General features: G+C 34.8%; 54 protein-coding genes and 1 tRNA gene (2 of these 55 cut by a window edge). 32 read left to right on the forward strand and 23 right to left on the reverse strand.

Annotated elements, in window-relative coordinates:
• Positions 1–894 carry the 5' portion of a putative DNA modification/repair radical SAM protein gene (locus tag ACTJIV_RS15420; RefSeq protein ID WP_426046402.1) on the reverse strand. It extends 366 nt beyond the left edge of the window, so 894 of the gene's 1,260 nt are visible here — the first part of the coding sequence; its start codon is at positions 892–894; its stop codon lies beyond the left edge, outside the window.
• 142 nt (positions 895–1,036) lie between these two features.
• On the opposite strand from ACTJIV_RS15420, the gene ACTJIV_RS15425 reads away from it, so the two are divergent.
• The 5 genes from ACTJIV_RS15425 (at position 1,037) to sucC (ending at position 6,598) form a co-directional block, all read left to right on the forward strand.
• Positions 1,037–2,365: a hydroxymethylglutaryl-CoA reductase, degradative gene (locus tag ACTJIV_RS15425; RefSeq protein ID WP_440628490.1), complete on the forward strand. Its 1,329-nt coding sequence runs from the start codon at positions 1,037–1,039 to the stop codon at positions 2,363–2,365.
• A gap of 166 nt (positions 2,366–2,531) precedes the next feature.
• Positions 2,532–3,608: a hypothetical protein gene (locus ACTJIV_RS15430; RefSeq protein ID WP_440628492.1), complete on the forward strand. Its 1,077-nt coding sequence runs from the start codon at positions 2,532–2,534 to the stop codon at positions 3,606–3,608.
• 2 nt (positions 3,609–3,610) lie between these two features.
• A complete protein-coding gene (locus ACTJIV_RS15435; protein ID WP_111955169.1) occupies positions 3,611–3,997 on the forward strand; it encodes a DUF423 domain-containing protein in 387 nt (128 codons plus the stop codon).
• Between the two features lie 2 nt (positions 3,998–3,999).
• Positions 4,000–5,277 carry a chloride channel protein gene (locus ACTJIV_RS15440; RefSeq protein WP_440628494.1) on the forward strand — a complete coding sequence of 426 codons (1,278 nt, stop codon included), beginning with the start codon at positions 4,000–4,002 and terminating at the stop codon, positions 5,275–5,277.
• Positions 5,278–5,407: 130 nt separating this feature from the next.
• Positions 5,408–6,598 (forward strand): ADP-forming succinate--CoA ligase subunit beta, encoded by a 1,191-nt coding sequence (gene sucC / locus ACTJIV_RS15445; RefSeq protein ID WP_111955165.1) that lies wholly within the window; start codon positions 5,408–5,410, stop codon positions 6,596–6,598.
• 303 nt (positions 6,599–6,901) lie between these two features.
• On the opposite strand, the gene ACTJIV_RS15450 is transcribed toward sucC, so the two are convergent.
• Positions 6,902–7,786 carry a mechanosensitive ion channel family protein gene (locus ACTJIV_RS15450; RefSeq protein ID WP_223560235.1) on the reverse strand — a complete coding sequence of 295 codons (885 nt, stop codon included), beginning with the start codon at positions 7,784–7,786 and terminating at the stop codon, positions 6,902–6,904.
• 93 nt (positions 7,787–7,879) lie between these two features.
• On the opposite strand from ACTJIV_RS15450, the gene ACTJIV_RS15455 reads away from it, so the two are divergent.
• Complete coding sequence (locus ACTJIV_RS15455; RefSeq protein ID WP_440628497.1) at positions 7,880–8,515, forward strand: peroxiredoxin; 636 nt, start codon at positions 7,880–7,882, stop codon at positions 8,513–8,515.
• Positions 8,516–8,614: 99 nt separating this feature from the next.
• Here ACTJIV_RS15455 and ACTJIV_RS15460 read toward each other — a convergent pair whose 3' ends face one another.
• The 3 genes from ACTJIV_RS15460 to ACTJIV_RS15470 form a co-directional block, all read right to left on the reverse strand.
• Positions 8,615–9,205 (reverse strand): hypothetical protein, encoded by a 591-nt coding sequence (locus ACTJIV_RS15460; RefSeq protein ID WP_111955161.1) that lies wholly within the window; start codon positions 9,203–9,205, stop codon positions 8,615–8,617.
• Positions 9,206–9,365: 160 nt separating this feature from the next.
• Complete coding sequence (locus ACTJIV_RS15465) at positions 9,366–9,881, reverse strand: hypothetical protein (RefSeq protein ID WP_111955159.1); 516 nt, start codon at positions 9,879–9,881, stop codon at positions 9,366–9,368.
• An 86-nt stretch (positions 9,882–9,967) separates the two neighbouring features.
• On the reverse strand, positions 9,968–12,238 hold the full coding sequence (locus ACTJIV_RS15470) for a TonB-dependent siderophore receptor (protein ID WP_440628500.1): 2,271 nt from the start codon (positions 12,236–12,238) through the stop codon (positions 9,968–9,970).
• Positions 12,239–12,423: 185 nt separating this feature from the next.
• Here ACTJIV_RS15470 and ACTJIV_RS15475 point away from each other — a divergent pair, with 185 nt between their 5' ends.
• Positions 12,424–13,479: a Gfo/Idh/MocA family oxidoreductase gene (locus tag ACTJIV_RS15475; protein ID WP_440628502.1), complete on the forward strand. Its 1,056-nt coding sequence runs from the start codon at positions 12,424–12,426 to the stop codon at positions 13,477–13,479.
• A gap of 101 nt (positions 13,480–13,580) precedes the next feature.
• Here the strand turns inward: ACTJIV_RS15475 and ACTJIV_RS15480 are convergent, their stop codons facing one another.
• Positions 13,581–15,470 carry an ABC-F family ATP-binding cassette domain-containing protein gene (locus tag ACTJIV_RS15480; RefSeq protein ID WP_336378972.1) on the reverse strand — a complete coding sequence of 630 codons (1,890 nt, stop codon included), beginning with the start codon at positions 15,468–15,470 and terminating at the stop codon, positions 13,581–13,583.
• Positions 15,471–15,744: 274 nt separating this feature from the next.
• On the opposite strand from ACTJIV_RS15480, the gene ACTJIV_RS15485 reads away from it, so the two are divergent.
• The 4 genes from ACTJIV_RS15485 to ACTJIV_RS15500 all read left to right on the forward strand — a co-directional run bounded on the left by ACTJIV_RS15485 (position 15,745) and on the right by ACTJIV_RS15500 (position 19,855).
• Positions 15,745–16,263 carry a DUF1761 domain-containing protein gene (locus ACTJIV_RS15485; RefSeq protein WP_307724885.1) on the forward strand — a complete coding sequence of 173 codons (519 nt, stop codon included), beginning with the start codon at positions 15,745–15,747 and terminating at the stop codon, positions 16,261–16,263.
• Between the two features lie 45 nt (positions 16,264–16,308).
• Positions 16,309–17,442: an 8-amino-7-oxononanoate synthase gene (locus ACTJIV_RS15490; protein ID WP_440628505.1), complete on the forward strand. Its 1,134-nt coding sequence runs from the start codon at positions 16,309–16,311 to the stop codon at positions 17,440–17,442.
• Between the two features lie 109 nt (positions 17,443–17,551).
• Positions 17,552–18,064 carry a 5' nucleotidase, NT5C type gene (locus tag ACTJIV_RS15495; protein ID WP_111955149.1) on the forward strand — a complete coding sequence of 171 codons (513 nt, stop codon included), beginning with the start codon at positions 17,552–17,554 and terminating at the stop codon, positions 18,062–18,064.
• 144 nt (positions 18,065–18,208) lie between these two features.
• Positions 18,209–19,855, forward strand: coding sequence for an alpha/beta fold hydrolase (locus tag ACTJIV_RS15500; protein WP_440628507.1), 1,647 nt, complete (start codon positions 18,209–18,211; stop codon positions 19,853–19,855).
• A 135-nt stretch (positions 19,856–19,990) separates the two neighbouring features.
• Here the strand turns inward: ACTJIV_RS15500 and ACTJIV_RS15505 are convergent, their stop codons facing one another.
• On the reverse strand, positions 19,991–20,854 hold the full coding sequence (locus tag ACTJIV_RS15505) for a glycoside hydrolase family 25 protein (RefSeq protein ID WP_111955145.1): 864 nt from the start codon (positions 20,852–20,854) through the stop codon (positions 19,991–19,993).
• A gap of 65 nt (positions 20,855–20,919) precedes the next feature.
• Between ACTJIV_RS15505 and ACTJIV_RS15510 the strand changes: the two genes are divergently transcribed.
• From ACTJIV_RS15510 to deoC, 5 genes are all read left to right on the forward strand, one after another.
• The gene (locus ACTJIV_RS15510; protein ID WP_111955143.1) at positions 20,920–22,182 is read left to right on the forward strand and encodes an NAD(P)/FAD-dependent oxidoreductase; all 1,263 of its coding nucleotides are present in this window, start codon (positions 20,920–20,922) and stop codon (positions 22,180–22,182) included.
• Positions 22,179–22,850 (forward strand): tRNA (guanosine(37)-N1)-methyltransferase TrmD, encoded by a 672-nt coding sequence (trmD, locus tag ACTJIV_RS15515; protein WP_111955141.1) that lies wholly within the window; start codon positions 22,179–22,181, stop codon positions 22,848–22,850. Before ACTJIV_RS15510 ends, trmD begins: the two co-directional genes overlap by 4 nt.
• A 376-nt stretch (positions 22,851–23,226) precedes the next feature.
• Positions 23,227–24,168: an endonuclease/exonuclease/phosphatase family protein gene (locus ACTJIV_RS15520; RefSeq protein WP_440628510.1), complete on the forward strand. Its 942-nt coding sequence runs from the start codon at positions 23,227–23,229 to the stop codon at positions 24,166–24,168.
• A gap of 14 nt (positions 24,169–24,182) precedes the next feature.
• A complete protein-coding gene (locus tag ACTJIV_RS15525) occupies positions 24,183–24,653 on the forward strand; it encodes an Lrp/AsnC ligand binding domain-containing protein (RefSeq protein ID WP_111955137.1) in 471 nt (156 codons plus the stop codon).
• A gap of 2 nt (positions 24,654–24,655) precedes the next feature.
• Positions 24,656–25,402 (forward strand): deoxyribose-phosphate aldolase, encoded by a 747-nt coding sequence (gene deoC / locus ACTJIV_RS15530; protein ID WP_407934759.1) that lies wholly within the window; start codon positions 24,656–24,658, stop codon positions 25,400–25,402.
• Positions 25,403–25,438: 36 nt separating this feature from the next.
• On the opposite strand, the gene dusB is transcribed toward deoC, so the two are convergent.
• Both dusB and ACTJIV_RS15540 read right to left on the reverse strand, forming a co-directional pair.
• Entirely contained in the window at positions 25,439–26,434 is a 996-nt protein-coding gene (gene dusB, locus ACTJIV_RS15535) for a tRNA dihydrouridine synthase DusB (RefSeq protein ID WP_111955133.1), read from the reverse strand.
• A gap of 247 nt (positions 26,435–26,681) precedes the next feature.
• Positions 26,682–29,873, reverse strand: a complete 3,192-nt coding sequence (locus tag ACTJIV_RS15540) for a hypothetical protein (protein WP_440628649.1) — start codon at positions 29,871–29,873, stop codon at positions 26,682–26,684.
• A 417-nt stretch (positions 29,874–30,290) separates the two neighbouring features.
• Between ACTJIV_RS15540 and ACTJIV_RS15545 the strand changes: the two genes are divergently transcribed.
• Positions 30,291–31,058: a T9SS type A sorting domain-containing protein gene (locus tag ACTJIV_RS15545; protein ID WP_440628513.1), complete on the forward strand. Its 768-nt coding sequence runs from the start codon at positions 30,291–30,293 to the stop codon at positions 31,056–31,058.
• 286 nt (positions 31,059–31,344) lie between these two features.
• Here the strand turns inward: ACTJIV_RS15545 and ACTJIV_RS15550 are convergent, their stop codons facing one another.
• From ACTJIV_RS15550 to ACTJIV_RS15585, 8 genes are all read right to left on the reverse strand, one after another.
• Positions 31,345–34,164, reverse strand: coding sequence for an aminopeptidase (locus ACTJIV_RS15550; protein ID WP_440628515.1), 2,820 nt, complete (start codon positions 34,162–34,164; stop codon positions 31,345–31,347).
• 54 nt (positions 34,165–34,218) lie between these two features.
• Positions 34,219–35,598 carry an orotidine-5'-phosphate decarboxylase gene (gene pyrF / locus ACTJIV_RS15555; protein WP_440628516.1) on the reverse strand — a complete coding sequence of 460 codons (1,380 nt, stop codon included), beginning with the start codon at positions 35,596–35,598 and terminating at the stop codon, positions 34,219–34,221.
• 123 nt (positions 35,599–35,721) lie between these two features.
• On the reverse strand, positions 35,722–36,063 hold the full coding sequence (locus tag ACTJIV_RS15560; protein WP_111955123.1) for a YkvA family protein: 342 nt from the start codon (positions 36,061–36,063) through the stop codon (positions 35,722–35,724).
• Between the two features lie 84 nt (positions 36,064–36,147).
• Entirely contained in the window at positions 36,148–36,687 is a 540-nt protein-coding gene (locus ACTJIV_RS15565; protein WP_223560222.1) for a TlpA family protein disulfide reductase, read from the reverse strand.
• A 47-nt stretch (positions 36,688–36,734) separates the two neighbouring features.
• Positions 36,735–37,298 carry a thioredoxin family protein gene (locus tag ACTJIV_RS15570; protein ID WP_111955119.1) on the reverse strand — a complete coding sequence of 188 codons (564 nt, stop codon included), beginning with the start codon at positions 37,296–37,298 and terminating at the stop codon, positions 36,735–36,737.
• A gap of 15 nt (positions 37,299–37,313) precedes the next feature.
• Positions 37,314–38,384, reverse strand: a complete 1,071-nt coding sequence (gene aroC / locus ACTJIV_RS15575) for a chorismate synthase (protein WP_111955117.1) — start codon at positions 38,382–38,384, stop codon at positions 37,314–37,316.
• Positions 38,385–38,434: 50 nt separating this feature from the next.
• Positions 38,435–40,066, reverse strand: coding sequence for an LIC_10190 family membrane protein (locus tag ACTJIV_RS15580; RefSeq protein ID WP_440628522.1), 1,632 nt, complete (start codon positions 40,064–40,066; stop codon positions 38,435–38,437).
• A gap of 55 nt (positions 40,067–40,121) precedes the next feature.
• Positions 40,122–40,673, reverse strand: coding sequence for a YMGG-like glycine zipper-containing protein (locus tag ACTJIV_RS15585; RefSeq protein ID WP_336378963.1), 552 nt, complete (start codon positions 40,671–40,673; stop codon positions 40,122–40,124).
• A gap of 238 nt (positions 40,674–40,911) precedes the next feature.
• Between ACTJIV_RS15585 and ACTJIV_RS15590 the strand changes: the two genes are divergently transcribed.
• Entirely contained in the window at positions 40,912–41,358 is a 447-nt protein-coding gene (locus ACTJIV_RS15590) for a hypothetical protein (RefSeq protein WP_440628525.1), read from the forward strand.
• 141 nt (positions 41,359–41,499) lie between these two features.
• Here the strand turns inward: ACTJIV_RS15590 and ACTJIV_RS15595 are convergent, their stop codons facing one another.
• Positions 41,500–42,327 (reverse strand): glycosyltransferase family 2 protein, encoded by an 828-nt coding sequence (locus ACTJIV_RS15595; protein ID WP_223560218.1) that lies wholly within the window; start codon positions 42,325–42,327, stop codon positions 41,500–41,502.
• Between the two features lie 832 nt (positions 42,328–43,159).
• Between ACTJIV_RS15595 and ACTJIV_RS15600 the strand changes: the two genes are divergently transcribed.
• From ACTJIV_RS15600 to ACTJIV_RS15655, 12 genes are all read left to right on the forward strand, one after another.
• A complete protein-coding gene (locus ACTJIV_RS15600) occupies positions 43,160–44,611 on the forward strand; it encodes a serine hydrolase (RefSeq protein ID WP_440628526.1) in 1,452 nt (483 codons plus the stop codon).
• Positions 44,612–45,373: 762 nt separating this feature from the next.
• Positions 45,374–46,672, forward strand: coding sequence for a tyrosine-type recombinase/integrase (locus ACTJIV_RS15605; RefSeq protein ID WP_440628528.1), 1,299 nt, complete (start codon positions 45,374–45,376; stop codon positions 46,670–46,672).
• Between the two features lie 2 nt (positions 46,673–46,674).
• Entirely contained in the window at positions 46,675–46,950 is a 276-nt protein-coding gene (locus ACTJIV_RS15610; protein WP_116012722.1) for a hypothetical protein, read from the forward strand.
• A gap of 6 nt (positions 46,951–46,956) precedes the next feature.
• Positions 46,957–47,139 carry a hypothetical protein gene (locus ACTJIV_RS15615; protein ID WP_440628530.1) on the forward strand — a complete coding sequence of 61 codons (183 nt, stop codon included), beginning with the start codon at positions 46,957–46,959 and terminating at the stop codon, positions 47,137–47,139.
• 16 nt (positions 47,140–47,155) lie between these two features.
• Positions 47,156–47,416 carry a hypothetical protein gene (locus ACTJIV_RS15620; protein WP_440628532.1) on the forward strand — a complete coding sequence of 87 codons (261 nt, stop codon included), beginning with the start codon at positions 47,156–47,158 and terminating at the stop codon, positions 47,414–47,416.
• A gap of 50 nt (positions 47,417–47,466) precedes the next feature.
• Positions 47,467–47,826 carry a hypothetical protein gene (locus tag ACTJIV_RS15625; protein WP_440628534.1) on the forward strand — a complete coding sequence of 120 codons (360 nt, stop codon included), beginning with the start codon at positions 47,467–47,469 and terminating at the stop codon, positions 47,824–47,826.
• Between the two features lie 12 nt (positions 47,827–47,838).
• The gene (locus ACTJIV_RS15630; protein ID WP_440628536.1) at positions 47,839–48,174 is read left to right on the forward strand and encodes a hypothetical protein; all 336 of its coding nucleotides are present in this window, start codon (positions 47,839–47,841) and stop codon (positions 48,172–48,174) included.
• Between the two features lie 87 nt (positions 48,175–48,261).
• Entirely contained in the window at positions 48,262–49,203 is a 942-nt protein-coding gene (locus ACTJIV_RS15635) for a hypothetical protein (RefSeq protein WP_440628538.1), read from the forward strand.
• Positions 49,204–49,302: 99 nt separating this feature from the next.
• A complete protein-coding gene (locus tag ACTJIV_RS15640) occupies positions 49,303–49,587 on the forward strand; it encodes a helix-turn-helix domain-containing protein (protein WP_225719177.1) in 285 nt (94 codons plus the stop codon).
• An 11-nt stretch (positions 49,588–49,598) separates the two neighbouring features.
• Positions 49,599–50,027, forward strand: a complete 429-nt coding sequence (locus ACTJIV_RS15645) for a hypothetical protein (RefSeq protein ID WP_440628540.1) — start codon at positions 49,599–49,601, stop codon at positions 50,025–50,027.
• Positions 50,017–51,117 (forward strand): hypothetical protein, encoded by a 1,101-nt coding sequence (locus ACTJIV_RS15650; protein ID WP_440628542.1) that lies wholly within the window; start codon positions 50,017–50,019, stop codon positions 51,115–51,117. The genes ACTJIV_RS15645 and ACTJIV_RS15650 overlap by 11 nt, the downstream gene beginning before the upstream one ends.
• A gap of 173 nt (positions 51,118–51,290) precedes the next feature.
• Complete coding sequence (locus ACTJIV_RS15655) at positions 51,291–53,288, forward strand: hypothetical protein (protein ID WP_440628544.1); 1,998 nt, start codon at positions 51,291–51,293, stop codon at positions 53,286–53,288.
• A 63-nt stretch (positions 53,289–53,351) separates the two neighbouring features.
• Here ACTJIV_RS15655 and ACTJIV_RS15660 read toward each other — a convergent pair whose 3' ends face one another.
• Positions 53,352–54,056 (reverse strand): hypothetical protein, encoded by a 705-nt coding sequence (locus ACTJIV_RS15660; RefSeq protein ID WP_116012731.1) that lies wholly within the window; start codon positions 54,054–54,056, stop codon positions 53,352–53,354.
• A gap of 534 nt (positions 54,057–54,590) precedes the next feature.
• Between ACTJIV_RS15660 and ACTJIV_RS15665 the strand changes: the two genes are divergently transcribed.
• Entirely contained in the window at positions 54,591–55,412 is an 822-nt protein-coding gene (locus tag ACTJIV_RS15665; RefSeq protein WP_440628546.1) for a HipA family kinase, read from the forward strand.
• A 1-nt stretch (position 55,413) separates the two neighbouring features.
• Complete coding sequence (locus ACTJIV_RS15670) at positions 55,414–56,265, forward strand: hypothetical protein (protein ID WP_440628548.1); 852 nt, start codon at positions 55,414–55,416, stop codon at positions 56,263–56,265.
• A 27-nt stretch (positions 56,266–56,292) separates the two neighbouring features.
• Here the strand turns inward: ACTJIV_RS15670 and ACTJIV_RS15675 are convergent, their stop codons facing one another.
• From ACTJIV_RS15675 to ACTJIV_RS15690, 4 genes are all read right to left on the reverse strand, one after another.
• Positions 56,293–56,709: a surface-adhesin E family protein gene (locus ACTJIV_RS15675; RefSeq protein WP_440628550.1), complete on the reverse strand. Its 417-nt coding sequence runs from the start codon at positions 56,707–56,709 to the stop codon at positions 56,293–56,295.
• A gap of 263 nt (positions 56,710–56,972) precedes the next feature.
• Positions 56,973–57,043, reverse strand: a tRNA-Cys gene (locus ACTJIV_RS15680).
• Positions 57,044–57,102: 59 nt separating this feature from the next.
• Positions 57,103–57,591, reverse strand: a complete 489-nt coding sequence (locus ACTJIV_RS15685; protein WP_111960463.1) for an RDD family protein — start codon at positions 57,589–57,591, stop codon at positions 57,103–57,105.
• A gap of 26 nt (positions 57,592–57,617) precedes the next feature.
• Positions 57,618–57,671, reverse strand: the end of a protein-coding gene (locus ACTJIV_RS15690) for a DUF4403 family protein (RefSeq protein WP_440628552.1). Its footprint extends 1,311 nt past the window's final position; the window shows 54 of its 1,365 coding nt (coding positions 1,312–1,365); its start codon lies off the right edge, out of view; its stop codon occupies positions 57,618–57,620.

The following is a 57,671-nucleotide window of genomic DNA, read 5'->3' on the forward strand; positions in this document are numbered from 1 at the left end:
TTCCTCAGCCTTAAAACCGTAAAAGCGCATCAGCCAATCCGACTGATACAGGCGGTTTTCACGAAGCATCGGAACTTCTGTAGTCAGAGAAGGCAGTCTTTTATCCTCCAGAACAGGAACATAACCGGAATAATAAACCCTTTTCAGATTGAAATTTTTATAAAAATGATCGGCCACTTTGATGATCTGCAAATCATTTTCATTGGTTGCCCCCACGATCATTTGAGTAGATTGCCCTGCCGGAGCAAACTTAGGAACCTTTCTGAAAATTTTCTTTTCATCCTTATATTGCGCAATTCCATTCTGAATATATTTCATAGGATTAAGCATATCCTGTCGGTTTTTTTCAGGTGCTAACAATTTCAATCCGCTTTCTGTAGGAATTTCAAGGTTAATGGATAACCTGTCTGCATAAAGAGCGGCTTCCTGCATCAGCTCATCACTTGCTCCCGGAATAGATTTCAAATGAATATAGCCGTTAAAATTTTCTTCTAAACGTAATTTTTTTGCCACCCTTACCAGACGTTCCATCGTCGTATCTGCATTTTTAAAGATTCCAGAGCTTAAAAACAGTCCTTCAATATAATTTCTGCGGTAAAAATTAATGGTCAGGTCTGTTACCTCTTCCACGGTGAAAGCGGCTCTTTTAATATCATTGGAACTTCTGGATACGCAGTAGGCACAATCGTAAATGCAATGATTGGTCAACAGGATTTTGAGCAGGGAAACGCACCGTCCGTCTTCTGTATAGGTATGGCAGATCCCGCTTACGGAACTGTCTCCCAAGGCGCCTTTTTTATTCTTTCGCGTTCCTCCGCTGGATGAGCAGGAAACGTCATATTTTGCTGCATCCGCAAGGATTTCGAGTTTTTCTTTCAGGCGTTCAAAATTCATTTTTCGGAAGGATGTTATAATTTGTATCTAAACTTTGTTCAAAAGTAGTTCCAAAATTGATAAATGTCAATCTTTTTCTCTGGAAGTTATCAACAATGGAGACTTTCAAAATTACTATCTTTACACTTATTAAATTTATGCTATGAATCATAAACCGGTAGAAGGTTTCTCTAAACTTACAAAGCAGGGGAAAATCGATTGGCTTGTCAGCGAATACCTTGAAGGAAACGAAGAATATCAAAATATATTAAAACAATACTGGAACGAAAATGCTGATCTTCAGAAACTTCATGAAGAGTTTTCTGAAAATACGATCTCCAATTTCTATATGCCGTATGGAATTGCCCCCAATTTCTTAATTGACGGGAAATTATTCGCTCTTCCAATGGCCGTTGAAGAAAGTTCAGTAGTGGCGGCTGCTTCAAAAGCTGCAAAATTCTGGATTGATAAAGGTGGTTTTAAAACAACCATTATTAACAATGAAAAATTAGGGCATACCCACTTTATCTTCAGTGTGGAATCTCATAAACTTCTGCATTTCTTTAATTTCAAATTAAAGAAAAAACTGTTTGAAGCTACAGAAGATATTACTGCCAACATGAGAAAACGAGGTGGTGGAATTCTGGATATCAAATTAATTGATAAAACCTCCGAAATGTCGGATTATTACCAGCTTAAAGCAAGCTTTGACACGGTAGATTCCATGGGTGCGAATTTTATCAATTCGTGTCTTGAGCAGTTCGGAAAAACAATGAAGCAGGAGATTGCAACGAGTGAAGATTTCACACAGGAAGAGAAAAACTCGCTTCAGATCGTGATGAATATTCTTTCCAACTTTACACCGGACTGTCTCGTAAGAGCTGAGGTTTCATGTAAGATTGATGATTTAAAGGATGACAGTGGAATTTCGAATGAAGAATTTGCAAGAAAATTCAAACAGGCCGTTACCATTGCTGAAATAGAGCCTTTCCGCGCAACCACACACAATAAGGGCGTGATGAATGGAGTGGATGCAGTAGTAATCGCTACAGGAAATGACTTCAGAGCAACAGAAGCCTGTGCTCATGCCTACGCCGCGAGAGACGGACAATACAGATCTCTTACGCACTGTACAACGGACAACGGAATTTTCAGATTCTGGATCGATCTTCCGATTTCTGTAGGAGTAGTGGGAGGTTTGACCAATCTTCACCCATTAGTAAAATTCTCCTTGGCATTGCTTGGAAAACCTTCTGCACAAGAGCTGATGAGTATTCTGGCTGTTTCCGGACTTGCTCAGAATTTTGGCGCTCTCCGTTCTTTAGTGACAACCGGTATCCAGAAAGGGCATATGAAGATGCACCTGTTGAATATTCTAAACCAAATGGGTGCTACAGAAGAGGAAAAACAGCATTTTGTGAACTATTTTAAAGACAAAACGGTAAGCCATCATGAGGTTATTCATGAATTTAACAGGTTAAGAGCTCAATAATGCTGCAGATTATTCTACCTATAGTATTTATCATCTTCGGAATCTTCCTGAAGAAAACGACGTCACCGGGCTTTAGAAATTCTAAAAAACTTTCTAATATCTTTATTATATTAGGAATTTCGACGTTGGTGGCAAAACTGATTTTAATCTACATTCATTCAAAATAATGAGAAAGAAAATAGTATTCTTCCTGTTGATTTCTGGTTTAAGTTTTTCTCAGCAGAAAAATGTAAAGATCAGTGATTTGCAGCCTAAATCTGAAGATACTGTTTTTCCGGTTGTTTCCTATCCCGGAAACCCTTTGGTTGAACATAAAATCAATACCTTTCTGCAGGTTGATGAACTGGAATATGTGCCGAATTCAGGCCCTGATCCTTTTAAAAAGGCTGCCACTGCGACCAATTCCTATACCAATTATCTCTATTTTTACAGTTGGGAAAAATTAGAAACCCCTAAAAATATTTTAAGTATTGGTATAGATGGCGAGGCTTCGGGAGCTTATCCGGAAGGTTTTTCCAAATGGATTAATTTTGATCTCAGAACAGGAAACTTTATCAATTGTCCCGATTTATTTCAGCCCAATGCTGTTAAAACGATTGAAAGCTTAATCAATCAGAGAATCAGGAAAAGAGTTGATGAATTTCTTAAAGAGTTGAAAGCCGATAAAAATCCTACAGAAGAAATTCAGGAGCAGATTGCAATGTATGAAGACTGTTTTTTAGAGCATACCCTGGAATACATTGAATTCTATTTTGGAAATGATCAATTGACTTTTGTTGCCGGAAGATGTTCCAATCATGCGATGAGGGCATTGGATGATCTGGGAAGTCACATCATTGAAATTTCTTATAAAGACCTAGAAAAATATTGGAGTCCTTACGCAAAAAATCTTCTGTCAGGTTCTGAAAAAACTGATACAACAAGTTTTCAGTATAAGCTGTTGAAAGGAAAAATTGATAAATACCCCATTACGGTTCTGATCAAACATCTTTACACGGATAATGGAGAAAATGCTTTTTCCGCCATGTATTGGTATGATAAAAATAAAAAACTGATAGAATGGAACGGAAAGATTCAGGGAGATCATATTTCCATCACGGAGAATGACCATTATGATGAAGAATTGGAAAAATGGATTCCGAGGGCTTTTATTGAAGCGAATAAAAATGGTAACAAGATTACCGGAACCTGGCAGGATTACAAAACAAAAAAATATTTAAATCTAGAATTAGAAGAATTATAAAAATGAAAACAATTACTTTAATTTTTGGTGCTGCGTATGGAATGCTGTCTGTTATTCTGGGCGCCTTCGGAGCACATGCTTTAAAAAAAATATTATCTGTAGAAAGACTTGAAAGCTTTGAAACAGGAGTGAGATACCAGATGTATGCTGCATTTTTCTTACTGATCATCGGATATATTTTAAAATTTGAAACTTCGTCTGAAAAATGGACTTCCATTTTGATGATTGTGGGAACCATGTTATTTTCTTTCAGTATTTATTTCCTTAGCCTGCAGGATTACCTGGGAGCAAATCTTAAATTTTTAGGACCTGTTACTCCGCTGGGAGGTCTTTTTATGATCCTGAGCTGGGGAATGCTTATTCTTTACTTTGCTAAAAACAGAATTTAAGAATGAAAATCAATAGAAGAAGACGGTTAATTAAAACATTGAATCTTCTGGATCAACCCATAAGATTCAATCCTTTTGTATTCAGCCGGACTTTTTTTATGTGGGCTTTCACAGGTCTTGTGGGAGGGGCTATTGCAGGAGGTTACTGGATCGTATTAGAACATTTTACTGAATTTCTAGCTGAGTTTCAAGGCTGGATGGTTATCCCTACCATGGCTGTCTGCGGTTTGCTGGCAGGACTTGTGATCCATTTCATCGGAGATCCCGGGGAAATCCATCTGATCGTTAATAATATCAGGTTTAATAAAGGAAAATTAGAGCCGAAAAATAATCCTTCCATGATTTTGTCATCCCTTTTTTGTGTGGCATCGGGTGGAAGTTTAGGTCCTGAAGCACCTTTGGTTCAGGTAACAGGTTCTACCGGAACCTGGCTTGGGAAAATTTTCAGGCTGAAAGGAGAGGAGCTGCGTTCTTTGAGTATTGCTGGAATGGCTTCAGGCTTTACCGCTTTATTCGGGGCTCCGCTTGGAGGAAGTTTATTTTCCCTTGAAATTCTGCATCACAAACATGCAGTGGAATATTATAAAGCTATTATTCCTGCTTTAGTGGCGAGCTGTTTCAGTTATGTGATGTTCGCTCTGATTATTCATTTAGGAATAGGGGCAACTTGGGATCTGAAAGCCTATCATTATTCAGGAGTATATGATTTTATCTATGCCTTTTTATTCGGGGTGGTGGCTACAGTTTTCGGATGGATCTTTATTTTCGGTGTAAAATTTTTCAAAAAAGTTTTTGAATACAGGTCGTTTCCGATTTATATAAAAACATTGGTTGGAGGAATTATTTTAGGGATTATTGCCTATAATTTTCCAATCACAAGATACTTCGGACATCATGAGATCAACGAACTGATCAACGGGAATTTTGCCCTGAATTTTTTGATCGTCATTCTGGTTTTTAAAATCATAGCCATTGCGGTTACCGTGACTTCAGGATGGAGAGGAGGTTTCATTATCCCGCTGTTTTTTGTAGGCACCACTTTAGGGCTGATTATTCATCAGCTGTTTCCTTCGGTTGACACTACTTTAGCCATTGTAAGCTGTATGGCGGCAATTAATGCCTGTGTAACAAGAACACCAATGAGCACCACGATTATTCTGGGAACCTTAACCGGCTTTACTTATTTCGTTCCGATACTTTTTGCCAGCCTGACAGGTTATTTTCTGGCTCCGAAAATCCCATTCATCGGTTCACAGTCTGAGAAATTGTCCGAAGAATAGAGCAAATTTGATAAACATGTTAAAAATCAAGTTCACTGCACTTTAATTTTTAAGTCAATAAACTTGAACTTCCATGTCTTTTTAGTAAATTTGTCAACCTTTAAATTTTAAAATAAAATAATAAAATAATATGAATCTTCACGAGTATCAATCAAAAGAGATTTTATCAAAGTATGGAGTAGCTATCCAACGCGGTTTCGTAGCGAATAATGTAGACGAAGCTGTAGCAGCTGCAGAAAAGCTTACTGCTGAAACCGGAGCTCAGGCTTGGGTAGTAAAAGCACAGATCCACGCAGGTGGACGTGGTAAAGGTGGTGGTGTTAAGTTCTCTCCAAACATGGATAAGCTTAAAGAAAATGCACAGAACATCATCGGAATGCAGTTGGTAACTCCACAAACTTCTGCTGAAGGTAAAAAAGTACACTCTGTTTTGGTTGCAGAAGACGTTTATTATCCTGGAGAATCTGAAACTAAAGAATTTTATGTTTCTATTCTTTTAGACAGAGCTGAAGGTAAAAATACGATTGTATATTCTACTGAAGGAGGGATGGATATTGAGCATGTTGCTGAAGTAACTCCTCATTTGATCCACAAGGAAATCATTGATCCTGCTTTAGGTCTTCAAGGATTCCAGGCCAGAAAAATCGCTTTCAATCTTGGTCTTGAAGGAAATGCTTTCAAAGAATTCACAAAATTCATTGCATCTCTTTACAATGCTTATACTGGAATTGATGCTTCTCTTTTTGAAATCAACCCTGTATTAAAAACTTCTGATAACAAAATTATCGCTGTTGACGCTAAAGTAACTTTGGATGACAACTCATTGTTCCGTCACAAAGACTTAGCAGAATTAAGAGATACAAGAGAAGAAGATCCAATGGACGTTGAAGCTGGTGAAGCTGGTCTTAACTTCGTGAAACTTGACGGTAACGTTGCTTGTATGGTAAACGGTGCTGGTCTTGCCATGGCAACAATGGATATCATCAAATTATCTGGCGGTAACCCGGCTAACTTCCTTGACGTAGGTGGTACTGCTGATGCTCAGAGAGTTCAGACAGCTTTCGGGATCATCCTGAGAGATCCTAACGTAAAAGCTATCCTTATCAACATCTTCGGTGGTATCGTAAGATGTGACAGAGTTGCTCAGGGAGTTGTAGATGCTTACAGAGCTATGGGAAGCCTTCCTGTTCCATTGATCGTAAGATTACAGGGAACTAACGCTGTAGAAGCTAAAAAATTAATTGATGATTCAGGTCTTCCTGTACATTCAGCAATTACTTTAGAAGAAGCTGCCAACAAAGTAAAAGAAGTTTTAGCGTAAGCTGAACTTTTAAATAAATTGAGAAACCGTTCCATTTTTGGAGCGGTTTTCTTTTTTACCACAAAAGTCACAGAAGTTTTTCATGTTAAACACTTTAGATCACTTTAGCTTAAAAGTTTTACCATCCTGAAAACAATAAGTACACTTAAGTTTAAAATAACTTAAGTGTCAAAGAACTTTTGTGACTTTTGTGGTTGAATTTAATTTTTTGTAGCCCGATAACATCAGAGATGTATCTTTAAATCAAAGTATCAGAAATAATTTGAAGCATAAAAAAACCGCTTAAAAAAAGCGGCTGATATTTTATTTGTCCTGATTTTCGGCAGGAAGAGATTCTCCATTCGTAATGCTGATACTTGTAGGAGTTACCAGCTGGATATTGTCTGCATCCAGACGCTGCTTGATTTTCAGATAGGCTTCACTTTTTACCTGAACTATGTTGGCTCCTACTTTCATCCAGAATTTAGCCTGGAGATTAAAATTGCCCTGTTTTAAGTCGGTAAAGATCACTTCCGAAGTATCCAGCCTGTCTACACCATCCAGGCTTTTAATGACATCCAGCATCCCCTTCTGAGCTTTGCTGATATCTTCATCCGCAGGGATCTCGAAGTTTAAAATAATTCTGCGCTGCGGCGATGCTGTAATATTGTAAAAAGGCGCATTGAAAATTACCTGATTGGGGATGTAAGCTTTCTTTCCGTCATCGGTAATGATTTTTGTTGTTAAAAAACCAATTTCCTGAACTGTCCCGGAATGTGCTCCTATCGTTATATAATCTCCTATTTTAAATGCCTTATCAATTCCAATGAGCATTCCAGAAAAAATACTGGATACCAGATCTTTCAAAGCAACCCCGGCAATCACCCCGGCTACTCCTAAACTTCCGATAAACTTCCAAAGGAAACCACTGAAGCCCATGATTTCGAGCGCAATAAAGGTTCCCATCAGCATGATCAGAAATCTGAATATGCTTATTAAAGTAACCAGAGAACTTTCTTTCTGGCTTTTAGGGAAAAATTTGTGAAATAATTTTACGGCACCTAAGCTTAAGTATTTACTGGTAACAAGAAAAAAAGAAAATACTAAGATTCCGACAATAAGTTTCGGTGTAAGCTCGGCAAACCTCATATACCAGCTCTCCAAAACCCTGTAAATAACATCTACGTAGCTGTAACCATTGTTCTGCATGAAAAAAATTTATTAAAGATAGAAAAAATTCAACAAAAATTTTGCCAGTTTCAAAAAGTCTACTAAATTTGTAGACTAACAAAGCAAAATATTATGTCACTTAAATTAGGAGATACAGCACCGGACTTTCAAGCCGAAACATCTTTAGGCGATATTAGATTTCATGAATTCTTAGGGAATTCTTGGGGAATTTTATTCTCACATCCTGCAGATTATACTCCGGTATGCACTACAGAGTTGGGATACACCTCAAAGCTGAAATCTGAATTTGATAAAAGAGGAACAAAAGTGATTGCTTTAAGTGTAGATGGAGTAGAGGATCATCAAAGCTGGATTAAAGATATTAATGAAACCCAGAATACGGATGTACAGTTTCCTATTATTGCGGATAAAGACCGGAAAATTTCGGAACTCTATGATTTTATCCACCCGAATGCTTCTGCTACAGCTACCGTACGTTCTTTGCTGATCATTGATCCCAATAAAAAAGTAAGGTTAATCATTACTTACCCGGCTTCTACAGGAAGGAATTTTAATGAGATCTTAAGAGTTCTGGATTCTCTTCAGCTGGTTGACTCGCATAAAGTAGCTACTCCTGTCAATTGGGAAAATGGTGACGATGTGATTGTACCGCCTGCTATTTCTACAGAAGATGCCAGAAAGATATTCCCAAAAGGAGTGACAGAAATAAAGCCGTATCTGAGATATACGCCTCAACCTAATACATGATTTATTTGATTTTTTATAGTTTAGTTTTAATTTGTACGAAAATCGCCCCGAAATATTTCGGGGCGATTTCATTTTTTTATTCAAGTGAATATAAAGTGATTATTTTAAATCATTAGCTACTTCTTTAGCTTTTGAAGTCGGTAAATAAATACTGAATCCTAAGTTGAATGTAATATTTGAGTTTAATCCTTCGCTACCAAATCCTGCTCTGCCTTTGTATTTTACTAAACCTTCAATACCGATGTTAGGAGTAATAAAATAAGAATAACCAGGACCTGCACCAAAATCTAAACCAGTTGTAGAATCTGCATTTTCAACTGATCTACCTCCGATACCTACATTACCTTCAAGGAACCATCTTCCATGGTGTAGCAAATTATCAACACCCTTTTCTCCCGGAGATAGGTAGTAACGACCCAAACCACCTACACCATAAGTGAATTCAGTAGGGCTGCCATTGGTAACTTTATTGATCCCTAAATCTACATATCCACCCACAGCTACATTATCTTTAATGAAGTAAGCACCTTTTGGCTGTAAACCAATATTGTATCCTCCACCAGTATTTAAACCAAAATTACTTGATATTAAGCTGCTTCCTACCAGCCAGTTACCTTGTTGAATTTGAGCGTTAGCTGTTGCAGTCAAACCTGTTGCTGCCAATATTCCTGCAAAAATTAGTTTTTTCATAATTTATTATTTTAATAATTAAATGTTACCATTTGTAGATTAAAGAAAAAACAAGAAATGTGCCAAGCTTCTTAATTTTAGATAAAAACTCAGAATAAATGTTAATTTTCAGGTAATCGAAATGTGAATTATTTGGTCTTTTTTTTGATGATTTTGTAATTTAAATACACAAAAGAATCACCGAAATAATAAGGCCTGCAATAGTGAATTTTATTCCGCGTTTGAAAGCTTTTGTTTTGGGATTAAACATCCAGAAACTGGAAACCACAAAAAAGAATAAAGAGATCCCGAAAAATGTGTTCAGGGGTGATAAGGTCTCTTTTGACTGGGATTTATGAAGTTTCACCATTTTGTCCAGTACAAAAGGAAGTTCTTTTTTAGAGTATTTTGCCTTTCCGGTAGATGCATCATAAGTGCCCTGTTTAAAATAGATAACAGTACCTTCCGTTTTTTCTGCTTCAAGACCTTTGATTTTCAGTTCTTTTCCAAGCTCTTTCTCTGTAAGATTGACAGCGACTGTTTTATCATATTTTTTCTCTTTTTTTAGAAAATCGGTGTCCCTGTAAACAAGCAAAATTCCGCTCAATGCATAAATGGCCATTATTCCTGCAAGAAAATACCCCAGATAACGGTGTGTAACTCTCATAAAACTTCTTGTGTCCTTGATCTTATCCATATTGTATGTCTTTTTTTATATTTAAAAATGGAAATTGCAAAAATGCAATTTCCACTTTGAATGATGAAATTATATAATATTTAATTCTAAAGCTTGTAGGTAAGCGTAAAATAATAGTTTCTTGGCGTAATAGGATTTACAGAATAATTTTCATGTACATTGTAATTCACTACATCGAACAGGTTACCCACTTTCCCCTGGATAGAGAATTTCTTCCATTCATAGCCTACAGATACAGATACGGTAGTGTAATCCTTTAATTCAAATACTCTGCTTACTCCATTTCTCGCAGCTAAACTATTGCTTCCGGTCTTTGTATCATTCCATCCGGCAAGACGATCACCAATATAGTAAGCCCCAGCGCCTATTTTTAATCCTTTAGCAAAACGTGTGAATTTATAAAATACCGAGGCATTGGCTGTGGTGGCCGGAGTTCTTACCAGTCTCTGCTCTTCTACATATCCAAATTGTTCAGGAGTATCAAGATAAACTGAATTATTATATGAGAAACCACCTATAATGGATAAATTTTCATTTGGGTTTCCTGTAATATCCAATTCCACACCGCGGCTCCTCATTTTTCCGGCAAAATCTTTTAAAAGTCCGTTAGGGTCTATCTGTAATCCTTTATCATCTAAAGCAACCTGATAATAATTTTTGTATAAAATCTGGTAAACAGTAAGGTTAATAGCCAAGGCATTATTCCACAGGTTTTTCTTTGCTCCTACTTCATACTGATCAATATAAGTAGGCTTAAGAGCTTGATCTTGTCTATCTAAACCAACATTATTGGAGAATGAGTTGGTATAGGTTGCGAATACTGATAAATTATCATTTGGCATATATACTATACCTGCTTTTGGCGATATAGCCATATCGGAAGAACTTGAGAACGGAACATAAGGGGTAGTATTGTCCTTGAAGTTTTCTTTTCTTGTACTTTTGTTTTCTACATAAGACCATCTTAAGCCTGCAAGTACCTTAAATTGCTTTGAAATACTGATGAAATCCTGAGCATATACTCCTATTCTCTGTGTAGGAATTCTTGAACGTTCAAATTTTGCTACATGTTCCGAAGTAGGCATACTACCACCTGCCCATGTAGACGGATCGTCCAAATAAACTGAGCCGTTAGGGTTTCCGTTTGTACCGAACAAATAAGCCGTTCCATATAATGCCTTTTTAGGATCTGCGATAGTGGGATCATAATAGGTGTAAGAATCGGCAATGCCATAATCAGCATCTGCTCCTATTAAAACTTTATGATTAATTTTTCCGGTGTTGAATTCCCCATTGATATTAGCCTGGAACGATGTGTAATTTTGTTCGTTGTAAGTTCTGTTTAAAGGTCTTTTCCATGCTAATCGATTACCGGTTGTATATTCCCATTGTATCCTTTCTGTGGAAAAATAATCCTTAGTGTAATTTTGATAAGAAGCAGTTGCATTCAATGACCATCTTTCGCTGAACTGATGATTGAACGTGATGTTAGTTGATAGTTGTTCTACATTTTGATACTGCCAGTCTGTTCCCAGGAATGCATTTCTGGACAGCAGATTATTCATAGAGTAGCTTTTGTCAGCATTGGTAATAGAACCAATCCCAAAATCGGGAGTAAAATTATTTTTAAGATAATCCGCTTCTACAATCAATTGTGATTTCGGACTCAAATTGAATAAAAATGAAGGATTGAAATAGTATTTCTCAGACTGTACAACATCTCTGAAACTTTCAGCATATTCATAGGCACCATTGACTCTGAATGCAATATTTTTAGATAAAGGTCCATAAATATCAACTGTTGGCTTATAAGAATTCCAGCTTCCACCATTCAGTCCTACACTTCCGCCAAAATTAAATTTAGGCTTCTTAGTGATCATATTAATGATTCCTCCTGCAGCTGTATTTCCGTACAGCATGGCATTGGCTCCTTTCAGTACTTCAACTCTTTCCAGACCACTTACTTCAGGAAAAACACCACTGTTAACCCTTGTACCGTTTTTAAAAATATTATCATTCCCCAAAATAAAACCACGTCCCCCAAAACTGTCCTGAGAATTTCCTCTGGATGAAGTAATGTACATACCGTTTACATTCTGAAGAACATCGCTCAGCTGCTTGGATTGTTGTTGCTCAATAATTTCATGAGTTACAATGGAGATAGCCTGAGGGTTTTCCATTACCGTAAGGGTAGACTTAGTGGATAAAGTCCTTGCCTGGTTTGGATTTCCTGTCTTATGAAGATTAATGTCTTCAATGGTTTGGGTTCTGATGGTATCGGCTTCAATATTTTTCAATTGAGCACTTAAAGATAAGGCTGCCAATAAAAATCCTATAGATGCAAGTTGTTTATTCATTTTATTTTTATGTAGACTAGTTTTAAATAGCGGCAAAAATAAGGTTTTTTGAAATATTAATTTAGAATTGATAAAAATAATAAAATGATTTAAATCATACTTTATGAATGCTGTAAAAGAACCGATTGCTTCTATGCCTTCTTAAACTGGGGATTATTGAATATATTTGTTGAAAATTATATAGTATGCAATTGATAAAAGCAGGACTTTGTGCCTTTGGAATGAGCGGAAAAATATTTCATGCTCCATTTTTGAAAGAACATCCCGGATTTTTTATGGCTGCCGTAGTAGAGAGAAGTAAAGAAGAGTCAAAAGAAAAATATCCCGAAGCAACCATTTACCGTTCGGTAGAAGAAATGCTTCAGAATGCAGATATTGAACTTGTGATTATCAATACACCTGTACAGACCCATTATGAATATGCAAAGATGGCACTTGAAGCAGGAAAAAATATAATTGTTGAAAAACCCTTCACCGTTAGTGTTTCAGAAGCAGAAGAGCTTGTGAATCTGGCGGAAGAAAAAGGACTGTTTCTGAGTGTTTATCAAAACAGAAGATTCGACCGAGATTTTCTGCAGGTTCATAAAATATTGAATGACGGCAAATTAGGAGATATTAAAGAAACCGAAATCCGTTTCGACAGGTTCCGTACTACACCCAGCGGAAAACAGCATAAAGAAGATCCACAGCAGTCGGGTTCAGGTTCCCTGCATGATCTTGGTGCCCATCTTGTAGATCAGGCCATCCAATATTTTGGATGTCCTGAAAAGCTTTTTGCTGATGTGTTTTCAATGAAAGGACAGGAATATGCCAATGATTATTTTGAAATTCTGCTTTATTACAAAAACAATTTAAGAGTAAGGCTGAAATCATCTGTATTTACCAAAGAAGCTCATTATGCCTACGCTATTCACGGAGAAAAAGGTAGTTTCCTGCAGGAAAGAACCGATAATCAGGAAAATGAACTGGTTGCAGGAGCCATACCGGTTTATGGCAAAGAATGGACAGAGCCTTTAAAAGGGACGGACGGGATTTTAAATTTCGTAAATGAAAGCTCAGAAACCGAAAGAATGCTGACCGCCAGCGAACCCGGGAACTATATGGATTATTATCAGCAGATTTATGAATATATCGTTTTCGGATATGCATTACCATCTCAGGGAAGAGAAGTTGTACAGAATATGAAAATCATAGATGCATCCCTGGAAAGTTCAAAAGAAGGGAAAATAGTATACCTGTAGGGTGGAGGAGTTTGAGAGTGGGAGTGTTTGAGTGTAAAAGTATTTGATATTTAGAATTTCCTTAACACTCAAACACTCCCACTCTCAAACACTCTTACTTATTATATTTCCTGAAGTTCCAGCCATCTCATCTCATAGTTTTCCAGCTTTTCAGAAATAGTTTCTAATTCGGCGGAAAGTTGAGAGACTTTTTCATAGTCTGTTTCATTATTTAGCTGATCCATGATCTTAGCACGTTGCTGTTCAAGCTCAGGCATTTCTTTTTCTATCGTTTCCAGTTCCCTTTGCTCCTTAAAAGACATTTTTCTTTTTTGAGAAGCAGGTTGCTGAATCTCTGGTACGGCAACAATTTCTTTTACAGGTTCCGGTTTGGATACTGTATTTTTTTCCAGTGCATCCTCGCGGCTTTTAGCTTCCCTGTATTCTGAAAAGTTTCCGATAAAATCTCTGATCTTTCCTTCTCCTTCAAAAGCTAAAATATGATCAACAATTCTGTCCATGAAATACCTGTCGTGAGATACAATAATTAAGCTGCCTTGAAAATTCAACAGGAAATTTTCCAGCACGGTTAAAGTCGGAAGATCCAGATCGTTGGTAGGTTCATCAAATATCAGAAAGTTAGGATTCTGATACAGGATATACATTAAATGCAGTCTCCTTTTTTCCCCTCCTGAAAGTTTCGAAATTGGCGAATATTGTGTCTGGTCATCAAATAAGAATAATCTCAAAAACTGTGATGCAGAGATTGTTCTTCCGTTGGCTAAAGGAAAATTTTCAGAAATTTCCTTGATAAAATCAATAACTCTTTCATCTTCTTTATACTTCAGCCCTTTTTGTGAAAAATATCCGAATTTGATTGTTTCACCCGTTTCAATTTCCCCGGAATCTTTAGGTTCAAGCCCCTGGATAATATTCAGTAATGTAGATTTTCCGGCTCCGTTTTTTCCTACAATTCCTACTTTTTCACCCCGTTGAAACTGATAGCTGAAATCTTTTAATAATAATTTCTCGCCATAACTTTTAGAAATATTTCTGAGTTCAAGAATCTTGTTTCCGAGCCTTTTCATTTCAAAATCAAGTTCCAGAGATTCTTTTCTGGTGTCGGTTTTAGCTATTTTTTCAGTTTCGTAAAAATCATCCTGTCTGGATTTCGATTTTGTAGTTCTTGCTTTGGGCTGTCTTCGCATCCATTCCAGTTCTTTTCTGTAAAGATTGTTGGCCTTGTCGATGGTTGCATTCATATTATCCTCACGAATCATCTTGTTTTCAAGATAGGTTGCATAAGAACCATTATGGAAATACAGATTTTTATCCTCCATTTCCCAGATGATGCCACAAACTGCATCCAGGAAATATCTGTCGTGGGTTACCAGTATTAAGGTAATTTTCGCTTTACTTAAATAACTTTCGAGCCATTCTACCATTTCCACATCAAGGTGATTGGTTGGCTCATCCATGATCAGAAGGGTATGACGGTGTTCCGCTCTTGTTTCAGTCAATAGTTTTGCTAAAGCAACACGTTTGATCTGTCCACCGGAAAGGGTTCCCATTTTTGCTTCCAGATCAGTGATTTTCAGCTGGGAGAGAATTTGTTTCATATCATTCTCCAGATCCCATGCTTTATGAATTTCCATTTCAGCCAAAGCTTTTTCAATGAAATCATAATCTGTGGAGAGCAGAGATTGATGATAATTCTTCAGAGCCTGAATAGGCGCAGAATCAAGCGTCATCATAAACTCATCAATCGTTAGATCAGAATCAAATTCAATCTCTTGGTCAAATAAAACCACCTGGATATCTTTATTAATATTTACAGTCCCGCTGTCTGCAATTTCATTCCCCATTAATATTTTAAGAAGGGTAGATTTTCCGCTTCCGTTTTTGGCGACAATGGCTATTTTGTCCCCTTCATTCACATGAAAAGAAATATTTTCGAACAAAACTTTGACGCCATAAGATTTAGTAAGATTTTCTACAGAAACGTAATTCATTGGAATTTAATGGGTTTGATTTAAAAATTCAATTGAGCCGCAAAAATACGAAAATGTACACACTTAAAACTTACTAATGCCATTATATAAGAATCTTTAAAACGTAAATCATTTTTTTCATAATTAGTATGGGATTGGAATGTAATATTAGATTTTTATTGAATTTATTCTATTTGCTTTTTAATTTATAGTTAAAATGAATTATAATTTACGTAAAGTTTATTTTATATTGTATTTTAATGTAGATTTGATATACTTATTAAAATGCAATATTATGATGGAAATTAACTTATTGGCTATTGCTGTAGCCGCATTGGTTCCACTTATTATGGGATTTATCTGGTATCATCCAAAAATGTTCGGAACTGTCTGGATGCAGGAATCGGGGCTGACAGAAGAGAAAATGAAAGGATCAAACATGGGATTTATTTTTGTTTTTTCATTTATCCTGTCTTTTCTGATCGCTTTTTTTCTGCAAATGATTACAATACATCAACTTGGAGCCTTAGGCATGGTTGGTGGAGATGAAATGAATGCAAAACCTTCATTTTTTGCCTTCATGAAGGATTACGGAATGGCCTATCGTTCTTTTGGTCACGGTGCTTTGCATTGTTTTATAGCAGGAGTATTTTTGATATTTCCCATTACTGCAATTAATGCAATGTTTGAAAGGAAATCCTGGAAATATACTTTCATTAATACTGCATACTGGACCATAACGATCACCATTATGGGCGGAATTGTCTGTGGCTGGTATTTGCCGGATGGCTTTAATTGGGTTACACAAAAATAAAATTCTAACGATCCAAATGATAAGGCTACATTTGTGGCCTTTTTTATGTCATATAATTTAAAAATATACAATAGCGTTTCGGATTTACCTTCACAGTGGAATTCTGTGATCGGAAACCGGAATATTATGCTTTCCAAAGAATATTTCAATATTTTGGAATCTTCCGGGCCTGCCAATATGGAATGCTATTATGCCGGTTTCTTTTATAATGATGATTTGATTGGCGGTGCTTTATTCCAGTATTTAAATTTCCAGAATCATGTGACCTTTCAGAAAAATGAAGTCTGGTGCAATATCAGGAATTTCTTTGCCCGAAAATTCAGTAAAGATGTAATGATCTTGGGAAACAATATGCTGACAGGCCAGAATGGATTTTATTTTGATGCTGCCAAAATTACTTTTGAACAGGTAGTTCCACTTTTGGATAGGGCGGTTCAGAAGATGCAGAAAGACATCAGAAAAACGTCTTTGATCATTTATAAAGATTATCAGTTCAATTTTGTCAACTATTTCCAGAGTAAAAACCATCAGCCCTATTTCCGATTTTCAGTTCAGCCTAATATGATATTGAAGATAAACGAAAGCTGGACTGTGTATGAGGATTATTTGAATGATTTTTCTAAAAAATACAGGACCAGAGCCCGTTCTGCCCGAAAGAAATTTGAAAATATAGAAAAGCATGAAATGAATTTGGATGAGATACAAAAGCATCAGGATGAAATGAATATTCTCTATCAAAATGTAGCTGAAAATGCTCCGTTCAATACTTTTTTTCTTGCTGAACATCATTTTGAATGCATGAAGAAAAATATCAATGAAAATTTTAAAGTATTTGGATATTTTTTAAACCAAAAGCTGATTGGATTCTATACTTTAATCCTCAATAATCAAGATATTGACACCTATTTTTTAGGCTATGATAAAGAAATTCAAAAAGAAAGGCAACTGTATCTCAACATGCTTTTAGATATGGTAGAATTCGCAATTAGCAATAAGTCTAAAAGAATAATTTTCGGGAGAACAGCTTTGGAAATAAAATCAACCATTGGTGCGGAACCTATTGAAATTTTCGGATTGATAAAGCATAATAATTCTTTGGTCAATTTATTTATGAAAAGAATTTTCATAGGATTAAATCCTAAAAAAGAATGGATTCAAAGAAAGCCTTTCGTTGAATAGGCTGTGATGAGATAAATTTGTCTTAAATTTTTATTTTGTATAGATGATATTTTTTATTTTTTTTGATATGTTGTAAGTTTAAGCTTTCATAAAATTACATATTAAAATAATGAAAAAAGTAATCGTAGACATGGACGGGGTAATGGCAGATGTGTACCATCAGCTGGTGCAGTTTGAAAAAAGAGACTCAGGAAGAGAAATTGAAATCAATGATCTGGCAGGAATGCCTGAAACTGAAGCGTTTCCCAATGGGAAAAAACACGTTAATGAAGTTGGCTTTTTCAGAACGCTTCCTGTCATGGAAGGAAGCCGTGCAGCTTTGGAATACATTAATAACAAATATGAGCTCTACATTGTTTCTGCTGGGATGGAGTTTCCTAACAGCTTAAGAGAAAAATTTGATTGGTTGGCAGAACATTTTCCGTTTATCAGCTGGGAACAAATTGTTTTGTGTGGAAGCAAAAAGGTGGTACACGGTGATGTAATGATCGATGATTATCCTAAAAATCTGGACCATTTTGCCGGAGAAAAACTAATTTTCACCCAACCTCACAACGAGCTGATAGAAAATGAAAATTACAAAAGAGTGCATTCATGGGAAGAGATCATGAATATTCTGTAAAAAGAAAAGTTTATGCATTTTTTAGAATTCCTATCACAGACTGGTGATTTTTTTAAATAAGTTTAACTAAATACAAACCAAATTTAATAAGTCATTGTGAGTATTCAAGGGAGAAAATAAAGAATTTTGCATCAAACTTATACTATGAAAAAACTCAATGCTTTATTCTTACTTTTAGCAGTCTATTTTTTTAATGCACAGGTGATTTCGGGAACTGTAATTTCCGGAAATGAAAAACAGCCGATTCCTTACGTAAAAATTGGGGTAGAAAAAGAGAACGCCGGTACTGTTTCCGATGAGAAAGGAAATTTTGCTATTAACCTTTCGGGATTTGATCCATCAAGAAAACTAAAAATAGAGGTTCCCGGCTATGAGCCTTATTCTGAAACTGTACAGAATTTCAGAAAATACGATGGTCAGCAGATATTTTTAAAAGAAAAAGTTAAAAATATAAAGGAAGTCAATATTAAAGTTAAAAAGCTGGTTGATAAAAACTGGGGCGTCAATACGAAAACAAAAAGTGTTCTGTATTCCGTGAACCCTAAGTTCAAAAAAGAAGATTTTCTTGGTGAAACTGCTTTGGAATTTAACGCCAGCAGAAGATCCAAGATCAAAAATATCAACCTGAATATCGCCAGCTATATTTCAGACAAGCCCGTGCTGATGAGATACAGTCTTTATACCGAAAAAAATGGTTTTCCCGACCAAAATATCCTGGATGAAGAAATCACAGTAGAACTTACGGAAGATATGATTAAAGACGGAACTTATACACTGGATGTGAATGATCATAATATCTGGGTGCAGGGAAAATTCTTTATCGGAATTCAGTTTTTAAAAGAATTTGACGGAAAGGTTAATATCAGTGCTGCATTGTTCAGAACGGGATTTATTAGAAAATTTTATGGTGACTGGCAGAAAATAACCCTGGCAGCCCCAGCCATTAATATCGATGTAAAAGTGGATAAAAGCGCAAAGAATATCAAAGATGAAACGGCTGCTTTTGGAGATGACCTCGAAGGGCTGATCCCAGATGTTTCCCAATATAGTATGGAATCTAAAAACTCTGTGTATGGGAAAAACGCATCTTCGGGCAACTATCTTCAATTAAAAGGTACAAAGCTTTATTACGAAACTTATGGTGAAGGAGAACCGCTTTTTCTTCTTCATGGGAATTCAGGAAGTATCCAGGATTTTTATCAGCAGATTCCGGTTCTTTCCCAACAGTTTAAAGTAATTGCTGTAGATACCAGAGGGCAGGGTAAAAGTATTGATACTTCCGAAAGAGATTTTACCTATACCCAATTTGCAGAAGATATAAAAATGCTTGCAGACAAGCTGGAATTGCATAAAATTAATATTGCCGGATGGAGCGACGGTGGAGTCACAGGATTAGAGTTTGCTTTAAAATATCCGGAAAATCTTAACAAATTGATTACCATTGGGGCCAATGCTTTTCCTGAAGGTGTCGACGAAAGACTTATTTCTCATATGAAAAATCAGCTTCTGGTGCTGAATGTAGAGAATAAATCTGGAAAATTCAACGAACGCAGACTGGTAGAAATTATGCTGAATGAGCCTCATATCAGTAAAAAAGATCTGGCAAAAATACAAAGTCCGGTTCTGGTGATTGCAGGTGATAAAGATGTGATCAAACAGGATCATACTGAAATGATAGCCAAACAGATCCCACATGCTGAACTTAAAATCTATAAAAATGCAACCCACATGATTCCTTTCGAAAATGCTGATGAGCTAAATGCAGATATTTCAAGATTTCTGGGGGAATAATTTTAGGTTGGAAGAGGGAGGCTGGAAGATATTGCTGATAATTGGCCTTCTTCGGTTATTTCTTAAACTTATAAATTAATTTAAAAATTGATTAAACCCGGGAGAAATAATTCTTTCGGGTTTCTTCCTTCCCTGTCAATCCAGCGTAAGTCTTTTTAACGACCAGGTGCTTCCATTATAGATATCAAGATCTACTTTGGTGTTAATGCCATGAACAATACCATTTTCCGTAAACTGCCAGAAATCCCAATGATCATTGGGAGTGGGAGAGGGTACATCATTGTAATTCGCCAGCCAGAGCGGATAATCGTCAAATTCTCCTTTCAGGAAGTCTTTATAGTAATGATAATAGGTATAGATGATCGGTTTTTCCCCATACGTTTCCTCTATGATTTTGCACCATACCTTTAAATCTTCTATCAGTTTTTTATTTGTTTTTCTTTTCGGGATCTTTTCAATATCTAAAATAGGGGGAAGGTCACCGCTTTCCAGTTTTACATTCGCTAAAAAATTATTAGCCTGGATCACAGGATCCTCATCAGCCCTGTAAAAATGGTAGGCTCCACGAATCAGATTATGCTTTTGGGCTTTTACCCAGAACTCATCAAAGTGTTTGTCGGCATTTCGGTTTCCCATTGTGGCACGCATGACTACAAATTCCAGTGGAATTGTTTTATTTCCAATGCTCAGACTGTCCCATTTGATATCTTCCCTGTTCTGATAATGAGAAACATCAAAACCATATGTTTTATCGAGATTAGCGGTAAGGATTTTCTGTATCCTTGCTGCTTCCACTTCACTGTTGTGTAGTTTTTTATGTCTGAATTTATTGAAGTACAGTGCATAATAATAGCTAACCGACTGTTTCAGGTAAAATCCTGTTCCTATTAAAGCAAGAATTAAAACAGCTAATATTACTTTTCTCCGGAAAAAATAATTCTTCCGACGATTCTCATGTACTTTTTTGGCCGTCTTTTTGGTGTACTTTTTAGGTGTCATAAAGTTTTGCAAAACTAACTTTTTTCACTACTAAATGCTAAATAAAATCAGTAAATTTGTGTATTATGGAAACACGCGAAAAGATCATCATCATAGGAGGGGGCTTTGCGGGGCTGCAGCTTGCTAAAACATTGAATAACAGAAATAAAAAAGTAATTGTTCTGGACCGGGTGAATCATCATATGTTTCAGCCGCTTTTTTATCAGGTTGCATGCGGGAGGATAGAACCATCCAATATTTCTTTCCCTTTCCGGAAGATTTTTCAGCAATCCAGGAATACACAGTTTCGCCTTACCGAAGTTAAAGAGATTGATCCTGCCAACAATAAAGTGATCACGGATGAAGCAGAGTTTACCTATGATAAACTGGTCATCGCTACAGGGTGCAAAACCAATTTCTTTGGAAACAAAGACATGGAATCGAGGGCTTTCGGAATGAAAAATACCCAGGAAGCAATAAGCATCAGGAATCATGTATTGATGACCTTTGAAAAGCTTATTCTTGAAAAAAGCAGAAGCGATGACGGCAATTGGAATATTGTTATTGTCGGAAGCGGACCTACCGGTGTAGAGCTGGCAGGAGCTTTTGCCGAGATGAAAAAAGAAATTCTTCCCAGAGATTATCCATACATGAATTTTGATCAGCTTAAGATCATTTTGGTAAGCTCCACAGAAAAACCGCTTGCTGTAATGAGCAGTGAAGCACAGGAAAAATCTGAAAAATACCTTAAGGATCTTGGTGTTACATTTCTAAGCGGAGAAGTTGTTACGGATTACGACGGTAATAAGGTATACACAAAGAGCGGAAAAGATATTCCGTCCAATAATGTAATCTGGGCAGCAGGTGTTACAGGAAATGTGGTGGGTGGATTTCCGGAAGAAAAATTAGTGAAAAACAGATATATAGTAGATCGGTTTAATAAAATAAAAGGTTACGACAATATTTACGCAGTTGGGGATATTGCCTATATGGAAACACCAAAATATCCGAAGGGGCATCCTCAGGTTGCAAACGTGGCCATTAATCAAGCAAAAAATTTAGGTAAAAATTTCCTGAAGAAGAATACCAATGACTGGGTAGAGTATGAATATAAAGATCAGGGCTCTCTGGCAACCATTGGAAAACACAGGGCTGTGGTAGATCTTCCGTTTATGAAGTTCCAGGGGTTTCTGGCCTGGTATTTCTGGATGTTCCTTCACCTCATGCTGATCCTGAGCGTAAGAAATAAGCTTGCGGTCTTTTTCAACTGGATGTGGAGCTACTTTAACAAAGATTCTTCTTTAAGATTAATTATTTCACCTAATAAGAAAAACGATACATTACAATGAGAATTGATATAATAAGCGTGCTTCCCGAATTAATGGAAAGTCCGTTTCAGACTTCTATTTTAAGAAGGGCAATGGATAAAGGTTTAGTAGAAGTTCATTTCCATCACCTGAGGGACTGGGCGATCAATAAGCACAGACAGATTGACGATGAACCCTATGGAGGCGGAGCAGGAATGGTAATGATGATAGAACCGCTGGATAAATGTATTTCTGATCTTAAATCCCAGAGAGAATATGACGAAGTAATTTATCTTACGCCGGATGGTATCACCTTAAACCAGAAAATTGCCAATACCCTTTCCATAAAAAATAATCTGATCTTCCTTTGCGGTCATTATAAAGGTATCGATCAGAGAGTTCGTGACCTTCACATTACCAAAGAAATTTCAATTGGCGACTATGTACTTACAGGGGGTGAGCTGGCAGCATGTGTTCTTGCGGACTCCATTATAAGATTGGTTCCCGGAGTATTGAATGATGAGCAGAGTGCTCTTACAGACAGTTTTCAGGATGATCTTCTGTCGCCGCCTATTTATACAAGACCTGAAGTTTATAAAGGACTGGAGGTGCCAAAGGTATTACTAAGCGGAAACTTTGCTCAGATAGAAGAATGGCGTCATGAAGAAGCTGTAAGGATCACACAAGAAAAACGTCCTGATTTGCTCTAAAAAAAATAACACAAAACTGTAAAAAAAACAATTTTTTTTCACGTTTCTGAAATTTTGATGATAAAATAGAATAAGAATTAATGTAAAGTGGAAATAAGTGAAAATTATCCATCATATCTTATAAAGACTAAAAATTTTTTCGTGTTAATCGGATAACTATATATTATTTTAGTTTTATTTTTTGTGTTGATAAATTTAAATGCTTAATAATTTGACTTTATAAAAGCATTTTTATTGATATTTTTTGTTAAATATTTTATATTGCTTACATAATATTAAGATGAAAATATTATAAATAAATTAATGAAATTTGAAAAAAAATAATAAATTTACAACGAAAAAGAAATTGATAATTTTAAGATAGCAAATTTTGCAGATGGAGATGTTCTCTTTTTATAATGTTGAAAATTTATTTTTACCTGACCCGAAGCCTCTTCACCGATTAGATCCTACAAAATCAGGCTTGAAAGGTTGGGATGAAAGAAGATATAGGAATAAGCTTTTTAAAATTTCACACGTTTTTCAATTAATGAAGGAGGAAAATGGTGATCTCCCATTTTTAATTGGACTTTCTGAAGTTTCCGGAAGGAAAGTTTTAGAAGACCTGGTGGAAATGGAACCTTTTAATTCAGAATATGGAATTGTACATTACAATTCTATGGATGAGAGAAAGGTAGATGTAGCCATGTTATATCATAAAGCCAAAGTAGAGATCATAGACTCAGAAACTATTACCTTCTTCTTTGAAATTATAAACAGAAAAAACACAGAGAATTACGACACAACCAGAGATGTACTTTTTTCTAAAATTAGATATAAAGAAACTGTTATTAATGTTTTTATCGCCCACCTTCCCTCTAAGCGAGAAAAAGATATTAATAAGCCCAAAAGAGACTTTATTCTTAATGAGATCCATAACCGGATTCTGAAAATTGTAGATAGCGAAAAAGAACATGTAATATTGTGTGGTGATTTTAACGAAAACCCTGATGATGAAAATTTAGTAAAAATTCTCTACAACAATAAGCACGAGAAGGTCCTGGTAAACCCTTTTCAAGAATTGTTTAATACAAGAAATTATTCTACTTTTCATTATAAGTCTGGACTGTTGTATGATCAGATCATCATGTCAAAATCCCTTTTTGAAAATGATGCTTTGAATTTTCAGAGTGCCCATATTTTTAATTCTGAAAAAATAAGCAGCCAGGTGAAAAATTTTGAAGGACGTCCCTTCCGAACCTATGCCGGTACCCGGTATTTGGGCGGATACAGCGACCACTTTCCGGTTTTTGTAAAGTTTGAAGAAACAAAAACATAAATAATAAGTAGAAAATGAAAAATTCAAGTAACACAAGTTATCATTTAGACTCGATTGACAAAGAAATCATTTACATGCTGATGGATAATGCTAAAACGTCCTTAGCCCACATTTCAAAAAATGTTGGAATTTCCACAACAGCAGTACATCAGAGAATTAAAAAACTCGAGCATGCGGGAGTTATTGAAAACTCCATTTCATTCCTTAATCCTAAAAAAATCGGATATAAAGTAATTTCGTATATCGGAATGTTTCTGGACCAGCCCAGCCACTATCCGGAGGTTGTAAAATCTCTGCAAGAAGTGAATGAGGTAGTGGAAGCCCATTATACAACGGGAAATTACACCATATTCTTAAAGGTTCTTTGTAAAGACAATGACCATCTTATGCAGATCCTGAACAAACTTCAGAAGCTGAAAGGAGTGACAAGAACAGAAACTTTCATATCTTTGGAACAAGGTATTTACAGACAACTGAAAGTATAAAGATTATGAAGATTGCCCAATATTTGGATTCAACCTATTTGAAAACACCCGAACAGTCAGGAATTTCAAACGAAGAAACATTACAGATAGATAAAAAGCTTGCGCAAGAGGCCATAGACCATGGTATTTTTGCCGTAATGATCCGTCCGGATTATGTAGCCGATATCAAAAAGTATATTCAGGAAAGACATTCAAATGTTGCAGTGGGCACCGTAATAGGTTTTCATGAAGGAACTTATACTGTGGACGAGAAACTTGCTGAAGCGTCAAAAGCAATTGAAGACGGAGCAGATGAACTCGATTTTGTTGTTAATTATAATGCTTATCTCAAAGGAGATCTTGCCCTGGTAAAAGACGAGTTTGTAAAATGTACAAAACTTGCTCTGCAGAATCAGAAGATCGCAAAATGGATCATTGAAATTGCGGCATTAACGGATGCACAGATTGCGGATATTACTAAAAATATTTCAGATTGGTCGGTAGAAAACTTCTCCGAAAATGATCTGCCGAACATTTTTGTAAAATCTTCTACAGGTTTTTACCAAACAGAAGACGGAAAACCGAACGGAGCAACGTTTGAAGGCATAAAAATCATGCTGGATAACGCAGGAAAGCTTCCTGTAAAAGCAGCCGGAGGAGTAAGAACCCCCGAAGATGCCGAGAAAATGATCAGCATGGGAGTGAAAAGAATAGGAACCTCTTCAGCTTTGAATTTAATAAAAAACGAATCTTCATCAGGAGGATATTAAGACAAAAAAAACCATCAATCTGATGGTTTTTTTATTTTATACCTGTGCCGGGTATTCTTCGTAGAACTGCTGCGTCTCTTTAATCAAAGCATCCATTTCTTCCAAAGTAAATACCTCAAGGAATTTTTTTCTGAATTCTTTGAAATGAGGAACGCCACGGAAATAATTGCTGTAATGCTGTCTCATTTCAATAAGACCCAATTTTTCACCTTTCCATTCCGCGCTCCATTCTGCGTGCTGGCGGACAGCAAGTAAGCGGTCTGCAATAACGGGTTCCGGAAGATGCTCTCCTGTTTTGAAAAAATGTTTAATCTCATTAAAAATCCAAGGATACCCAATTGCTGCACGACCGATCATAATCCCGTCGCATGCATATTTTTGCTTGTATTCCAGGGCTTTTTCCGGAGAATCAATATCTCCGTTTCCGAAAATAGGAATCTCAATATTTGGATTTTGTTTTATTCTGGAAATATGTTCCCAGTCCGCTTCGCCCTTATACATCTGTGCACGCGTTCTGGCATGTATCGTTAAAGCTTTGATACCGGTTTCCTGTAAACGTTCTGCCACTTCATCTATATTAATACTGGTGCTGTCCCATCCCAGACGGGTTTTAACCGTTACCGGCAGATGAGTAGAACTTACAACAGCTTTGGTAAGGCGTACCATAAGGTCAATATCCTTAAGAACTCCCGCTCCTGCTCCTTTACAAACTACTTTCTTTACAGGGCATCCGAAATTAATATCCACGAGATCCGGGTTTACCGTCTCTACAATCCTTGCAGACATCGCCATCGCCTCTTCGTCTCCACCAAAGATCTGAATACCAACCGGTCTTTCATAATCGAAAATATCCAGCTTCTTACGGCTCTTCATTGCATCACGAATCAAGCCTTCAGAAGAAATGAATTCTGAATACATCAGATCTGCCCCGTGCATCTTGCACAGGCGTCTGAACGGAGGATCACTTACATCTTCCATCGGAGCCAGCAAAAGCGGAAATTCCGGCAGTTCTATATTGCCTATTTTTACCATGCGGCAAATTTACGAAATTATAAACATTTGAAAATATGATAATATCTATGACTGTAAATGATGGATATCTATTTGAAAAAAATTGATGTGAATAGTGAGTTTTTGCTTCACAAGTGAATGGTAAGGTTTAAATGACAGCTACTAAATTTCAGACAAAAGATAGGAAATGAGATGATAACAAAAGCCCTGCAACCAGTAACTAAATTCCCACCTACAAACACTCATACCCTCAAACTCCCTTACTTAATTAGAAACTCGCCTTCACCTGCATACTTCCGATGTGAATGGTTCTGTCTCCGGAATTCCTTCCCTCATAATTTAAATTAAGCTGAAGGAAAGAGTTGATCGCCTGCTGAATAAAAACACTCCATACCTGGTTTTTGCCGGGTTTAAGACCGTCCAGCATCTGGTTTCCTACAATACTGAAATTGTTTCCGGTAAAATCATTATTGATGAAAGAGAAATTCCCCCTGATCGAAGTTTTTCTGCGTTCCCACTGAATGGTTCCTGTCACATCAAAAGCTTTCAGGAGCTCTTCACCATCTATTCTTTTTTTCTGGCGGTAAGCAGAAGAAAGTTCAGCCTGTATAGCATCTGTAAATTTATAGGTGGCCTTCGGTTTGGTTTCAATATTATTCAAACGGTAATCCCTTGTGGCGAATAGCTGGGATGAATTTTTAAGATCGTGAATCGAATTTTCCCAATCAACTCTGAATTCCTTGTTAAACCAATATCCAATATTGATAAAATGAGAAACCTGCTCACGTTCTTCATTACTGAAATTGGCATTGATGAGGTTATCATTGGTAATAAAACGGTAGTTTCCGTTCCATCCGGATTTTTCAGTTGGATTAAACTGGACAGAGGCCAGAATATTCTGGTTTTTTAAGATCTGATCGCTGTTTTTTTCAAAAGGATTCAGTACCAGAACCTTGTCCTTTTTGTAAAAAGAGTTTTGTGAATTCAACGAAACATTAAAATTCCATCGTTTTAAAAATGCATTTTCAGAATTGAAAACTATCGACGGATTAACGAATAATGCCAGCTGAATTTTATTTTTATTGGAAGGAATATAGCGTACAGAATTGGTGTAAATCCTGATATATTGTGCTAAGTCAGAATATTCAGCAATTTCGAATTCATCGAGCTGCTGGATGCCGTCTCCGTTATAATCGGTCCATTTATAAACACCCTGTCCGTCTGTTACCTTAAGATACTGGAATTCCCTTTGGGCTTCCTGTCCGTTTCCAAGTTCATAAAATGCCTGCAGGCGCATTCCGTTTCTGAATAATTGCTGGTTATATAGAATATTTCCGACTACGAAATCATTATTTCGGGTCATGTCAGCTTCATCATTCTGGTAAAAGAATTTTCTATAATGTATCAAAGCATTTAAAGTAGTTCTTTCGGTTTTGATCAGCTGGCTTTCTGCCATAATTCCCAGGATATTATTCATACTCTCCAGCCTGTTGTTTCGTACAGAGTCGTTATCTCTCATATACACTTTTGCAAGAAGCTTTGTGCGTGTACTGTCACCGATCTTTTTCTGAACAAAGATCTCTTTCCAGCTGAAACTGGTAACATCCATGAGCTGCGTATCATTATACTTCTTCTCATTATGTTCCATGCTTCCTCCGATAGCCCAGCTTCCTTTTTTACCGGTAAATTCTGTAGAAACTCCACCCCGGATGAATTTCGTGTCCTGAAGTGTAGCATTCGTATTAAGGTATGACAAGTTTCCTTTTGTAAAGAACTTTCCTGTGATCCAGCTAAGATCAAGATCATTTTTTATCCCTTTGTAGGTATTCTGTTCATCCAGGTAGTTTACGCGGTAATTCAGAGTGGATTTATTGTTCCATTTATTTAAAAAGCTGAATATAAACCTGTTTTGAGTTCTCTGGCTGAATTCCTGTACCAGGTTAAAATCTCTCGAGAATTCCACATCATTGATACGGTCTAGAATATGAAACTGCTTGTCTATATATTGATATTCAAAACTCGGAGTTCCTTTCCAGTTATTTTTTGTAAAACTTTTATTTCCGAAAATACGCCATGCATATCCAATGTTTTGAGCGGCATCTTTTGAAGAAAATAAATTCAGATCATAATTGCTCAGTGAAAAATCAGCCCCAATTTTACCCTCTTTTAAAAGATATTCGGAATTTACCGAATACACCTGCGATTTCTGAGGGGAAGGAAGTTTTCTTACCGCTTTATAATCTCCCATATTATTCCCGACATACTCAAAAACGCGGCCGTTATTAGTTGTCTGTGTAATTTTGTAATCCCCCTGATTAATACCAAAATAAGTAAAAGAAACCTGATAAAGTGTTTCATTCTGATCTGTCGAAAACTCGTAGAAATTTCCGGCTGGATTTAAGCGATACAGAATTTTATTAACATCATATGGAGTAACTACTCCTGATGGTGCATACATCAGATTGGGGTCATTACCCGCATCGGCAAGGATCTGTTCGTCTTCTTTGGAAAGATTTAAAGAAAGGGGAGCATTTTTGTTGTCATTTTCCATGAACCAGTTCATTCCTACTTTAAACTTCTCTCTCTGATGTTCTACTTTTCCGGTAAATAAATATCGGGAGTAATTCCTGTTCGTATAATTATATGAAATTGTAATAAAATTCTGCTGAAAAATAGGACGGAAGCTGGTAAAGGTTACCTCTCCGGTATTATAATTAATGACATAATCCTGGTTTTCACCACGCTTCATTAAAATACCATCAATAAACACCTGCTCGGAGCCGGAAATAAGGGTGATAAACTGCTCACCATTCTTCCCGGTTAAACGGTAGGGTCCCTGGTTGCCTTCCACTCCCTGAAAACGGACCCTGTGAAATTCACTTCGTGCAACCCCCATGGAAACATCTACAAAGGTTTTGTTATCCTTTCCGAATTCAGTCTGAAACTCAAGCCCCATGCTTCGTCTCTGGAATTTTGCAAAATAATTTTTCGATTCTACAAGATCAAGATGCCCAGCTCTGAGGATCGATTTATCCTTAATATTCAGCTGCATATAAATCTTGTCAAACTCTTCCAGGGTTTGTGTATAGCCATCAGCCTGAATCGGAAGGTTATGATCCGAAATACTTGCTAAAATAGTCACATCCTTAGAAAGCCTTCCGGAAATCTGAAGATCCATTGAACTCTGTACAGATTGTCCCTGGTTGTTACCGAATGTAATTCCACGAATGATGGAACCTTTAGAGTTCAGCTCTCCTAAAAATCTTTTTTTGTCGTTTTTGACAAGTACTGCCTCATCTACGATTATTTTGTTGTTGGTTTTTACAAAATCCAGAGTGTCTTTTGCGAAAATATCCTGTTCAAAACGGGCTGCAAGGATGCTGTCTTTTTTAATACTGTCTTCCGGAATATTTGGATTTTTCCACGAAAATATTTGCGCATGGGCCGAAAATATGCCCATGAAAAACAAACCGATCAGAAGAAAAAGATTGCGCAAGTGTTTAAAAATAATTCGTAAAAATAACTAAAAAATGTTAACGGAACGGGGTTTAGCATTATTAACAGAAATTTAATCTAATTATTGTAAATCCCTGAAAATTACTGGTGATTTTATCATGTAGATTATTGATACTCAAATTTCGCAATCATTAATTTTTTATACGTTTGCTAAATCTTTATTAATTACCGAAAATGCAACTTAAAGTACAATAAGTCTTTGGCAAGAGATTTATTTCACAATAGGAAATAGTAATGGTAGTAAGGTTTCCCGAAAGATTGTTAAAAAATTGACTTTAATTAATTGTTAATTATGTCTTGTCACTTTTATATAGTGATGGTTTTTTTGTACTTTTAACTCATAAATATAAAACTTTTTATAATGAAAAAAATCTTTACTATTTTGGGAATCACTTCATGTGTTTTCGGATTTTCTCAGAATTTAGTTCAAAACCCGAGTTTTGAAAGTGGGGTTAGCAGCTGGACAGCTGGTACAGGAACATCTTATACATTACCTACTGTTGAAACGGATACTCCATACCAAGGACTAAATTATGCTAAATATGTAGCAACAGCAACAAATGGTTTTTATCAAAACATTCCTATCAGTGCCAATACCCAATATGTCGTTAGTTTTTGGTATAAGTCGTCTGGTAGTGGGAATGGAGCCAGAATTTGGTCTTGCTTTTTAGACGCTTCTGCAGCACCTGTCTATTTGACAAGTGATGCATCAACAGATCCATTGAGAAATAATAATGGTTATTTGGCTAAAGTAAGTGTTTGGACTCAAAAAACAGTAACTTTTACTTCTCCGGCATCTGCAGCACAGTTCCAATTGCAAGTACGTGCTTATAATAATTCTACTGCTAGTTTTGATGAGTTTTCTTTAATCCAAAACGGATCTTTATCTACAATTGATTTCTCAGCATCAAAATATAGCTTAGTTAAAAATACCTTTGTTAAATCAGAGATTAATTTTGCGAAAAATTGTAAAGATGTAAAAATCTTTAATATGTTCGGACAAGTTGTAAAATCTCTTTCTGTAAAAGAAAATGAAACTGTGAATGTTGATGAACTGGCAAAAGGAAACTATATCGTTACAGGAACAGTAAATAACGAGCCTGTATCTCAGAAAATTTTAAAAGACTAATTTTAGTTTCTTTATTAATATGAGCTCCGGCCATTTCGCAGAAATGGCCGGAGCTTTTTTATAATCATATCCAATCTGGAATTTTCTTTAATATTTAAAGATGGATATCGTATATTTTTTTGAATATTTTAATTTTTGTGGTATTGTATTTGATGTGTACTAAATAGAAAAAAGAAGAATTCATTTAAAAAATACTTTGTATTCAATGAAGTTTAATTTAAAGCAAAAGTTAGTTTTCAATATAACATGTTAAAAGAAGCAGCTGTTTTACGGTTGCTTTTTTATTTTAATACCATCCCCTTCTCGCAGCATTGATAACCGCACCGAGATTAAGTACTAAGGTATATCTGATGCGTTTTGCGTAATCCTTGAAAGAAGGTTCAAAGCCTAAGGAGGACTGGATCGGGAAATATATTTCAAGGAAATCAGGAATAAGCTTTACTTTAATACCACTGTCCCAGATAAACTCTGCAGGGCGGTTTTTATTTTTATAGATCCCTGCGTCTGCATACACATGAAATATCTTCCAAACGCTGGAATCTACATTAAAAGAAGTAATCCACTGATTAACAGATCCCGGGATGAAGGATTTAAAACCTCCGTCAGCCAGGATAAACTGCTGTGACAGAAGACCACTGTTAGCACTTTCCCCCAACAGATTGTAAGAGAAAGAATAATTGGATACCCTTGAGATTCCATAGTTGAACGTATTATTCCGGGTCTCGTTTCTTATAAAATAACCGGCAAATAATCTAACGCTTAACTTTTGCTTTGGAGCAAATTCCCATCTGTAAAAGCCTTCAGCAGTTATTTTATTGAAATCTTCCATACCCTGAGTGCTTAAGCTTAAGCTTTTTTCATGGATCATCTGGCTGTCGCTATACCCATAGCCTGCGCTCCAGAGATTATATTTGTCATAATCTTTATTAGCGATCATTTTAGGACTGAGATCCCTTTCTAAATAATTGTAAGAAAACCCTAAGCTTCTGCTTACCGTACTTCTTGGATTTTTCCTGAAGTTGAAATTGGAAAATATGGAACCTTTCCTGTAAGCCAGTCCGTAATCATAATGGAAATAAGAACCTGATACTCCAAAAGTAATACTTCTGAAAACACCTTCAGCCGGAAGGAAAGAGTAGGAGATAGCACCTGATCCGGTTAGTTTTCCGGTTCCTGTACTGTAAGTAGGTGTAAATGAGTACAAGAACTTCTGGTCGAAAAAAGATTGGTTTTTTAAGTTAACACCTAAAAGGAATTTATCATATGTATTATTAAAACGTACCCTTGGACTGATGTATACTTCGTTGTATTCAGGATTTGGAATATCCTTGATAAGTTTAAATTTTATTTTTTTTGCATTTGAAAAAAAACCTTTTGCATATAAAAAATTATCCCGGTATTTAGATTCGGGGAAAATATAATCCGAGTTTAGAGTTACTTTGTGAATATCTTCCGAAGCAGGAAGAGCAAAATTGGTGATTCTTTCGTTTTCCTTTGTTTCTACCCAATAAGATTTTACCTCGCCTTCGCTGGTCTGCGTTTCAAGCCGTACAGGAATAGGAGAATCTATATTTTTACCAATTTTGATATTCAAAGAATCGTCCTGCTTTCTGACATTTTTCAGTCTGAAGTTAGCCCTGTTTTTTTGTTTTAAAAAATTGGTGAGATATCCTGATGTTTTGTCTTTTTCAGCGAGTTCTTTAAGAAATTCCTCCGGTTCAATTTTCTTGTCTGTGTTTTTGGAAATATAATCTTTAAGAATGTTATTGAACTGATCATACCCCATTTTTTCGGCGGTATAATTAAAAAGGCTTCCCGTTTCAAAACTGCTGACCGCCATGTCATTAAAGTTGCTCAAAACCGTAAAGTTCTCGCTGATCTTCTGGTCCAGGTTCTGGGACATGATGTATTGATAGGCCAGTCCGTAACGGTCAATCAATTTTACTTTGGATGCATGGAATAATTTTAATGGCTTTACCCCAAAAATACGGGTTTCCGGAAGAGTGCCCAATAGCTTGGTTTCCTTATAGAACTTTTGGAGATACTGAATTTCCAGATAAGATTTCAAACCATTTTTAAACCAGTGATCTTTCTGTTTATCCGCAATAATGCTTTCGTCAAGTATTTTTTTTGCAATGATTCCAAAATAATCAAGATCTGTTTTTTCGGAGTCAGTGAACAGCTGAAATCTGAATTTCCAGAAAGAGATATCATTACTCCCGAAAAAATCTTCCGAAGATTTAAATTTTTCCGAAATAAAGAGGTTTTTTGGAAGGAATCCTATTTTTTCTTTGATGAACTTCAAATGCAGAGGCAGGTAAAATTCAAGATTTTGTTTTTCTTCCGGTTTCAGATTATAACCGAACTTGATCTCGGTATCGGCTCCATCCACATTTACTTTTATAGAAGGTAGCCCGTTCTGCGAGATTACAAATTCAGGATCAGAATCAAGGTAACCTTTAAATGCATTCATCTGGATCTGTGGCAGATTACTTTCTATAAAACTGTTAGGAGGAAGGTCAAAATTGACGGTCCAGAAAGTATTGAAGCTTACCGATTCCTCAATATCATGATAGTTTCTTTTGGAAATATTGTCCGGATCAAAATGATCCGGAACAATAAAGAAATATTTTAATGCAGTGATTTTATCTGAAGTACCATAACCCGTAAATTTCTTATCGGGAAGGTGCATTTTATACTGAAGCTGTAATTTGATGCTTTCGCCAGGCTTTAAAGCCTCCTTCAGGGGAAGAAAAAGATTCTCATCCGATGTGGAATTCACTGAAACAGGCTGTGCTGAATTTTTAATTTGCAAATCCAGAAGTGTACCCAGCTGATCATTTTTTGCAAAATGAAGATCACTATTCCTGTCTTCCAGTTTTCTGTATACCAGTGATGTTCCTTTTTTGTTATAAGCGGCAACCCAATTGAGAAGCTTTACCGATTGCAGGTCTTTGTCGGAATGATTGTAATACACAATTTCCTGGTTAACCTCCAGCGTCTTTCTGTCGGTAGATAATTTAGCTTCAATGTATATACTGTCTTTTTGCCCGGAAACCTGTACAATTCCCCAAAACAAAACAAGGCAAGTCGTAATCTTTTTCAAAATCCTGTGATAAAGCCCAAATATAAACTTATTTTGAATATATCCAGCAGGATTTTAGCCCTGAAAAACGTTTTTTTGCAAAGAATTAACATACGCATTCCAGCCCTCATTTTTATAAGTAATGGCAGCGGTTTCAGGATCTTCAGCCTTATAAATTCCTCTTCCTACGATGATGAAGTCGGAGTGAAGCATTTTGAAAACATGTTCAGGAGTATTGTACTGTTGTCCTTTTCCGTCCCCTGAATCTGCAAGATTAACACCCGGAGTAAAAAGTAACAGCTCTTCAGGAATCTGATTTTGTGATACTCCTCCAATCACATTTGGATGTGGCAGGGCTACTTTCAGAGCCTCTTCACGATAGCTTGCCGTAGTGAGAGCTCCCTTGGAAGACATTCCTACGATTGCGACAACGCCTACATTTTTGAAGCAGTCCAGAGATTCAAATCCTCCGATCACCTGTGAAGTAACGAAATCTGCCCAGTCTGTAATTTTAAATACGCCGCTGGTGAATTGGAGTTCCTGTGTATTACCGATATCTGCAAACTTTCTGTCCTCCATTAATAAAAACTGGTGTTTTTCAGCTAATGCTTTTAAAGGAACAATTGTTTTTTCGTATTCAAAATCTGAAATGATATCGATATGTGTTTTTAATGCAATAACATGAGGGCCTACTTTTTCAGCAAGATCAAGCAGTTCCTGGGTTGTGGTAACATCTGCAGAGGCAATAAGATTTGATTTTTTTGCCAAAGCGGTTTCCAACAGTTTTTTAGAAACCGAATGTTGTGCATGCTCTAACTTCTGTTCGTAAGAACTTCTCGTCTTTTCTTCAAACTGAATATGGTTTCCCAGAAGGAAATCCTGGATTCTTTTTACTTCTTCATCAGAAAGCTCTCCATTTTCCTGAAGAATAGAGCAAACTTCTGAAATATTGAAAAGGGTATGAACTCTGTATCCTTTACTTTCCAACAACTGTTTTCCACCCTGCTCTCTGTCAAGAACCACAACGATGTCAGCTACTTTAAGATCTTCCTGCTCTACCTCTGCAATAGTCTCTACAAGAGATTTTCCGGAAGTGATCACATCTTCCACCAAAAGACAGTTCTGCCCTTTCTGGTAGATTCCTTCGATCAGTTTTTTCGTTCCGTAGCTTTTGGCCTCTTTTCTTTTAATAATTAATGGAATGTAGCTTTCCAAAGACATCGCAGTAGCCATCGGAAGGGCTGCATAAGGCACTCCGCAGATTAAATCAAAATTATCCAGTGGAAGCATTTCCAACAAATAATTAGCCAGATTCTTTAGGATTTTAGGATCTGAAGCCAAAGGTCTCAGGTCCACATAGAACGGACTTTCGATACCGCTTTTTAAGGTAAACCTTCCGAATTTGATGATGCCCAGTTTGTAGCACTCTAAGAAAAATTCTTTTTTACTTTCCATTATTTTTTATTAGATATTGCAAATTTAATGATTTGAAACAAGGCTTAAAAATTTATCAACCATTTGTCAATAAAAAACCATCCTGAAATGTTTCAGGATGGTTTAAAAATATTTCTGTAATTATTATTTTACAATTTCTGCATCGATAATTTTAGTGCCGTTCAGCCTTTGTTCTGCTTCCCACAGTAAAAATTTATCCACTTCTTTGATAAGCTTTGGGATTGTCAGTGACAATACTGCCAGGTCATCCATAACCCCTAAAACAGGAACGGCAAATTCAGGAAGTATGTCAATAGGAGAAATTACGTATAAAAGTCCCAGAAGAGGAAGGATGATATCGATAGATCTCATCGGGTATTCTCCTTTTCTCCATAACTTGACCATTCTGAAGATGTCAGGAATTTTTTTAACGAAGCCTTTATGGCTGATCGCTTCTTTTGCAAGATTCAATTTTGAATATTTCATTTTGTGTTTAGTTTTAATAAATTTTTCAACGTAGTAAATTTCGCAAATTCTATACCAATAAATTATAAAATTTAGTTAAAATAATTACTTGATGATATTGTCAATGAACTGATGTACAGTTTCTGTGTTCCAATCTCTGGAGGCATCTTCTTTAATGATGATTCTTCCGTGCTTATCAATAAGAAAAGTAGTAGGGAATACTTTGGGAAGAATTTTTTCAGAAATAGGGCTTTGTGCAATATAGACAGGAACGGAATAATTATTTTCTTTTAAAAACTTTTTTACATCCTCTTCCTTGTCGTTCATGGCAATAAGAATAAAGTCTACATTTCCCTTTCTGGAATCATATAATTTTTGAATGCTGGGCCATTCTTTTCTGCATGGCGGGCACCATGTTCCCCAGAAATTAAGGAAAACAGGTTTGTTCCTAAATGTTTTAAGATTGGTACTCGGTACATTGATTCCTTTCAGTTCAATGTCATAATCTTCTTCGCTTACATGTACGGCATTTTCGATGGTCGCGATCGGGAAGAACTGATCTCTCAGGTATTCTTTTACTCCCGGGACAAAAGCGACGACACCGATAATGATGATAAGGACAAGATATATGATATTCTTTTTCATGCGTTAATATTTACTGTTAATTTTCGCCTTATTGAATTCAATTGATATTATAGTAATTCTAAAATCTCCTGAACGGCATCCTTGCCTCTGTTCTTAGCATAATACAGCTGCAGGTCATTATAAAAGCTATCTTTTGGGTAAGCTTCCGGATCTGCTTTATGTTTCATTAATAATTCGTATCCGTATTTCGGACGCGGTCCCCACGAATTCTTTACATTGAAATCTTTATCCAGGATGAGCACTTTAGGAATAGATTCTGTACCGTTGGTCAGGTATTGGTTGATCAGACTTTTGTCACTGTCTCTAAGGAAGATTCTCACATCGTTATGCCCTTCGAAAAAAGTAACAAGAGCAGGAACCGTAGCGCTGGCATCGCCGCACCATGCTTCTGAAATGATCAGTATTTTTCCGTCAAAATTCTTAGAAGCCAATTCTTTTACCTGTTCTTCATCCGGAACATACTTTTTCAGCGTTCTGTCCATTCTCTGAAGCCCGAGTTCATAGTATTGTTTATATTCTATTTCCTGTTGGTTGGAAGGATTTTCTAATCTTTCTCTTCCGATGCGGATGTATTCTTCAAAAGAAATTCCCTGATCCCAGTAATTTTTCATTACCCAATATTTATATTAAAAATTATTGATGTTTCTTGTTTTATTGATCAAAAACAGGTCGGCCAGTACAAATGCCGCTAAGCTTTCCACAACAGGAACAGCTCTTGGCACTACACATGGGTCATGACGTCCTTTTCCTTCTACAATGACAGGGTTTCCGTATTTGTCGACACTATCCTGAGGTCTTAAGATAGTAGCTACTGGTTTAAACGCAGCACGGAAATAAATATCCATTCCGTTGGAAATTCCTCCCTGGATTCCTCCTGAAAGATTAGATTTTGTGGTGAAATCCGTATTGAAAGCATCATTATGCTCTTTTCCTGTCATTTTAGCACCACAGAAGCCGCTTCCGTATTCAAATCCTTTGCAGGCATTGATATTCAGCATAGCTTTGCCCAACTCGGCCTGAAGCTTGGAAAATATAGGTTCTCCAATTCCTACAGGAACGTTTTTGATTACGCAAGTCACTGTTCCGCCGATGGTATTGCCTTCTTTCTTGATCTCTTTAATTCTTTCGATCATTCTTTCTGCAGTTTCAGCATCCGGACAACGTACATCATTACTTTCCGTTTTTGAAAAGTCTAAAGCCTGATATGGTTTTTCACAGAAAATATCGCCTACGGAAGAAACATAAGCATTGATCTCGATACCGGATAAAAGCTGTTTAGCCAATGCTCCTGCAACAACCCAATTGATCGTTTCTCTTGCTGAAGATTTTCCGCCGCCGCGATAGTCTCTGATACCAAATTTCTGGTCATACGTAAAATCTGCATGACTCGGGCGGTATGAATCTGCGATATGATCATAGTCCTTAGACTTCTGATTTTCATTTTCTATAATAAAACCGATTGGGGTACCTGTCGTTTTTCCCTCAAAGATCCCGGAAAGAAACTTTACCGTGTCACTTTCTTTTCTTTGAGTAACAATCGCAGATTGGCCCGGCTTTCTGCGATCCAATTCATATTGAATTTTATCGAAATCGACCGTTAAACCTGCCGGAAAATTATTAATGATACCGCCGTAAGCCACGCCGTGACTTTCTCCAAATGTTGTAAGACTGAGAAGATTACCTAATGTATTGAACATGTTACAAAATTACCTATTTTTCTTCAGATAATAAAGTTTCTGGATTTGTTCTATTTATTAGTGTTTTTGATAATATGGATAATGTTCTGTACTTCCTTTTTTTCGTCCGGTGTAAGTTTTTTCCAGATGAATCCTTTTTTGATATTTTTTTCATCAATATATTGAGGGAAGATTCCTGCTTTTGCATCATCAAAAATATAACTTGCAGATATTGCAGGAATAGGAGTGTCAAAATTAAAAGGATAATCCTTTGATACATTAAATTTTAAATTTCCCGTTTTGAAAGTTTCAGATTTGTTGTAATGATAAGTTGAAGGCTGATACAGCTGTTCTTTTTTCAATCCGGCCATAAAATTTCCTGGCCTGAAACTCGGAATATAATGACGGATGAAATTGGGGAAACTTAAAGTCCCGATCACCAATACACTTGAGGCGAAGAAAAAAGCAAGTGATTTTTTTTTACTGAAATGAATAAACAGGATAAAAGCGATCACGAAAAATACATCAAGAAAAAAACGGTATTGTGCCGAGAAAGCTAATACCAGTATACTTTTTATCAATAAGGAAATGCAGACAAGGCTAATGATTTTTTTCTTTTTAATGAAGGCAAAAACAGAAAAAATAACCAGGCTTAAAATGAAGAACAGGTTGATTTTTGATTTAATTCCTTCCAAGGTAAACCAGTTTCTGACTGCATCATAAAAAGAGAATTTTTGAATTTCTTCGTAGCTGTACTGCATATCGTATGTCTTCTGAAGAGCATATTGCGATGAAATTTTTAAGACCTCTGGATTGGGTTTCCAGGTGAATCCAAAATCACCTATGGCAACAGGAAATACAGGATATCCGAAGGTCCATATATTTTTGATAAAGAACAAAATAAGAATCCCGGTTCCTAAGATCCAGTTTTTATAATTGGGTTTAAAAATGAATACAGAACAAAGGAATACCAGTAATGGGAGCCATATCATGGTAGGTTTTATCGAAAAAACAAAAACAGCATAAGCAAAAAGAAGACTGGTGTTTTTGTTTCCTGTCATGATTTCGTTTAAAATAATCAATGATAAAGTAATAACAGGAAGATCAGGGCTTGGTGACTGTGAGAAGAGTAAGAGTATGGGGATAAAACACAGCTGGATCCAAGTCTTCTTCTCAAAAATATAAAAAGTATAAGTGATCAGAAGAATGGCATTAATTCTTAGAAAAGGATCTGAAAATCCGGAGAACCCTGCCTGAAAAATATGCCATACGGACATTTGTCCTAATGTAAAATCCAGATTGGAAATACCTTTTACGAGACCATATTCCGTAAGCCATTTAATGGTTGGAACATAATACCCGAAATGATCCAATATATAAGGATAAAAAGAACTGCTGTATAAAATAATCAGTGAAATACTGCCGATTAAAAAGGTGTCTTTCTTGGAAAAATAATGAAATTCTAAGTGCAATTTCTTTTTGAAAAAGAAGAAAATTCCAGCAAGTATAAAAGGAATTTCTACATATATATTAATAGGAATAAAAAATGCAAGAACAGTCCATATAAGGCTGAGCCCTAATATTCCTGTTAAAATGCTACCTGAAATACCTCCGGTTAGAGAGCCAAAGAAGTTTTCCATGACTTCCCCCCAGCCTGCGAGTACTGAAAGAATGAGAACCGAAGAAAATAAAAGTAGCATCATAAAAAAAGATTGCTTAAAAATAAGCAATCTTTAAATGTTATCGTGAAAATATTAATTAACGTGGTTGAACTCTTCCGTCTTTTCTGTCTCCAGCCCTACCAATCGTATAACCGGTTGCACCACCTACTACACCACCAATCACGGCTCCAAGACCTCTGTTTTTCTTAGCAACAATGGCTCCTACTGCGGCGCCACCTACAGCCCCAATAGCGGTTCCTTTGGCTGCTTTACTCCATCCTTTCTTTTGAGTGGCAGTGGTTCCTTGGGAAGAACTGCTTCCATTATCTGCATAGCTTCCGCCTCCTGAATTAGAGTTTGATCCTCTGTCTCTATATACTGTTCTGGTTTCTCTTATGATCTGAGGCTTTGAATTATTGGCTGCAGCTGCCTGAGATTTTTTACTTTCAGCAATGCTGTCTGCCTTTTTCTGTGCTTCATACACTATTTTTTCTTTCTCGATAGCCAGCTTTTGCTTTTCTATTTCAAGCTGTCTTGCCTGAAATTCAAGTTTCTGCTCTTCCAGAGATTTTTCAGCTGTCCTTTCGTCCTTTTTGCAGGCTGTCAGTAAAAAGACTGATAAAAAACCTGCTAATACTATCTTTTTCATAATTCAAATTTTAATAAGTAGTCTTCGCCAGACGGCAGTGACTTCCTATTTATTTTCAATTATGAAGCCAAAATTTAGTTAAGAAATGTTAAAGTGATAATTTTTTTGATAAACCTGAAAATATTTTCAGGTTGCTTTAGCTTATTGAACGGTGCATGGATGTAATTTTAAGTTCATTAAAAGTTTTTATTCAATTCATATGAATTGGTTACTTTTGGAAGAACCAAATTACTTTATTATGAAAATGACAATTTTTAAAACAATGGCTTTTTTGGCCTTGGCTATTACGGCTTTATCATGTTCAAACGATGATATGATATCTGATGTTCAGACCCAGACCCATTCTGAAACCTCTAAACAGGCTTCAAAGACTCAAACTTATAAGCTAAGATTCGGTATTGTCAACCTGGATGGTACGAAGTCCCTTTCAGGAAATTACGATGTAGGAAGCTTCCTGGCTGAGAATACGGTTACAGGGGAAGTTTATGACACGTATTATGGAGGTGGTTTCCAGGCTCTTCCAGCGTATAATGAGGGAATTCCAGCAGGAACGTATACTTTTTCGGCTATGCAGGGACAAGGCGGTTGGGCCGGTTATGGTTCCGTAACAGGGACTGTATCGGACGCTCAGGTAGATGCAGACGGGTATATTACTGTGTATATTCCTATGACCTGGGCTGAGTAGTTCAGGTAAATATTAAATCTACTTTATAAAATTCTCATTTGAGGATTTTTAATTTGTGTTTTTGAGCCTCCTGAACCGGAGGCTATTTTTTATGCTGAAATAATATTAAATAAAAAGCTCCTCATTTCTGAGAAGCTGCTATTATATGTTGAAAGTTACTTTTACTTTATTGATAAGCCTGTGGAGTTTGTAGGTCTGATAGTTCAGAAGCTCGTAGATCTCCTGTGAATTGGTATATATTTCCGGGACTATTTTATTGTTAATTGTTCTGATTCCCCTTCTTTTCATGGTGTCATGAATCACTTTGGCAAAGGATTCTTTTGCTCCCTGTTTGAAGCTCTGCTGAGAAATACCGTTAGAGTGGAGACGGTAAAGATAAAGGGGTTCCTTAATATATTTTACACTGCCATGCTCCAGAATCTTCAGGTACAGATCCTGGTCTACGGCGCTTTTTAGGTTGGGGTTGATGCCTGAAGTTTTAAGGTAAGTTTCTTTTTTAAAAGTGAAGAAATGGGCAAACTGGGTAGGACAGTTGAAAAAATATCTGCTGTTGTAGATTTGTTTTGTTCCTCCAAATATTCTGTCAGGAATAAGGTTTTCATTACAGAGCATCATTTGGGAATAAGCTGCTACAATGTCATCTTCATTAAATTCATTTATGGTTTTTTCTAAAGCATCTGCATATAAGGCATCATCCGGGTCCAGGTAGGCGCATAATTCTCCTGTTGCATATTTCATGCATTTTCTTTTGGTATATCCACATCCCCGGTTGGATGTATTGTGATAGATGCTGAAGCGCGGGTCCTGTTTTATAATAGCTTCAATTATTTCTACGGAATCATCTGTAGAAGCATCGTCAATAATTATAACTTCCCAGTTTTCGTAGGTTTGAGTGATTAACGAATTATAGCAGTCTCTAAAGTACTTACCGTTATTATAATTGGCTATAAGTATAGAGAATTTTATCACGATTTAATGAGTTAAGTTTTTTGTAAAAGTAGAAAAATACTTTTTTAAAAAATATATCTTAAATCATATTGTATTGATATTTTTTTTACTATTTTACGATACTATATTTTGTTATAATTATTTATATGTAATGATTGTATAATTTATTTTTATAGATTACATCGGCTTTACCTATGTTAGCTGACCAGGGGGTATACTTGTTGAAAGAATAATTAAAAAACATTTATGACTGAACTCATAAAATGAGAAGAGAGAAGGCATTACCTTTAAGACATAGAATTATATAATAATTTTCTTAATTAGATTATAAAATTTTTTTCATCATTTGTGTTTTTTTAGGCCTCCACTAGGAGGCTTTTTTATTTTTCTTATGTTATGGATCAGAATGCCAAACATGATATTAATCATAATTATGTTGATTATAGAACTTATTTTATATCCGCTGTTATCTTACTATTATGCTGTAATCCCTTATTTTTAGGGAGCTTTTTATGTTTCGTTCATTTAAAATAGTATAGAAAAATCATCATTATACAGAAGAAAATATTTTTAAAAGTATTACAACTTTGGCACGATTTTTCAATATATGAAGCAACTCATGTTTAATTTGAGTTTTCATGGTTATTAGTTTTTATCCCCGAAGCAATTCGGGGATTTTTTTTGCGTTATATTTTATTGTGCGTTTAAAGAGCCATCAAATTTGCCGATATTTCATTGAAATATAGAGTGGCTAATCTTTATTATCGGGTTATTATTTAAGTATTCATGTTAAATTATTGAAAGGAGGTAATAGATTTGGGTTTCAGTTGTTTTATATATATAAAATTAAATCATGAAAATTTATCTTCTCATTGTATCATTGCTAATTTCATTATCATCTTTTGCTCAAAACGTAAGTTCTGCAGTAGATGAAATCATTCATCGGGAAATGAAAACAAGACGCATCCCGGGTGCCCAGATTGCAGTCGTCCAAAACGGTAAAATTGTTTTAAGTAAATCTTATGGAGTTGCAAACATACAGGATCAGGTTGCTGTAAAAAGTAATACTATTTTTCCGATTAATTCCAATACAAAGATTTTTACGGGGGTTGCCATTATGCAGCTTATTGAACAAGGAAAGGTAAAATTGGATGCGCCTGTCAGTACTTATCTGGATAATTTACCGTTAGAATGGCAAAAAATAACAGTCGATCAGTTACTGACCCATATTTCCGGATTGCCTGATATGTTAAAACTTTTTGATCCTGTGACGGGAAATATAGGACCGCTAAAAACGGAGGAAGCCATTTTTGAAAAACTTAAAGCCACTCCTTTGGAATTTAAAACAGGAGAGCAATTCAGTTATAACCAGACTAATTATTATGTATTGGGTAAAATTATTGAAAAGATTACCAATAAATCATTTGCTGATTTCTTTGAAGAAAAACAGTTTAAAGTAGCTCGTCTAAAACATACCCTGTTTGGAGATTCAAGAGATGTAATTCCTCATTATGCCCCCAGCTACAGCTACAGGACTTTTTTCGATGGTAAAAAAATAAATCAGGACAGGTTAGCAACTAATTATTATGAATTTCCTGATTTTAGCCGCACAAGCGCGGGACTTAACAGTACATCTGAAGATATGGCGAATTGGATTATTGCCTTGCAGAATGGTAAATTATTACAAAAGCCATCAACATTGGATATGATGTGGTCACCGGGCAAATTCAATAACGGAACACCTACAGATTGGACACGCGGCTGGGGAATTGCAAAACTTCGGAAAAATCATAAGGCAGTTGGGATGTCCGGAGGAAACAGGTCTGTTTTACTTATATACCCGGATGATCATTTGGCGGTAATTGTATTAACCAATTTAGGAGGGAGCTCTCCTGAAGATTTCATAGAAGAAATTGCAGGATGCTATATTCCGAACATTATTAAAGCAGACCCACTAACGTATCTTAGAAAAAACCTGCAAAAAATCGGATTTGAAAATGCAATAGACTTTGTAAAGAAAGAGAAAGCCCAAAATCCTGATTTCAATCCAAAGGAATTTGAGCTTAACAATTGGGCCTACCGCATGCTAACCACCAATCAAAAGAAAGAAGCTCTGAATATTTTTAAGCTCAACGTATATTTATTTCCTGACAGCTGGAATGTTTATGACAGCTATGGTGAAATCTTGTTAAAAACAGGTGATACAAATAAAGCGATTGAAATGTATAAAAAATCTATAGATTTAAACCCGGATAATGAGAATGGAAAGAAGATTTTGGAACAGATTCAAAATCCTAAAAATTAAATTATAGTTTTAACAACAGCGTTTCAGTTATAAGCAACAGCTATTATATGCTGAACAGCAAAATATCCTTACTGTTGAAAGTAAGGATATAATGAAATGATAAGTTGCAATAAATTTTAATAGATTTCTATTTGGTTATTCAAAAGCAACTAACTTACCTATTAATTTGCAATTTTCCAACCTAATAGAGATGCTGCGGCAATTTGATAATTGCTGTCGGCGGTTTGAGTTAGCCCTACAAACATGGTATAGATTTGATCTCCGGCATTACATTGTACTGCTCCGGTGATACTCATGGTATTGATAATAGTTTAAATCATGCTATGTATTTGCCTCTTGAAAAGGGGGTATGGAGAGAAAATGAAAATGCAGACTGGAATAGCTGGATAGTAGTTATGATCTATTTTTTTTCTGATATTATAACAAATGATTATATTAAAGCGGGACTATATGTTCCGCTTTAATTTTTAAAGTTTCCGTTTTTTTTATTTATTGGGAAAATATCGAGGGAATATTTAAGAAAAAAACCTCTAATTATCTTATTAAAAGATTTTTAGAGGTTTTTGAATAGGTACCTAGCGTACCTAAATATAAATAATCAATACTTTCTTATACTCTAATAAAATACTGTAAATAAGCTTATTTAAAGGCTATTTATATTGTTTTGCATTTCATGTGATTTTATTTTATTGTAAAAATGTAGACACAAATGTAGACACGTTATAAAATAATTTCTATCTTCGTATTGTTCAAAATATAATTATGGCTACGATTAGATATTATTTACGTACAAAGTCTACGAATTCTAAAATACAGATACAATTATCGATTTCAAGAGATTTGAAATTAAGGACATCTACAGATCTAGTCATAAATCATTCTGATTGGAGTTCTGATACGAACTTTCCAAAACAAAATAATCCCGAAAATAAAATACTTACTAGGCAATTAAGGGAATTATCAAATCATTTATTGAATGAATATAACTCTGATTTTGCTACAGGTGTAATTTTGAATACAGATTGGCTGAAAGAGAAATTAAACAAATACTTTAAACGGATTGATGAAAAAGTAGATGATAGTGTTTTCTTAAACTACCTTGTCAATTTCATCGACTTCAAAAAAAGTATTTCATCCTATACCGATTGTACTATTCGTAAGTATAATAATCTTAAGGATCGTTTTGCCGAATATCAGAAAAAGAAAAAAAAGAACTATTTAATTGAAGATGTTAGTGGGAAAGTGCTAATTGATTTTAAAAATTACCTCATCATTGATTGCGGTTTAATGGACACAACAGCTACAAGATTTATTAAGAACCTTAAAACGGTGATATTTGACTCCAGGAATAATGGAAAGCAAATACACCATCAAATTGCAGGGTTTTCCACAGGAACAACGAATAGTGAGCATAAGGTGTTTCTATCTTTTGATGAGATAGAAAAAATAAAACAGATCATTACACTGAATAAGGATTGGGACACAGCTAAAGACTGGCTTGTTTTAGGTTGTTATTTAGGACAAAGGGCTAGTGATTTACTACGGATGAATAAAAGAATGATTTACACCAAAACAGATGCTGATGGTAACTCATTCAGATTTATTGAGATCACACAGCAAAAGACAGGAGAAAAGGTTGTTATTCCCTTACATGATGAGGTTGAATCTATTTTAGAAAAATACCATGGTGATTTTCCACCAACATTCGCAAGTAATCCGGGTTCTAATTCTGTATTATTTAATAGGCATATAAAGAAGGTTTGTGAACTGGCAGGGGTTCATGAAATGGTGAAAGGTAAAGTTTACAATGAAGAGACAAAAAAGAATGAGATTGTAGAAACTGAAAAATGTAACCTGGTTTCTTCTCATGTTTGCCGCCGTTCATTTGCTACTAATTTTTATGGAAATAAAATGTTTACAACACCTCAGCTTATGTCGATTACCGGACATAAATCAGAATCCCAGTTTCTCAATTACATTGGTAAAACAGCAGATGACTGGGCCATGCAGACGGCCAAAACATTTAAAGATCTTTCTGAGAAAAAAATAAAAACATCATAATTATGGCAAACAATATTATAATTCCCGAAGGTTATGTTTTGGTTCCGGCAAGTTGGGCTGAAAGATATTTTAACAAGTCATTTTGGACAGAAATTGAGGTGCCAAGAACCAATGAAGTAGCTGAGTATGTAGGAGTGAGTGTTGAGAAAATAAAGAAGGATCTAAGAAATATAGAATGTCCACTTAGAAAGGCTGAAAAAAGCAAATCCGGAAGAGGCAATCAAATGAAATTTCACAAATGGTCAGTTGAAGAATATAAAGACTGGCTTAGAAAATAAAATTATATGAGCAGCAAATTAGATTATCAAATAGCAAAAGAATATCTGAATAAACTTCCGCGAGAGCAAAAAATGGAAATTATAAACGGAACACTTGGGCAAGTAACTGTAAGTAAAAAAGAAAAACAGCAGATCCGGAAGTTTTGTTCAGATTATATAAAATCAAAAATCCAAAAGGGCAAAATATAAAGTCACCTGTACAAAAATGGAAACATATTTATCAAATAAGAAAATAGAAAGTCTAAAGTCATTTTTTAAAGATAAAGATTGTTATTTAGAAATAATGAAAAACCTCTACAAAACAAGAAAGGGATTATATTCTATCATTGAGCAAAGGCCCGATTTGAAAGAGAAAGTATATCCACAGTTTCAAACATTAAATAATCTTATAGGAACATTACTTGTTGATGATACTGTAGAAATATTAGAATTATTACGATGTAGTTCTAAAGGTAGTACTTCTTAGAAGTCATTTTTTTCTGTAGAATAAAACATAACTTAAATAAATCAAATATTATGAATACAAATGAAAAGACAAGAACAATTGATTTAGCAGAAAGAGCGGAAAAAGAGTTAAAAGCTAAAATTGATGAATATATTGGATATTATGGCAGTGAAGATGTTTATTCAAGAGAGATCGGTCCAGTAGTAGATGGGTATCTTCAATATTGTGATGTGCTAGATGAAATAGAGAGTTTAGTGTCTGAATGCGGAATTAATCAAGAGGAATTATCTAGGCAAATTGTTGATAAAATTACTTATGCAAGGCAGACAGCGGATGCAAGAAGTAAAGATAGTTTGAGGTTTCATTTTGGAATGGTAAGAGAATTAATAACAGGATTAGCACTGTATCATGCAAAAATAAAAGGCTTTTAAAAAATAGAAAATATGGATACTCGAAAACTAGAATTTCCAGAGTGTTTCGATGAAGTGAAAATACCTAAAATTGAAACATTAAAAAAAGATGATTTAATTAATCTATTAACGAATTATAGCGCTGACATTTGGATGGCTCTATTTGAGATTTCAGGAATGCAAAGCTGGTTTGATATTTATCTTTTAAGCCCTGAATTTCAAGAGCTAGATAGAGATCGACAAAAAAAGACATTAGAACTTTTTCGCAAATTAAGATATGTTTTAGAAGGTGTCGATGATTTCATGGATGAAAATCAATTGGGTGAATATAATTCAGAATATTATCAATGGCAGATAGATAGAAAATAGCAATAACCGTTACCAGAGATGTTTTTAAAACATCTCATTTTTTTATCATAACTTTATATTGGCAACCGATAAATAATTGTTCAAAATATGAAAAGCAAAATATTCAATAAATATAAACAAAGCAAAACTAGAGATTTAATAAATGTTGATAATTCTGAAAAATACTATCTTCCACTTTACACTAATTCGGATGATTTTAAGAAAGATTATTATAATAATCTAAGCGAATATTTAAGAATCTTTCCATCTGAAAGCGAATTGAAATTTATAAATGATAATTTATATTATGGATACAATGAATTTAAAATTGAGCCTACGGACCTTAAATTTACATTAGTTGAGTCTAAATATAATATTGCTTTTGACATAGAATTAAATAAAAATAATTTAAAAAATGTATTTAGGCAAGCTATTAAAGCCTTTATTATAAAATGCTACAAAAGAAATTCATCTTTACTTCCAAGCGGATTAAATTGGAGTGATGTTATTACTATTGTAAACAAAAAAGAGTCTGTTCGCTACGAAAAAATTGGAACTGAAAATCTAAAGATATTTTTGAAAGGAATGATGGGTAATGTTGCAGAAAATCTATATGTTTCTGGTTTTTCTAGAATGTTGTTAGAAAATTATACTTATATACACGGTAGGATTTTAGAAGTTGACTTTCCTAGTTTTATAAAAAATGAATATTTAGAATTATATGAAATTTCTAAATTCTTGTTAAATAAAAGAAAAATACTTCAGGAAGATAAAACTAAAACTTTAATTAATTCAAAAATAAAATTTAGTAATCCTAAGAAGCTAGCATTATTGCAAACAATCGGTTTTTTTGATTCACCATTTATAAAGAATTTATCTGAAGATAAGCAAAACCAAATAGTAGCGTTATTATTAGATGCAGATAAAAAAGAATTTGTCTATAAAAATAGACTAAATCTCAACTCTAAAAATCCAAATTATCAAATAGATAAATATACAGCATTCCAATATGTGGAAGAGATGGAACAGTTGTTAAATGGCATGCAATAAACTTAAATAAAATATCATACGGGAGTTAAATGGGAGTGTTTTTGCACTCCCTTATTTTTTATAGCAGATACCTTTGTATCATAACATAAACAGATAGTTATGAATACAATTCAATTCGTAGGAACTAATCCTACAGATCTTATTAAAGGAATCGAAGAAGCACTGATTCCTAAACTTACAGAGAGACTTTCTGTACAGTTCCAGCCAAAAGAGCCAACAGAGTATTTAACTCGTAATGAAGTTTGTAAACTTTTAAAGATTGATCTTTCAACATTGCACAGGTGGAGGAAAGATAAAACGATCCCTTCCTACGGCTTTGGAAACCGGGTATATTTCAAGCGTGCTGAAGTTGACCAGATTATTAATAAAAATAAACTCAGTTAAACTTAAATATTATGGCAGCGATTACACCAAGATTGGAAGCCTACCTGAAAGTAAGAGGTAGCATTGCAGAGAGAATGAATGAGGTTCTTGAGGTTATCGGAAAAATTCAGCCTTGCACGTATGAAGATATTGCAGATGAATTGAAAACCAGAACAAACTTAGTAACCAACCGAATGAGTGAACTTGAAAAGGTTGGTTTAATCCGTGTCACGGATAGAGTAAAACAAAAAGGAAATACACGGAGTCTTTTCAGTGTGTGTACTGAAGAAGAAGCGAAGCAGCTTCAAGAAGAATTCTTAATTAGATACAAATCTGAAAAAGAGGACCTGGAAACAGCATTTCAGAAAGTCCAGGAGAATCCGGCAGCGAAAGACATTATTAAACGTCGTGTTACATACTGTAAATACAAACTTCGCTTACTAACTAAATATGCCATCTAGTAACGAAAAAAAGGGAGCCATTAGGTTCCCTGATTGTTCAAAATATGTAATGGTGGCAACCGATTACAACACAAAGATAGTGAAAATAATGCTGGATAATTTGAAATTTTCAATTACTGATCAGGATATTATACAGAGATTATGGGGATTTGCAGAACAGGAAATGCTTTCCCGTAAACCTCAAAATAATAACTATGTATGCTATTCAAAGTTTGGTGCATTGATGAGGTTTGATTTTAGGAAAAGTATTGAAAATGGTTATCTGATTGGTTTTAGACATTTAGAGGTGTCAATAAGTCCGCATTATCACTTTAATGGCTATTTACATAATGGTAATGATTTCAGCCCCAAAAACTGCTTAAAAACGTTACGGGATATATTTATACAGATAAAGATAAGACAGGAGGAATTTGGCCTATTAAAAGCAGTGAATATTGAGTATGGGCTAAATTTAGTACCTGACACAGAGATCAAAAACCTTATCGGTGGAATTTCTTTCCATAAAAGAACGCCTTTCATAGCTCCAGATGCAGCAAAGCCTTACTTCAAAATTACAGACGCGACGAAGTATAAACAAATTAAAGCGTATGCAAAGGGGCTGCAGTTTATGGAGCATCCGGAATATGGTATTGATCTAAATACCTTTCGGTTTGAAGTAAAAAGCAAACAGAGTAAATGCATTTCTAAATTGGGAATTAGCACAGTAAAGGACCTTTTCAATGAGGAAGTCTACAGTGGATTATTTCAATCTCTTTTAGATGAATGGGAAAACATTCTTTTCACTTTTGAAAAAGAAAAATTTGATGCGTTTTTGAATGACTCTAATAGAGATAAATTTAATTATGAACGGCAAAAATATATGAAAACTAATGTTGAGGTTCGAACGATTTGCAGACAAATTAAAGGGCAATTAATCGATAAATTTTTATCATTTCAAAATTCTGCAAATTCCACACAGAAAACACTGATGAATACTGGAAAGGTCAAAATTAGAAATGACCCTTCTCTACTGATAAACTTGGAATATGCAGAATTTAATATAAATATTACTAAGAATAGGAGTATGAAATTGGGAACCTCATCAATATAGGATTGAAAATAATTTTGGTCAAAAAAAATAAAGTTTATGAATTTTTAGAGTCCATAAAAAAGAGTTGAGAAAACGGTTTTTCTTACTCATAAAAAAGGAGGGTAACGGAGTTTTCTTACCCATAAAAAATATAATTAAGAGTTTTCCGACTCTATAAAAATAACAAATAAAAAATGACAACAAAGAATATAAATACAGCTTTTATAAAGCTAAAGTCAATAAATGAACTGGAAGAGATAACGACTCTCGAAGATGGAAATTTACTGTTTGAAGATGGGGATGGAAAATTAAAAAGAATGACAACTGCTATATTTTATCAGCTGTTACATAATATTGCAAAGCCAATCTCGCCATTAGATGCCGGGCCTTTTACTGCAAATACTTGGCATAAACCAACAATATATTCAGCAAGTCCAGGAACAAATTACCCCAGTGCCGGTAGTTTAAAGGCCATTGAAGGATATGATACATTATTCTTTTATAACGGAACTTCTTGGATTAAAGAGGCTAACAAACTGCCAGGTGTTGATGTTGCTGAAGCATTTGATCCCACAGACGCAGTAAAAGCACAGGGAGGAGAGCAGATAAATAATTGGTTTATGGGATCAGATGACATTATTACTACCAGTTCAAAAACATTCGAGGGTACATTAATAACTTCTTACCCAACAGGTTTTTATGATCCCTCAGGTGTACTCGTTAATGATACATCTAGAAGACGCACAGGTTATTTGACGTTGCCTGTACATACAAATACAATTGATTTCATAAATTGGAATGCTGCTTATAGAGGTGTTTTTTTGAGTGCTACTAATATAACTTTAGGTATATTTTTAACAAACAATAATACGCCAATTGCTGTTCCTTCCGGAGCGGTAAAAATAGACATAGGCATTAAATCAACATCTGTTGAAGTTGATCTTAATGTGATTAAAATTAATTATCATATTGTAATACCAGGTGAAGTGAAAAAAATAGTTAGTCCTGTAGAATTAGAGAATCGAATTGATTTAAGAGAGACTAGCCAGAATACTAATTACGGCTTTTCGCAATACTCAAACTTCGATTCTTTTACAAGTGGTTATATAGATGCAGCTGGTCTTATTCAACCTGATCCGACAAATGCTCGAAAGCTGTCACCCCAAATAGATATTTCACAGTATACGAAGTTCACATCACATGTATCTATAAATGGAGCGTATTATCGGCTGACAGATTCTTTAGGTTCCCTTATAAAATTTGGGCTTCTTGGACCAGATATACAAATTCCTGCCGGATCAAAGTTTATCCAGTTCACCATTAAAGGTTCCGCTTCACAGGTGAATTTAGCTTCTGATTATTTTACATTCACAATTGGAAATGAAATTGATTATATTTTAAAGAAATCAGATATATCGTCTTTTTCTTCTCAAATAAATTTATATGTTCAAATTTCTAAAGCAAATTCCATTGGTTCGACAAATATTGATCAGTGGGAAAATTTCTCTGATGGATTTGATCCAAATAATGTAACACTTTTCGATGGTGGAATTAAGCTAATAGATAATATTACAGCAGTAAATAATCAAGCAAAGATTAGAAGTTTAAAATTTGATTTTGGCAATGTTTTTTCTGTATTTATGAAAGTTAAGTTTATGCAGCTTAACAACTCATATAACATGGATATTTTGGATGGAATTATAAATCAATATGGTGAAACCAATAACACTAATGACGATAACATTAATAAATCCGGATTCTCTTTTGCAGTAATTCATCCGACACTTTCCGTAAGGCCAATATTTTCGATTGTTAAGTCAATAGACTATGATACTTCGGGTAATTTGGAAATATGGAGAATCATTAAACCTACTAATTTTGTCGCAGGATTTGAGAGGATATGGACAGGGAAAGATATTCCAATGAATGCTTTTTTTGATATGCAAATAGATTTTGAATTCAATACTGAAACAAATGCAAATTATTATGTATCTATCACTGTTAATGGCCAGAAGTTGGTAAACAGGTCATTGATGGGTATGAATTCAAATTATGCAGGCAATAAATCATTGCTCTTCCAATGCAAAGGAACTACAGAAGAGCCAGCAGAATTTATTGTGAAAAATATTAAGGTAGTCCAGGAAAATAAAGATAAGGCTAATCTATTGGGTTATTTAATCTCCGGGATCTAAGAATGATTGAGATTGAAACCTTTAATATAATATAAACCTCAGCAAAACGCTGAGGTTGTGTAATTATAAATCTTTCAGTTCGTCCCTCTTTTTATTGTTTTCTATATTTTTAAAGAATTCTTCCTTTGCTTTGTTTTCAGTTTTGATTTTTTTAATTGTTTCGAGATTTTCCGCTATGAAATATAAAGAAGTCTTCTGGTCGCAATTATCATCTTTGCCATCCGAAATAACTCTATTTATTTCTATATTACCATTGGTGTAAGTTCTATAATAGTTTTTTTTAGTAAATGAGATTCGCTCTCTATTAATATAGCAGTAATCATCTCTTTCTGTTTTAGATAGTTCCCCTAATCCATATTTTGTTTCAAAGTCCATTGAAAGGTAGCCTGTTACATCGCTAAAATGGATGAAAGAAAGAATGTTATCGACAAATATCAAATTAGCAAATCCAATGGTGTATTTATTATTAATCTTTAAATTTTTAATATTGTAGGTTGTTACGTTGTCTAAATAATAAGTAGGATAAGAATTATCTGAAACTTCCTTAGTGTTTGGTATTACTTTAACATAAACATTAGGTTTATTTAGATTTGAGTATAAGCAGTTCATACCTACACATTCAATAAGTTTCAAGTTTTGAGATTTAGTAATACTGTCAAACTGTTTAATTGTTAATTTATCAATTTTATAGGGGCCAATACCTTCAGGTAAATCTTGACAAAATAAATTTGAAGCGTAAAAAATAAGAATGTATAATAACTGTTTCATGAATAAATTTTTGATAAAGATATTAATACATGAGAATTTATAATTACGGGTATCCATAAAGGAATTATCTAAGATTTTATGTCGATCATTACGCGTATAGTTTACTAGGGTGAAGTTATTATTAATAATTGGAAAATAGATCATCCCAAGTTCTTAGAGTCTATACGCGCACGCGCGAGGGTTTGCTCAGATTTGCATTAGTATTAAGGCTTTTCTACAGTCACTACACGCGTAATTAGAAATTTTATATCCCACTATCTGTTCGCGTGTAAAGGAAATAATAATACAGTCAAAAGTTTATACGGCCTTTCCTAGAATAAAGCGTAGTCATAATTACTAAATCGGACCAATACGCACACGCGCATGCGCGAGGGAAACAATCCCTAGCAAAATAGAAAAAAGATATTATACGACGACTTTTGTCGCTTTATGGTTTTAATTTTACTTCAGAAATAAATCTATAATATTTATGAAAAAATTATAAATTAGTAGCTGCGAGACAAAATCATATTTGTCAATTTTGAACTGATAATAATGAAACAATTAAAAACAATTGAAAGTGTAAAAAAAATTTTTGAAACCGCTGGAAGCTACCCTGTTTTAGTTTTTTGTGATGATTTTAAATTTTGGGTTTGTAAATATGATAAATTTCCGATTTATCTCTTTAATGAATTATTAGCATCAGAATTTGCTAAGATTTGGAGTATAAAAACACCTGAAACTTCACTTATAACAGTAAAGGAAGAACACATACCAGATGATATGAGGTATAGGTTACAGCCTCAATGGTTTAGAAAAGATTGTTTCGGGTCGTTGTATTTAGATGGGGCTAAAGAAATTGATCAAACTACATATTCGTTATTTAAAGATAAAAAGTTTAGAGATAGAGTCAGTGACAAATTTGATTTTATTAAAATAGCTTTATTCGATATATGGTTATCCAATGAAGATAGACACCATAACAATTTCAATCTATTATTACATACTACAGAAAATAGAACATCATTCTTTTATGCTATAGACCATGTTAACATATTTAACACAAATAGCTTAAAAAATGGATTATATGAAATTAATGAACATGAAACTATTCTTAATTCCGAACTGGCTAGAATTTTGTTTTCAAAGAATACCAGAACCAATCAATATATTGAAGAAGTGATTCGAAATTTCTATCTTTGCATTTCAGAGTGTAAAGATAATTTGAATGAAATTCTAAAAAAAGTTCCTAATTCCTGGAATCTAAACATAATTGATTTGCAAGAGCAATTGGAAAAATCCATATTCCAAGATGCGTGGATTAAGAAATGTGAAATAACATTTAGGCAATTTTTAAAATATTTTATACTCAATTAATATGAAAACAATATATTCAATATTATCAATACCCATAAATGCTGCTTTAGACGATAAGATAAGCATTGGTTTAGTTATGAGTAATGGAGAACAATATTTTTTTCAAAATTCATTTGACAAACTTAATGCACTAAAAGGCATATTGGATAATGAGAAATTTTATTTCATTAAGAGTTATTTAAAAGCATTAGAAAAAGATATAAATAGCGACAGTGAATCTGAGTTATTTTTCAAAGATTTATCTACTGCTGGAGATTGGATTAACGACCAATATTTAATTTATTTGTCAAAATATTCAAACAACATAATTCAATTTTCATATCCAAAAATAATTGACTTAGACTTTTCATTTAATAATTTTATTAAACTTTTTGAAAGCTATATATTTAAATACAATTCTTACGAATCAGATTCAGTCAGACATAAAGAAATTGATGTCTTTTATAAAATTGAAAAATCTCTATATCCTGCGATTGAGGAAAATGTAAATATAGATATTACATTAGATTCATCAAATTTTGAAAATCTTTTCGCTCCTATAGAAGTTAACTTTTTTGGCATTAATAATGTTCCAGTAGCTGGGCAAGCTTTTAATTTTGAAAAGAAATATTATAATCTTGAAAACGATGTCACAAGATATATATCTTTAACAAAAGCTATTGAACTCGAAGGAAAAGAAAATGGAAAATACTTTGTACTAGGTAGAGAGCCACAAAAGAAAAATGAAAAAAACCATTTAATGTGGGAGCATATTAGAGATTCAAATTTTTTAGAATTCATTGATATAGATGAGGTTGGTATTGTAGAGGATTATGTTAAAAGTCATGATGTAAAGCCTTATATAGTTAAATAATCCGTGTAACAACTGTGTAAAAAATTCTTAATTAAAAAATAAATAACAAACTTCTTGATATACGCCTTCAGCCATTGAATCTGGAGCTATTTTACTCCATCCTAAAAAATTATCGTAACTGCCAGTAACTTTACCATTAGAATTGTAATCAATAGAATTCTTTATGTTATATTCCTTTTCGTTGCAATTAATTTCCCAATTAGATAGAGAATATTTGCTCCTTTGTGATATAATTACACCTTTTTTATTTTTAATATTTTTCGGTGCATAAACCGTTTTTACCCAACCCGAATAAATATCTGGTCTATTAGTTTTTGAAAAGTCTTTAACTAAAAATTCAAAATTAGATGAAGATTTTCCTACAGATACCCAATCTTGACTTTGAGAAAACGCAAGAGAAAACGCGCAAATCATAGTTGCTGCAATAATTTTACTTAATATCATGGTTTTTAGTTTTACGTTTCGAATATACAAAAAATACGAATTTGGTTTTAATAATAGACTAAATGATAAAGATTGAAAAAAAGTTAGAGCGATCTAACAATGGAATGCCTTTAAATATGATAGTAAAAATTATACCGAGTTTTTGTGATCTTTATGCGTGTGTATGAAAAGTAGTTTTCTTTGTTGTAGACACAATAATAGACACAAAACAAAAACGCTTCTCTATAACTTATTGAATTTCAATATTGTATAAAGAAGCGATGAGGTACCTAGCGGATTCGAACCGCTGTAGATGGTGTTGCAGACCACTGCCTAGCCGCTCGGCCAAAGTACCATTTTTACCATTTTTGAGGTGTGCAAATATAGCAAAAAAAAATTAATGAACAAAAATTTTTAAATCATTTCTTTCGCTCCAATGCTGTTGATATCGCTTTTCAGCTGTCTTTCAGCTTCATAATCTTTTATGTTCACCACACGTGTGCTGCTCCAATTATCATGAAAGCCATTTTCACCCAAAAATGATAGTTGGTCAACCAATATAATTCCTCTTATAATATTTCTTACAAAATAATTTCCGATAGAAGGTTTTTCCCCATCAATCATAATTACTTTGGTTCCTGTAATCAGTTTTCCCAGGCTTCTTCCGCCGGTTATGGCTTCCATGAAGAAAGAAAATAATATATAAGAAATAATGCCCAGCAATCTTTGTGCAATATCGCTGGTATTGGCAATCCATTCTCTGAAAGCCGGACTGATAGGCATAAGTATCATAAGAATGATAAAAAACACAATATAAAAAGCAACAAGGTCAATTAGATAATTAGCAAACCTTGCTCCTTTGGATGCCCGGTGTCTGTCTACAATTTGTAAATATTTTCTCATGGTTAATTTTTGTTTTTTTTATTAATTTAAATTCCGTTAAGTATTAGTTTTAAAGTGGCATTTGTTTCAATGACTGCAGT

The organism is Chryseobacterium sp. 22532 (genome assembly GCF_052044665.1).
GTDB classification, from domain to species: Bacteria; Bacteroidota; Bacteroidia; order Flavobacteriales; family Weeksellaceae; genus Chryseobacterium; species Chryseobacterium lathyri.

Excerpts from the sequence above, each read along its gene's own strand:
- ACTJIV_RS15425 (WP_440628490.1), top strand. The coding sequence starts at position 1,037 with ATGAATCATAAACCGGTAGAAGGTTTCTCTAAACTTACAAAGCAGGGG.
- ACTJIV_RS15430 (WP_440628492.1), top strand. The coding sequence starts at position 2,532 with ATGAGAAAGAAAATAGTATTCTTCCTGTTGATTTCTGGTTTAAGTTTT.
- ACTJIV_RS15435 (WP_111955169.1), top strand. The coding sequence starts at position 3,611 with ATGAAAACAATTACTTTAATTTTTGGTGCTGCGTATGGAATGCTGTCT.
- ACTJIV_RS15440 (WP_440628494.1), top strand. The coding sequence starts at position 4,000 with ATGAAAATCAATAGAAGAAGACGGTTAATTAAAACATTGAATCTTCTG.
- sucC (WP_111955165.1), top strand. The coding sequence starts at position 5,408 with ATGAATCTTCACGAGTATCAATCAAAAGAGATTTTATCAAAGTATGGA.
- ACTJIV_RS15450 (WP_223560235.1), bottom strand. The coding sequence starts at position 7,786 with ATGCAGAACAATGGTTACAGCTACGTAGATGTTATTTACAGGGTTTTG.
- ACTJIV_RS15455 (WP_440628497.1), top strand. The coding sequence starts at position 7,880 with ATGTCACTTAAATTAGGAGATACAGCACCGGACTTTCAAGCCGAAACA.
- ACTJIV_RS15460 (WP_111955161.1), bottom strand. The coding sequence starts at position 9,205 with ATGAAAAAACTAATTTTTGCAGGAATATTGGCAGCAACAGGTTTGACT.
- ACTJIV_RS15465 (WP_111955159.1), bottom strand. The coding sequence starts at position 9,881 with ATGGATAAGATCAAGGACACAAGAAGTTTTATGAGAGTTACACACCGT.
- ACTJIV_RS15470 (WP_440628500.1), bottom strand. The coding sequence starts at position 12,238 with ATGAATAAACAACTTGCATCTATAGGATTTTTATTGGCAGCCTTATCT.
- ACTJIV_RS15475 (WP_440628502.1), top strand. The coding sequence starts at position 12,424 with ATGCAATTGATAAAAGCAGGACTTTGTGCCTTTGGAATGAGCGGAAAA.
- ACTJIV_RS15480 (WP_336378972.1), bottom strand. The coding sequence starts at position 15,470 with ATGAATTACGTTTCTGTAGAAAATCTTACTAAATCTTATGGCGTCAAA.
- ACTJIV_RS15485 (WP_307724885.1), top strand. The coding sequence starts at position 15,745 with ATGATGGAAATTAACTTATTGGCTATTGCTGTAGCCGCATTGGTTCCA.
- ACTJIV_RS15490 (WP_440628505.1), top strand. The coding sequence starts at position 16,309 with ATGTCATATAATTTAAAAATATACAATAGCGTTTCGGATTTACCTTCA.
- ACTJIV_RS15495 (WP_111955149.1), top strand. The coding sequence starts at position 17,552 with ATGAAAAAAGTAATCGTAGACATGGACGGGGTAATGGCAGATGTGTAC.
- ACTJIV_RS15500 (WP_440628507.1), top strand. The coding sequence starts at position 18,209 with ATGAAAAAACTCAATGCTTTATTCTTACTTTTAGCAGTCTATTTTTTT.
- ACTJIV_RS15505 (WP_111955145.1), bottom strand. The coding sequence starts at position 20,854 with ATGACACCTAAAAAGTACACCAAAAAGACGGCCAAAAAAGTACATGAG.
- ACTJIV_RS15510 (WP_111955143.1), top strand. The coding sequence starts at position 20,920 with ATGGAAACACGCGAAAAGATCATCATCATAGGAGGGGGCTTTGCGGGG.
- trmD (WP_111955141.1), top strand. The coding sequence starts at position 22,179 with ATGAGAATTGATATAATAAGCGTGCTTCCCGAATTAATGGAAAGTCCG.
- ACTJIV_RS15520 (WP_440628510.1), top strand. The coding sequence starts at position 23,227 with ATGGAGATGTTCTCTTTTTATAATGTTGAAAATTTATTTTTACCTGAC.
- ACTJIV_RS15525 (WP_111955137.1), top strand. The coding sequence starts at position 24,183 with ATGAAAAATTCAAGTAACACAAGTTATCATTTAGACTCGATTGACAAA.
- dusB (WP_111955133.1), bottom strand. The coding sequence starts at position 26,434 with ATGGTAAAAATAGGCAATATAGAACTGCCGGAATTTCCGCTTTTGCTG.
- ACTJIV_RS15540 (WP_440628649.1), bottom strand. The coding sequence starts at position 29,873 with ATGGGCATATTTTCGGCCCATGCGCAAATATTTTCGTGGAAAAATCCA.
- ACTJIV_RS15545 (WP_440628513.1), top strand. The coding sequence starts at position 30,291 with ATGAAAAAAATCTTTACTATTTTGGGAATCACTTCATGTGTTTTCGGA.
- pyrF (WP_440628516.1), bottom strand. The coding sequence starts at position 35,598 with ATGGAAAGTAAAAAAGAATTTTTCTTAGAGTGCTACAAACTGGGCATC.
- ACTJIV_RS15560 (WP_111955123.1), bottom strand. The coding sequence starts at position 36,063 with ATGAAATATTCAAAATTGAATCTTGCAAAAGAAGCGATCAGCCATAAA.
- ACTJIV_RS15565 (WP_223560222.1), bottom strand. The coding sequence starts at position 36,687 with ATGAAAAAGAATATCATATATCTTGTCCTTATCATCATTATCGGTGTC.
- ACTJIV_RS15570 (WP_111955119.1), bottom strand. The coding sequence starts at position 37,298 with ATGAAAAATTACTGGGATCAGGGAATTTCTTTTGAAGAATACATCCGC.
- aroC (WP_111955117.1), bottom strand. The coding sequence starts at position 38,384 with ATGTTCAATACATTAGGTAATCTTCTCAGTCTTACAACATTTGGAGAA.
- ACTJIV_RS15580 (WP_440628522.1), bottom strand. The coding sequence starts at position 40,066 with ATGATGCTACTTTTATTTTCTTCGGTTCTCATTCTTTCAGTACTCGCA.
- ACTJIV_RS15585 (WP_336378963.1), bottom strand. The coding sequence starts at position 40,673 with ATGAAAAAGATAGTATTAGCAGGTTTTTTATCAGTCTTTTTACTGACA.
- ACTJIV_RS15590 (WP_440628525.1), top strand. The coding sequence starts at position 40,912 with ATGAAAATGACAATTTTTAAAACAATGGCTTTTTTGGCCTTGGCTATT.
- ACTJIV_RS15600 (WP_440628526.1), top strand. The coding sequence starts at position 43,160 with ATGAAAATTTATCTTCTCATTGTATCATTGCTAATTTCATTATCATCT.
- ACTJIV_RS15605 (WP_440628528.1), top strand. The coding sequence starts at position 45,374 with ATGGCTACGATTAGATATTATTTACGTACAAAGTCTACGAATTCTAAA.
- ACTJIV_RS15610 (WP_116012722.1), top strand. The coding sequence starts at position 46,675 with ATGGCAAACAATATTATAATTCCCGAAGGTTATGTTTTGGTTCCGGCA.
- ACTJIV_RS15615 (WP_440628530.1), top strand. The coding sequence starts at position 46,957 with ATGAGCAGCAAATTAGATTATCAAATAGCAAAAGAATATCTGAATAAA.
- ACTJIV_RS15620 (WP_440628532.1), top strand. The coding sequence starts at position 47,156 with ATGGAAACATATTTATCAAATAAGAAAATAGAAAGTCTAAAGTCATTT.
- ACTJIV_RS15625 (WP_440628534.1), top strand. The coding sequence starts at position 47,467 with ATGAATACAAATGAAAAGACAAGAACAATTGATTTAGCAGAAAGAGCG.
- ACTJIV_RS15630 (WP_440628536.1), top strand. The coding sequence starts at position 47,839 with ATGGATACTCGAAAACTAGAATTTCCAGAGTGTTTCGATGAAGTGAAA.
- ACTJIV_RS15635 (WP_440628538.1), top strand. The coding sequence starts at position 48,262 with ATGAAAAGCAAAATATTCAATAAATATAAACAAAGCAAAACTAGAGAT.
- ACTJIV_RS15640 (WP_225719177.1), top strand. The coding sequence starts at position 49,303 with ATGAATACAATTCAATTCGTAGGAACTAATCCTACAGATCTTATTAAA.
- ACTJIV_RS15645 (WP_440628540.1), top strand. The coding sequence starts at position 49,599 with ATGGCAGCGATTACACCAAGATTGGAAGCCTACCTGAAAGTAAGAGGT.
- ACTJIV_RS15650 (WP_440628542.1), top strand. The coding sequence starts at position 50,017 with ATGCCATCTAGTAACGAAAAAAAGGGAGCCATTAGGTTCCCTGATTGT.
- ACTJIV_RS15655 (WP_440628544.1), top strand. The coding sequence starts at position 51,291 with ATGACAACAAAGAATATAAATACAGCTTTTATAAAGCTAAAGTCAATA.
- ACTJIV_RS15660 (WP_116012731.1), bottom strand. The coding sequence starts at position 54,056 with ATGAAACAGTTATTATACATTCTTATTTTTTACGCTTCAAATTTATTT.
- ACTJIV_RS15665 (WP_440628546.1), top strand. The coding sequence starts at position 54,591 with ATGAAACAATTAAAAACAATTGAAAGTGTAAAAAAAATTTTTGAAACC.
- ACTJIV_RS15670 (WP_440628548.1), top strand. The coding sequence starts at position 55,414 with ATGAAAACAATATATTCAATATTATCAATACCCATAAATGCTGCTTTA.
- ACTJIV_RS15675 (WP_440628550.1), bottom strand. The coding sequence starts at position 56,709 with ATGATATTAAGTAAAATTATTGCAGCAACTATGATTTGCGCGTTTTCT.
- ACTJIV_RS15685 (WP_111960463.1), bottom strand. The coding sequence starts at position 57,591 with ATGAGAAAATATTTACAAATTGTAGACAGACACCGGGCATCCAAAGGA.